Source organism: Pleomorphomonas sp. PLEO (assembly GCF_041320595.1).
Classification (GTDB): Bacteria; Pseudomonadota; Alphaproteobacteria; order Rhizobiales; family Pleomorphomonadaceae; genus Pleomorphomonas.
This window is the reverse complement of record NZ_CP166625.1, coordinates 948954-1006116: the sequence shown is the minus strand read 5'-3', so window position 1 is coordinate 1006116 and position 57163 is coordinate 948954. Positions and strand designations below refer to the sequence as shown.

The following is a 57163-nucleotide window of genomic DNA, read 5'->3' as shown; positions in this document are numbered from 1 at the left end:
TCTTCGCCGGTCTCAGGTGCGCTGCCGACCGTGACGGCAACGGCGAAGGCGATGGCCGAGGAAGTCTCGGTATGCGTCGTAGCTCCAGCCCTGAGATTCATAACCAGCGTCGGGCAGAGAAACAGCGCCAGGCGGATCACCTGCCGCCAGTCGTCCGGCAGCAGGCCATTAGCCTTGAGCCTTGAGAGCAGCGGCTTCCAGACCAGCTCCGCCTTGGTGGCCAGCAACGCCCGTCGCACCGGCGTCAGTGCCCAGTCCGTCTCTATGGCTAGGATGCCATCGCCAGCCCGCGCGGACGCCGAGAACCGCCGAGTCGCCTCGGCCGGGTCGTAGAGCCAGAGCGGGTGAGCGAACACGTTGTGAAAGGTGGCTTTCACCTCGGCCAGTAAGGACGGCACATGCTCGCCGGCGAAGGCCGGATCGTAGAAGCTGAGCATCGGCCCGTCCGGGCCCTTGCCGTACCAGACATTGGCGTTGTGAGCGTCGCCATGGGCCACCACGCCACCGGCATCGGCGAGCAACTCTGGCCGAAGCCGGGCGCCGGCTTCCGCGAACAGTTCACCGATTGTCCGTCGGTAGGCGCGGCCGTTGATCACCAAGCGTCGGCTGGCAAAATCATCCCAATCGAGTTCGACGCCCGGCAGATGCACCCTCTTGCCGAGGTAGAAACTTGCGAATCGGCCGCCGGGAAAACGCCGGCCCGGCATGTCGACAAGGCGGTCGTGAAACAGGCGGTGAATCGGCTCGGCCGCCGCCTCGTTCACTGTGACTGGATGCAGGCTGTCGAGATAGACGCGGGCAATCGAGGCGTCGAGGCCACGCTCGGCGGCGACGGCAGCCGCTTCGCCAGCGGTCGCGCGGGCGCCATCGAGCGCGGCGATATCGAGTGCTCTGAGAACATCCGAAAAGCGGGGATCCGAGCGACGGCGATAAACCAGCACCTGCTCGCCCGGCAGGTTGGAGACATACACCGGCATGTCCACCGGCAAACCGGCGCGGGCGAGAATGTCGGCGCGATAATACTCGCCGGTCATCGCCTCCTCGCCATCCTCTTGGTGGAACTTGAAGAAATAGTCGGCGCCTCCGGCCGAGAAGAAGCCGTTCAGCGAGTTGAGGCTGTACTGGTCGCGGTTGATGGCTACTCCCTCGGCCGAGAGGCCGAACAGATCGGCGAACAGCACAGCGAGCGCCGAGGTTGCCGCGCCTTCGTCCGCAACGGCGAGGCGCCGGATCTCGGCGGTGCGGCTCGGCGCTGTCATGCCGACCTCGGCTTGATAATCGTCTTGAGGCCCATCGAGCGGCCAGCCAGAAGACGCTCATAGGCAGCCGGAACGCCATCGAGATCGATGGTCTCGTCGACCAGCGCCAGCAGGCGATCCTCGAACGCCGGCATCAGCGCCACCGCCTCCGGCAGTTCGTCCGTGAAGGCATGGCAACCGACGAGTGCGATTTCCCGCTCGACGAGCCGCACCGGATCGATGGCAAGACTGCCATGACCGATGCCGACCAGCGCCAGGGTTCCGCCCGGCGAAAGCAGATCGAGAAGCGTACCGATCACGCCCGGATGGCCAGTTGCATCGAGCGCGGCGAGAAGCGGAGCGCCGGCCAGCGCCCCAACCACGGCCTCAGCCGACAGATCGACGATCCGAGCGCCCGTCACCTCGGCGACGCGGCCAGCTCTGTCAGCATTGCGGTCGGCAACCAGCACAGGTCCGTCATGTCGCTCGGCGAGGATTAGCGCCGCGAGGCCGCCGATCGGGCCGCAACCGGCTATCAGCACTGAAGATCCCGCCGGAGCCGAAAGGCGTTTTATCGCATGCAGCGCCACCGCCAGTGGCTCGGCCATGGCGAGCGCCAAGGGATCGACACCATCAGGCGCCTTGATGAGCAGCGAGGCCGGCAGCACGACCTCCTCGGCAAAACCGCCTTCCCAGACCTCGCCCACAAAGCCGAGCTTTTCGCACACATTCGGCCTTCCGCCACGACAGGCGGCGCAGACGCCACAGGTGACGCGCGAATCCGCCACCACAGCATCGCCAACCGCCAGCCCAGTCACACCCTCACCAACTGCCGCCACCCTGCCAGCAAATTCGTGCCCGGCCACCGACGGCGATCGGCTGATCCAGGCACCGGTGCGGAAGTTGTGCAGGTCGGAGCCGCAAATACCGGCCGCCGAAACCGTGACCCGCGCCTCGCCGGCACGAGGAACCGACGGTGGCGCTATATCCTCGACCCGAAGATCGCCAGCGGCGTAGAGGCGGACGGCCTTCATCGCTCAGCCCTTGAGATAGGTGTCGCGCACCGCCGACACCGCCTGCTCATGCGACGAGAAGCCCTCGTAGCGGGCGAGCACGCGGGCGGTGTGCGCCAGTTCCGGATAGGCGGAGGCCGTGACATAGCCGACCGACGACCGCTTGACGAAGTCGTAGACCGACAGCGGCCCCCAGGTGCGCGCCCAGCGGCTGGTCGGCAGCACGGCATTGGGGCCGAGGCCGAAGTTGGCGATGGAAACCGGCGTATACGGCCCCATCAGGATTTCCGCCGCCTCGGTGATCTTGCCGAGATGGGCATAAGGATCGGTAGAGAGGATCTCCAGATGCTCCGGCGCGTAGTCGTTGACGAAGGCATAGCTCTCCTCGACCGACGAGGTCAGGATGATGCCGCCAAAGGCGCCACCCAGCACCTTCTTGGAAAACTCGACCCGCTGCGCCGTCATGCGCGCCCAGTGGTCCGGCAGCGCCGCCAGCGCCTGCTCGGCGACGCGCCGTGAATGGGTGACGATATAGGCCGAGCTATCCGGACCGTGTTCGGCCTCGATCAGCACGTCGAGGGCGGCGAGGCCGCCGTGCACGGTATCGTCGGCGAAGATGATGGCTTCCGACGGACCTGCCGGCAGGCCGGCATCGATGACGCCGGACAACAGGCGCTTGGCCGCCACCACCCACGGGCTGCCGGGGCCGACGATCTTCAATGCCGGCTTCACCGTCTCGGTGCCGAAGGTGACGGCGGCGACGGCCTGCGCGCCACCCACCTTGTAGACTGTCTCGACACCGGCGAGGCGGGCGGCGACCAGCGTCGCCGCGTCGACCGACCCATCGGGTGTCGGCGGCGTCACGATGGCAAGTTCCGGTACGCCGGCAACGACGGCCGGCACCGCCGTCATCATGGTCACCGACGGGAAGGCGCCCTTGCCGCGCGGAATATAAAGGGCCACCGACTTGATGGGCGTCACCCGATCCCCTGCGAAGGCACCCGGGCGGATCTCCTTCAGCCACATGGCCTCCGGCTTCTGCTCCTCATGGAAGCGGCGAATGTTCTCGATGCCATAGCGGATCGCGTCCACCACCTCAGGCTCGACGGACTTGAAAGCGGCGTCGAACTCGGCCTCGGAGGCCTTGAGCGCGCCGGGCTTGACCTCCGCCTTGTCGAGGTCGCGGGCAAAGCGATGGAGCGCCGCGTCGCCTTCGCTCTTCACCGCCTCGATAATCGGGCCAACCTTGTCGAGGAAGAAGGTGAGGTCGGTTTCCGAGCGCTTGAGCAGAGCGGCGCGGGCCGCCGCGTCGAGCTTGGCGTAATCGTGGAAGGAAACGTCGGTCATGGTAGCAGTCCTTGAGCGGCAGGGCGTTTTTCACGCCTTCATTTCGACTTGAGAAAAATGTCCAGCCCAACCAGCCAGTCGAGCAGCGCGATGGCGATGGCGGCGACGGCGATGAACACCACGGAGATGGCGGCCAGATCGGGCGTGATGATCGAGCGGATGGAATTGTAGATCTGCACCGGCAGCGTGACGATGCGCGCATCGACCAAGAGCAGCGATACCAGGAATTCGTTGAGCGCCAGGATGAACATCAACAGAGCGCCGGTGATGATGCCGGGCGTCACGGCCGGAATGGTCACGGCAAGGAAAGTGGAAAGCGGCGGCGCACCGCAGTTGGCAGCGGCCAGTTCAAGATCGGGATCAAGGCTAGCGGCGCTCGCCGTCACTGCCCAGATCATGAATGGCAGGTTGATCACCGCGCAGGCGACGCCCACCGGCCAGAGCTGGCCAAGTAGCCCCCATTTGCCGAAGATCAGCATCAGGCCGATGCCAGAGCCGATCAACGGAATGGTGAAGGGCAGCAGCAGGTAGACCTGGACGCCGGCGACAAAGCGCACGCGATATTTGGCGAGCGCGATGCCGGCCAGCGTACCCGTCGGAATGGAGATCGCCGTACAGATGGCGGCGACAATCACCGAGCGCAGAAAGGCGTCGCGAAGATCGGTGGCACCGGCAATCGCCGCGTACCACTTGAGCGACAGCCCCTCCGGCGGGAAGGTGATCATGTTGCCAGCCGTGAACGAAGCGCCCAGCACCACCAGCGTCGGCGCCGACAGCATGACCAGCGCGATCGTGACGAAGGTCCAGAGCGTCACGGTCTTGGAACGGTCGCCCTTCATTTCGACCTCCCCATGGCCAGCGTGCCGGCCCCGAACAGCGCGAATACCACCCCGACCATGATAGAGCCGACGGCCACCAGGAGCAGCGCCAGCGTCGCCCCCATGCCCTGGTCCGACGTTCGGAAGAACTGGTCGTAGATGGCGTTGGCGATGAAGTCCTGCGAGCCGCCACCGAGGATGGCCGGAATGGCGAAGTCGGTGAGCGACAGCGTCAGCACCACCAGACCGGCACCGATGAAACCGGGCTTGGCCAGCGGCAGCACCACGTGGATGAAGGTTTTCACCCAGTTGGCGCCAAGCGAGCCGGCCGCCGCTTCCATCTCCTCGGGGATGGCGGTGAGCGCCGGCGCGAGCATCAGCACGGCAAACGGCAGCATGTACTGGACGAGGCCGAACAGGACCGCCGGGTAATTGTAAAGGAGACGGATCGGCGCCACACCGACGAGACCGAGCGCCTCGTTGACCATGCCCTGCGACCCCAGGATGATCAGCCAGCCATAGGCACGCACCACCTGGCCGATGAAGAACGGCAGGAACAGGGCGATCAGCAGGAACTTGCGCAAGGCCGCCGAGCGCGTCCGCACCATGACATAGGAATAGGGAAAGGCGAGAAAGAGCGTGATCGCCGTGACGATCAGCGAGCCGATCAGGCTGCGGCTCGCCACCGTGAAGAACAGCTTCTCGGTGAAGGCGCGGTGATAATTCGTCAGCGAATAGTCATCCGACGACAGGAAAGTGGTGGTGTCCAGCGTTCGGAGCGAACCATCGGCCATATCCCACAGGCCGAGGACCAGCAGCCCGACCAGAACAATGGCCGGCAGCAGCATCAGCCAGGGGACGGCTGCCGAGAAACTGCGCGGCCAGACGGCGGCGGCAATCGCTTCAAGGGCATCCATCAGGCGCCAGGACAGGGGATAGGAGGTGCGGCTCGGGCGCATTGTTGGGTCGGATCAATTTCTGAAAGGCAGTCCGCCGCCTTGTGGCGACGGACATTGGGGGAAGAGAACTGACGATCAGCCCTGCATGATTTCCTTGAACTTGCCGAACCACTCGCTCTCGTGCTCGACCTGAACCTTGGAGGAGACGCGCAGCAGCTTCTTGTAGTCCTCCGCCTTGGTCGGATAGGACGCGTCACCCACGAGATCGGCCGGCGGCTTGAGGCCCGGCACCACGCCCGGCAGGCCGAGGCCGTCGAGCCACACCTGCTGCGCGTCGAGCGTCAGCGCGAAGTTGACATACTGCTTGGCCCAGTAGAGCTCGTTTTCCGGCAGATACTTCGGCACCCAAAGACCGTCGGTCTCGTAGGTCGCGCCCTCGTCCGGCACCGTCCAGGCGATGGAGATACCGTTCTTCTTGGCTTCGCGGGCGTTGGAAGAAATGGTGCAGGCAACGTCGATTTCGCCCTTCTGGAACCAGGTGGTGAAATCGGGGTCCTCGCCCATCAGCGGCTCGTTGGCCTTGAGCTTGGTGAAGAAGTCCCAGGCCGGCTGCATGTTGGCCGGAATGTCCTCGAGCTTGCCGCCGCCGGTGATCTCCGCCGGGAAATGCAGGCCGATGCCATCGTTGTAGACGGCGACGCGGCCCTTGAACTTCGGGTCGAGCAGCACGTTCCACGACTTCGGCGCGCCGTCCGGGAAGGCTTCCGGGCGATAGGCCAGCACGTAGACGTAGCCATAGGTGTTGACGATCGGATAGCCGTCGACGCCGACCGGCTTGGCCGCGTCGCTCACGGTCTTGAGGTTGGCAAGATCCGACAGATCCTCGGTCACGCCGCGCAGCGCCGACTTGGTGGCGTTGGTGGTGGTGTCCCAATTGACGTGGATCGGCGGCACGCGCTTCTGCGCCGCGGCGGCCCACAGCTTCGGCTGGATCTCGTTATCCTCGGTGAGGTCGTGGCGGACGGCGATGCCGGTCAGCTTGGTGAAGGGATCGGAGACGCCAGCCTTCAGGCTGTCGACCCAGGAACCGCCCCAGGCGCGGACGATGATTTCCTTGGGCTTTTCGGGTTCGGCGGCGAATGCGCGGCCGAACGGCATGCCCACGAGGCCGGCGGCACCGGCAAGGCCTACGCCCTGCAGGAAACGGCGACGGCCGAGAAGGAAGGGAGGTTTGGTCGATCCAGTCATTGTCGTTCTCCTCTGGCTCTGTTTCTTTTTTTTGCCGCATCGGATTGCCCGAAAACCGGCTTCCACTTTTCGGTCCGACGCTTGCGCACTGATCCGTTCAATCCCCGAAGACCAGCACATCCTTCACGTTCCATCCCAACGCGACCGTCGATCCGATGTCGTGCTGGTTATGGGTTACGGGGTCATGATCGAACACGCGCAGCGTTGTCCCACCGAGATCTGTCACCGCCACCTCGTAGACGACGCGCTCGCCTTCGAAGATGGCGTCGGTGACCGTGCCGTCGAACATGGTGTCGACGTCGCCGAGCGCCTCGCGACCGCTGCCGATCCGGATCTGCTCGGCCCGGAGCGCGCCGCGCGCCGCCGCGCCCGTCTCCGGACGGAAGCCGTTGCCGGTCCGGCCGGCAAAGCCAGGACGATCGAAGACAATCCGCTCGCCGTCGATGCTCGCCACGGCGCCCTCGATGAAGTTGGTGACGCCGATGAAATTGGCGACGAAAGCGTTCTTCGGCTGGCGATAGGTAGCCTCTGGCCGCGCCTTTTGCTGGATGCGACCGTGGTCCATGACGATGATTTCGTCGGACACCACCAAGGCCTCGCGCTGGTCGTGGGTGACGTTGATGGTGGTGACGTCGAGTTCGCGCTGGATGCGACGGAATTCCAGCTGCATTTCCTCCCGCAGCTTGCGATCGAGGGCGGCAAGCGGCTCGTCGAGCAGCAACAGGTCCGGCTCAAAAACCAGCGCACGGGCGATGGCAACCCGCTGCTGCTGGCCGCCGGAGAGCTCGTGGATGCGGCGATCGCCCAGCTTCCCAAGCTTGACGAGGTCGAGGTAGCGCTGGACGCGATCGGGAATGGTGCGCGCGTCGAACCGACGCATGCGCAAGGGGAAGGCGACGTTTTCGGCCGCCGTCATATGCGGGAACAGAGCGAGTTTCTGGAAGACCATGCCGATCGACCGCCTGTGCGGCGGCACACTGCCGACGGCGAGGCCATTGATGACTACCTCGCCAGAAGTCGGCCGGCCAAAACCGGCGATCATCCGGAGCAGCGTCGTCTTGCCCGAGCCCGATGGGCCGAGAATGGTGAGAAAACGTCCCTTTTCCAGGTCGAATGTAGCGTCGCGCACGGCGTGCACGCCGTCGAACACCATGTTGACGTCGCGTACCGACACCGCGGAGGGCGCATCGGCTGCCATCGTTTCCGTCATCCCCTTACTCTCTGACACTCATGTTCTGGCGCTTCCTCTCCCCAACAGGAAACGCCGCGGTACCATATACATCTCTAGACAGGTCGTCACCCGCTTTTAGCGGAATTTTTATGCACGCCTCAAATTGAGGCAAGATAGCCGCCATCCACCGGAATACATTGGCCTGTAATGTAGGCAGACGCATCGGAAGCCAGGAAAATAACCGCCCCAATCAAATCGCCGAGCGCCCCGAAGCGGCCGAGCGGAATCTTGCCGAGCATGGACGCCTGCCAAGCGTCGTCCTGATAAAAAACATCGGTCATCGCCGTGCGGAAATAGCCGGGGGCCACGGCATTGACGCGAATGCCGAGACCGGCCCATTCGGTCGCCAGCGCAGTGGTCATACCGAGAATGCCGGCCTTTGACGAACCATAGGGCACGGCGGTCGGCACGCCGACATAGCTGGTCAAGGAAGCGAGATTGATGATGGCGCCGCCGCGCCCGGCAGTCCGCATCTGCCGTGCCGCCGCCTGCGCCACGAAGAAGGCACCCTTGAGATTGGTGTCGACCACCCGGTCCCACACATCTTCCTCAATATCGAGCGACGGCGTGACTTCCTCATAGCCGGCGTTGTTGACCAGAATGTCGAGTCCACCCAGCTTTTCGGCAGCTCGTTCCACCACCACGCGGCTGGCCGCAACATCGCGCACATCGTGGGCGAGCGGCACGGCGTGCCGGCCAAGCGCCTCGATAGCGGCGACGGTATCGGTGAGTGAGGCCGCCTGTCGAGCGGTCACGGCGACATCGGCCCCCGCCCCGGCCAACGCCTCGGCAAGCGCACGGCCAATGCCCCGGCTCGCCCCCGTCACCAGCGCCTTGCGACCTTCGAGATTGAAGAGAGCGAGCGGCGACATGAGGAAACTCCGGGCAAAAGCGGAAAGTACCGGCGCCCCTCCAGAGCAGCCGGACAATGCGGCCGGCAATGCAGCATTTCCGGACTATGATGTCCATAGACGTAATGCCGATTTTCGATGGCCTATTCGGATTCCGCACGGCTGTCTTGCGCAAGCCGTCCGCCATTCCCATGCTGTCTTTGCCAATGGCTTGCATCACGGCCAAGGTTGTCTATACATATGAGACCAACATCCACCGCAGGTATCGACATGGCCACCCGCCTGTTTCGCAACGCCCGCCTCGTCACGATGGCCGATCCCGCCTGCATTGAGCCGGTGGAGCGGGCGGTGATCCTCGCCGTGGACGGCCGCATCGCCTACGCCGGCCCAGAGGCCCAGATGCCGGACGGCCTGCCGGCGAGCGCCGGTGTCGAAACGATCGATCTAGATGGGCGGCTGGTGACGCCGGGCCTCATCGACTGCCACACGCATCTCGTCCACGGCGGTGATCGCGCCCATGAGTTCGAGCTGCGGCTTGCCGGCGCCAGCTATGAGGAAATCGCCCGCGCCGGCGGCGGCATCGTTTCCACCGTCACCGCCACCCGAGCCGCCGGCGAGACCGGCCTCGTGGCGAGCGCCCTCCCCCGCCTCGATCGCCTGATCGCCGAGGGCGTCACCACCGTTGAGATAAAGTCCGGCTACGGCCTCGACCTCGAAAGCGAGCGCGCTCAGTTGCGGGCCGCCCGGCATCTCGCCGCCGAGCGAAAGGTGACGGTCAGCACCAGCTTCCTCGGCGCCCATGCGCTGCCAGTCGAATTCCGCGACGACCGCGCCGGCTATCTGGCGCTCGTCCGCGACAAGATGCTGCCGGCGATTGCCGCTGAAGGTCTCGCCGACTGCGTCGACGCCTTCTGTGAGGCGATCGCCTTTTCTCCGGCCGAGGTGGACGACCTATTCTCCGCCGCCCGGCGCCTTGGCCTCAAGGTACGCCTTCACGCCGACCAACTGTCCAATCTCGGTGGCGCGGCGCTCGCCGCCCGCCACGGTGCGCTATCGGCCGACCATCTGGAGCACACCGACGAGGATGGCGCCGCCGCCATGGCGGCAGCCGGCACCGTTGCCGTTTTGCTGCCCGGCGCCTTCTATTTCATCCGCGAAACCAAGTTGCCGCCGGTCGAGCTTTTCCGAAAGCATGGCACCCGTATCGCCATCGCCACCGATTGCAACCCCGGCACCTCGCCACTCACCTCGCCGCTTCTCACCATGAATATGGCGGCGACCCTGTTCCGCTTGACGGTGGCCGAGTGCCTGGCCGGCATGACCATCCACGCCGCCGCCGCCCTCGGCTTTGCGCGGGACGCTGGGTCGATCGAAGTTGGCAAATGGTGTGATCTCGCCGTCTGGGATGTCGAACGCCCAGCCGAACTCGTCTACCGCATGGGCTTCAACCCGCTCGCCGCCCGCTATTGGAGAGGTGAATGAAAGACACCCCGATCGTCCATCGCCTCATACCCGGCCAAGTGCCGCTGTCGGTTTGGCGCTCTATCTATTTCGGCGACGGGGTTGCCATCGACCCCGCCGCGCGCGGGCCTGTCGATAAGGCCGCCGCCACGATCGAAGCGATTCTCGGTAAGGGTGAGCCGGTCTACGGCGTCAACACCGGCTTCGGCAAACTCGCTTCGGTGCGCATCGACGCCGCCGATCTCGAAACGCTCCAGCGCAACATCGTGCTGTCGCACGCCGCCGGCGTCGGCGAGCCGCTGCCCATAGCCGTTGTCCGGCTGATCATGGCCTCGAAGCTCGCGAGCCTCGCCCAGGGTGCTTCCGGCGTGCGCTGGGAAACGCTGGCCCATCTCGCCGCTTGCCTCGATCGCGGCCTGATCCCGGTCATTCCTGGCCAAGGTTCGGTCGGCGCCTCCGGCGACCTGGCGCCCCTCGCTCACATGACGGCGGCGCTGATGGGCGTCGGGCAGATATTCGTCGACGGGCGGCCGGTCGACGCCGCCGCGGCACTGGAGGCGAACGGCCTCACGCCGCTGGTGCTTGGTCCCAAGGAGGGACTGGCCCTTCTCAACGGCACGCAAGTCTCGACCGCGCTGGCGCTGGCCGGCCTGTTCGAGACCGAGCGCGTGTTCCAGGCGGCCTTGGTCACCGGCGCGCTGTCGGTCGATGCGGCCATGGGTTCGGATGGTCCGTTCGATCCGCGCATTCATCTTCTGCGCCGTCACAAAGGCCAGATCGACGTCGCCGCCAGCCTGCGCGGCCTGCTGTCCGGCTCGGCCATCCGCGCCTCGCACCTCGACGACCACGGCCGCGTTCAGGATCCCTATTGCCTGCGCTGCCAGCCGCAGGTGATGGGCGCCTGCCTCGACCTGCTTAGACAGGCGGCGGCGACGCTTAACGAGGAGGCCAACGGCGTCTCTGATAATCCTCTGGTGTTCCCCGACACAGGCGAGGTGATCTCGGGCGGCAACTTCCACGCCGAACCAGTGGCCTTCGCCGCCGACATCATTGCCCTCGCCATCTGCGAGATCGGCTCGCTCGCCGAACGCCGCGTTGCCATGCTGGTCGATCCGGCACTGTCCGGTTTGCCAGCCTTCCTGACGCCGAAACCCGGCCTCAACTCCGGCTTCATGATCCCACAGGTGACAGCGGCGGCCCTTGTGTCGGAAAACAAGCAGATGGCCCATCCGGCCTCCGTCGATTCCATCCCGACGTCGGCCAACCAGGAAGATCACGTCTCCATGGCCGCCCATGGCGCCCGCCGCCTCTCGGGCATGGCGCGGAACGCCGCCCACGTCATCGGCATCGAGTATCTCGCCGCCGCGCAGGGCATCGACTTTCACGCGCCGCTTGGCACCTCCGCGCCTCTGGCCGCCGCGGTTCAGCTGTTGCGGGCCGACGTGCCGCAGCTTGCCGACGACCGGCATTTTGCCCCGGACATCGAGGCGGCGACCCGTCTCATCACCTCCGGCCGGCTCGCCGCTACCCTCGGAAGCGACCTCCTGCCGATCCTGGTGGAACAATGAGCGACGCGGCGGATCCGGTCATCCGGCGCGGCCGGGCACCACTCGTCCTGTCCCTGCCGCACGTCGGCACGGCGATCCCCGACGACATCGAGGCGCGGCTCGTTTCGCCCTGGCTGGCCCGCAAGGACGCCGACTGGTGGATCGACGAACTCTACGCCTTCGCCGCCGAACTCGACGCCACCATCGTCCGTGCGCATTGGTCGCGTACGGTAATCGACCTCAATCGCGACCCGACCGGTGTCTCGCTCTATCCGGGGCAAGCCACCACCGGCCTTTGCCCGCTGGAGACCTTCGACGGCGAGCCGCTCTATCGCCCAGGCGCCGAGCCGAACGCCGAGGAGATCGATGCGCGCAACGCCACCTACTATCAGCCTTACCATAGGGCCCTGACGGAAGAAATTAGCCGGCTACGTAACGCCAATGAACGCGTGGTGATCTACGACTGCCACTCCATCCGTTCCGCCATTCCCAGATTATTTGCCGACAAACTACCTGTCTTCAATCTCGGCACCAACAATGGCGTATCGGCCGATCCGGCCTTGATAAAGCAGGTCGCCGATATCATCGCCACCTCGGGACGCAGCCACGTGGTCGACGGCCGGTTCAAGGGTGGCTACATCACCCGCCATTACGGCCAGCCAGAAAACGGCATCCACGCCTTGCAGATGGAGCTCGCCTGTCGCGGCTACATTCGCGAAGCTCTGGGACCGGTCAGCGAAGCCAATTGGCCAGTAGCATTCGACGCGGGCTTCGCCGCGCCGACGCGGCTAACCCTTCAGGCCGTCCTCACCGCCTGCGTTGTGTTCGCCGGAAACTGAGGATCACTCCACCAGCCTGAGCGGCCGCTTGCCGGACGGGCCGGACAAGGGAATGACGTCCACGGCCACCGTCAGGCTATGGGCACCTGAGGTAACGATGACGCCGTCGAGCGGCGACACGTCGGAATAGTCGCGGCCGATGGCAAGAACCAGATGGTCCTCCCCGGCCATGATGCCGTTGGTCGGGTCGAGCCCCACCCAGCCGGCCTCGCCACCACACCACACTTCCACCCAGGCATGCGTGGCATCCGCGCCTTCGAGCCGGGCTTTGCCCGGCGGCGGCTCGGTGCGCAGATAGCCCGAGACGTAACGGGCCGGTAGCGCCAGCCCCCGAAGGCCGGCGATCATCACTTGGGCGAAGTCTTGGCAGACGCCCTCGCGCGCGGCAAAAGCATCGGACGGGCTGGTATCGGCATCGGTGGCACCCGGCACATAGGCAAAATCGGCCTTGATCCGCTTCATCAGGTCGATCGCCCCTTCCAGCATCGGTCGGCGTGCCGGAAAGGACGGCGCGGCGTAGCGGGTAATGGACGCATCAAGCGGCACCGACGGCGTGGCGAACAAGCCATGCACCGGCGAATCGGCCCCGGGATCGCTGCTCGCCGCTGCAAGCGCCCGAACTTCTCCGGCGGGCGGGGTCAGCGCGGCGAGATAGGGCTCGGCCGGCGCCACCTCAACCTCGGCAACGAGGCGAACCGTCAGTTCGTCATGCGGCCGATCGAGGGCAAAATGGCAGATGCGGTTACCGAAGAAATCGGTGGTCTCCTGCCGCTCGGCCGGAGTTGGCGCGATCAATAGCTTCGCCTGTCGCACCGTCTGCCCCTGGCGATCCACCGGCAGCAGGCGGGCAACGTGGCTCGAATAGGGAATGGCCGCCGCGTAAGTGTAGCGGGTTTCCTGGCGCAACTCGTAAATCATTCGAGCTCCTCCGGCCGCGCCTCGCTGGGGCGCTGAGTGAAGAAGCGGTCGGTGACCAGACCGGACAGCCTCAGCAGCCGGCTGATGATCTTGTCGATATCGCGCACCGCGATCTTCTCGGCGGCCGTGTTGGCGATGCGGGCGTCGAGCTTGCGGGCGAGACGCAACAGCTCCACCGGTCGGCCATCGAGACGGGTGGCGGGCAGCGCTTCGAGATGCTCGACGATGCGCGCCACCTGAAAGGCGATCGAACGTGGATTGGCGTCATCAAGAACCAAAAGGTCGATCACCGGCAGCGGCGCCGGACGCATGACGTAGCGCCAGCGATAGGTGATCTGGCTGTCGCCCGCCTCAAGCGCCAGGTCGAGTGTCTCGGTCGACGGCGCTTCGAGAGCAAAGCGCCGAATGACGGCCGCCGTGGACAGCGCCCGCTCAATGCGGCGGCCGAGATCGAGGAAGCGCCAGCCCATGGCGCGGTTCATATTCTCGGCGGCGAGACCGGCGAAGGCGGCAATGCGGCGGAGACCGTGGTTGACCTCCTCGAGCATCTGAGCCGGCGTCAGGCGCTGGCGGCCGACGGCCTCGAACAGGGTGGCAATTTCCGTCACTGCCCGGAAGGCATCCGGCGCCAGGCGATCGCGAATGGCCGAGCTGGCCGCTCGCGCCGCGCCGGTCAGGGCCGGCAGGCCCGAAGGCGAAGCCGGATCGCTGAGAACGGCGGCAACAAGGTCGATCGGTGCGCCTTCGAGTTCGAGGTCGACAGCGCCGATGAAGCGCAAATGCTCGATGAGCGCCCGGATGATGGGCTGATCGGCATCGCCGCCGGCCTCTACCAGCCGGTTGATCAGCGCCCTCAGAAGACGCAGCGTGCCTTCCGCCCGTTCGAGATAGCGGGCCAGCCAGTAGAGATTATCCGCCGAGCGCGATGGCAGCGTTCCGGTGGACCGGCGGATGGCGACGCGATCGGGCTGCGGCAAAAGCGAGGTTTGCTTGACCGGCGCATCGGATAGCACCCAGACGTCGGCGGTCTCGGCACCCTGCTGCATGGAAACCAGGCGAGCATCGCTCGACCCGGAAATGCGGCAGAAGCCGCCGGGCATCACCGTCCAGTCATCATCGCCGACCGCCGCCACGAACAGACGCAGCACGAACGGCTTGGGCACCAGACGACTGCCGTCCCACACCGGCATGGTGGAAAGACCGACATTTTCCTGCCCCACCACGTCGAGGCCACGTGCCTCGATCAGGGCTCGCGCTGTCTTCCGCTCGGCCTTGCTCATCGCCGCGCCGAGCTTGCTCCAGAAGGGCAGACCCGGCAGGGCACTGGAAAAAGCCGACGCGATGGCCATCCGGTCGAAGCGATCGAGCACCGTCCGCCGCTCCTTATCCTGGCCGCACCACCAGGTGGCCAGGTTGGCCAGCACCAACGGCTCGCCCAGCAGGTGTCGGCAGAGCGCCGGCATGAAACCCATCAGCGCTCGCGATTCGGCAATGCCGGACCCAAGCGCATTGGTGACGTCGACACCACCGGCCCGCACCGCCTGGACCAGCCCCGGCACGCCGAGCGCCGAGGCCGTCCTGAGTTCCAGCGGATCGGCGAAATCCGCATCGAGGCGCCGCCACAGCGCATCGATGCGCTTGAGGCCCGACACCGTACGCACGTAGACGGCGTCGTCGCGCACCGTCAGATCGCCGCCCTCCACCAGCAGGAAGCCGAGGTAGCGGGCGAGATAGGCGTGCTCGAAATAGGTCTCGTTGAGTCGGCCGGGCGTGAGCAGGCCAACCCGCGCTTCGGCACCGGCGTTGAGAGCGGCGAGGTCGTCGCGGAAGGCCTGGAAGAACGGGGCGAGACGCTCGACATTGAGGCCACGCGCCACCTCCGGCAGCGCCCGCGTCACCGCGAGGCGATTTTCCAGCGCATAGCCGGCGCCCGATGGCGCCTGCGCGCGGTCGGACAACACCCACCACTGGCCATCCGGCCCACGTCCCAAGTCGACGGCAAAGAAGCGCAGGAAACGGCCACCCTTTGGCTTGACGCCAACAAGCGGCCTCAGGAAATCCGGGCTGCCGGCGATGGCGGCGGCCGGCAGCACACCGTCGCGAGCGAGCCGGCCCGGACCGTAGACGTCGGCAAGCAGCGCCTCGGCCAGACGGGCGCGCTGAATGGCGCCCGCCGACAGTTCCGCCCATTCGGACGACGAAATGAGAAGCGGTACGGGCGTCAGCGGCCAGGGGCGCTCGGCGCCGGCCGGATCGTCATAGACGCGGAAGAACACACCGGAATTTTTGAGCTGTTGCTCGGCACCGGTAAAGGCTTCCCGCACGCCGTCCTCGCCAAGTTCGGCAAGGCGCTGAAGAAAGGCGGGCCAGGGGCCGCGCAGTGTGCCGTCCGGCGCCATCATCTCGTCATAGGCGCCGGCAAGCGGCTTATAGTCCCGCGTCAGCAGGCCAGCCCCGGCATTGCGTCCGGCGGTCGTCGGGTCAGGCTGAAGCTTGCTCATCAGGTTTCCGGCATGGGCGGAGGGCAGGACTTGCCCCACCGCGAGTTAATCAGACCGACGCAGCATCGCCAAGACGCCGCCAGTCGTAGGTACCTTTCAGACGCCCGCCGGCCGGCGCAAGTCGAGCGTCGTTGGGAATTCACCGGACGCTTCCTCGGCCGGAAGGTTCACCGTCCCCAGCGAATGCCCGAAATCCTGGAAGCGAGCGAGCCGTCGTGCCTCGGCCTCATAAGCGTTGACGGGGAAGGTATCGTAGCTGCGGCCACCGGGATGGGCAACAAAGTAGGTGGCGCCACCGAGCGAACGCTTCGACCAGCGATCGACGATCTCGAAGGTCAGCGGCGCGTTGACCGGCAGCACCGGGTGGATGCCGCTCGCCGGCTGCCAAGCCTTGAAGCGAACGCCTCCAACATAGCTGCCGTTGCGATCCGTCGCCGCCAGCGGCACGCGTCGGCCATTGCAGGCAAGCACGTGGCGGGCTGGATCGAAGCCGGAAAGGCGCGCCTGCAGCCGCTCCACCGAGCTGTCCACGAAGCGGACCGTGCCACCGGACGCCCCCTGTTCGCCGGTGACTTGCCAGGGCTCGAGCGCGCCCCTCAGTTCGAGCGAGACGCCCTGCTGGGTGACGGTGCCGAAATAGGGGAAGCGGAATTCGCGCTGCGCATCGTACCAGACCGATTCCATCGGATAGCCGGCCCGGTTGAGATCGGCGATCACCTCCAGGAAGTCCTGCCAGACGAAATGCTCCAGCATGAAGCGGTCGAATAGAGCCGTGCCGTGGCGCGTGAAGCTGCCTTGCTGCGGCTCCTTCCAGAACCAGGCGATCAGCGCCCTCAAGAGAAGCTGCTGGGCGAGCGACATGCGCGCGTCCGGCGGCATCTCGAAGGAGCGGAACTCGATAAGACCCAGCCGGCCGGTCGGTCCATCCGGCGAGAACAGCTTGTCGATGCAGATCTCGGAACGATGGGTGTTGCCGGTGACGTCGGTCAGAAGGTTGCGGAACAGCCGGTCGACCAGCCAAGGCAGCGGCGCCGGTCCTTCGCCCGGCGCCGGCACCTGGGCCAGAGCGATCTCGAGTTCGTAAAGACTGTCGTGCCGCGCCTCGTCGACACGCGGCGCCTGGCTGGTCGGCCCGATGAACAGGCCTGAGAACAGATAGCTGAGCGAAGGATGCCGTTGCCAATAGAGAACCAGACTCTTGAGCAGATCGGGCCGGCGCAGGAACGGACTATTAGCCGGCGTTTCACCACCGACCACCACGTGGTTGCCGCCGCCGGTCCCGGTATGGCGGCCGTCGATCATGAACTTGTCGGTACCGAGGCGGGAAAGTCGCGCCTCCTCGTAGACGGTCGAGGTAATGTCGACGCAGTCCCGCCAGCCGGCGGCCGGATGAATGTTGACCTCGATGACGCCGGGGTCCGGCGCCACGCGAACGACGTTGAGGCGCGGGTCGGCCGGCGGCGGATAGCCCTCGATGTGAACCGGCAAGCCGAGATCCTCGGCTGTCGCTTCGACGGCGGCGAGAAGTTCCAGATAGTCGTCGGCGCCGGCCACCGGTGGCATGAACACGCAGAGGCGGCCATCCCTGGGCTCGACGCTCATCGCCGTGCGCACCGCGCCAACACCGGTCATCCACTGGGTGACGCGCGGATCATCGGGCGCCGCCTCGCGCGAATGCTCGTAGGCGGTGGCAAGCTCGTCGGGATCCGGCAGCTCGGGCAGTTCGCCCATGAGATCACGGTCGACGTGGAACGGATAGGCGGCCGGTGGCACCCATGGCAGGGCAGCGAGCGGCAGACGGAAGCCGGCTGGCGAGTCGCCGGGAACCAGGTAGAGCTTGCCGCGCCGGAAACTCCAAACCTCCGACACCCAGTTCCGGCCGGCGCTGGCCTGCCAGCGCTGCACGGGCAACACATAGGCGCTGGGCGTGCCAAGACCACGCTCGAACACGTGGGCAATGCGGGCGCGCGCCTCAGGATCGTCGAGCTTGTTGTCTTCCGTGGTGACGTTGTCCGGCAGGCCACCTTCCTTCAGGATCCAGTAGGCCGGATCCTCGTAGGCGGGCACGGCGCAGCGGCCGGGCACGCCAAGCCGACGGGCAACGCCGCGGGCGAGCGAGCAGGCCGCGTCGGCATCGGCCGTCGTCGGCTGGCTTTCGGGCGCGACAAGGTCGAGATTGCGCCAGATCGGCTTGCCGTCCTTGCGCCAGTAGAGCGAGAACGTCCAGCGCGGCAGGCTCTCGCCGGGATACCACTTGCCCTGGCCGTAATGCAGAAAACCGCCCGGTGCGAAACGAGCAGCAAGGCGGCGGATCAAGTCATCGGCAAGGCCACGCTTGGTGGGACCGACGGCAGCGGTGTTCCACTCCTCCGACTGGTAGTCGTCGATCGAGACGAAAGTCGGCTCGCCGCCCATGGTCAGGCGCACGTCGCCGTCCCTAAGATCGGCATCCACCGCTTCGCCCAGCTCGTTGAGCCGCGCCCAGGCTTCGTCCGAGAACGGCCAGGTGACGCGCGGCCGCTCGTCAATGCGGGCGATCTTCATGTCGAAGAAGAATTCGGTCTTGGTGTCGGGCGCCCCGCTGTAGGAGCCAACGATCGGCGCCGCCGAGCGATAGTGCGGCGTCGCAGCCAGCGGAATGTGGCTCTCACCGGTCAACAGACCCGAGGTGGGATCGAGACCGATCCAGCCGGCGCCGGGAATGTAGACCTCTGCCCAGGCGTGCAAGTCGGTGAAGTCGACCTCGGTACCGGACGGGCCATCGAGCGCCTTGACGTCCGGCCGGAGCTGAATGAGGTAGCCGGAGACGAAGCGGGCCGCGAGGCCGAGCCGGCGCAACAGCTGCACCAGCAGCCAGCCGCTGTCACGGCAAGAGCCGGCGCCGCGCGACAGCGTCTCCTCCGGGTCCTGCACGCCCGGCTCGAGACGGATTTCATAGGCGATGTGCTGCTGCAGCGCCTGGTTCACCGCAACGACGAAATTGGTGGTCTGGGCCTGCTCGCGCGGGATCGTCGCCAGATAGGCTTCGAACAGCTCGCCCTCTCCCTCGCATTCGAGGAAAGGCGCAAGATCCTTGGCAAGCTCCGGCGCGTAGGCAAAAGGCCAGTACTCGGCATACTCCTCGATGAAGAAGTCGAACGGATTATAGACCGCCATCTCGGCGAGCAGGTCAACGCTGACCGAGAACTCGGTCGCCGGCTCAGGGAAAATGAAGCGGGCCAGCCAGTTACCGTGCGGGTCCTGCTGCCAGTTGACGAAATGGTTCTCCGGCGTGACCTTCAGCGTGTAGGCCGGCACGGCGATGCGGCTGTGCGGCGCCGGCCTCAGCCGCACCACTTGGGGGGAGAGAACCACGGGCTTGTCATAGACGTAGCGGGTGACGTGCGTCAGCTTTGTCAGGACGGCCATTATCTCTCCCTGCGGGCGCGTTGGGCGCGACCGCATTTAAGGGCGAAACGCCCATCCGGGAAAGCCCTGAGCTTGAGCGTCACCTGCACGCTTTATAGGCAGACCGTCAGGGCTTGCGCGACAACGGGTCGATGATGATGTCGTAAAGCCTGGAGGTCGACAGCGTGGCGATCTCTTCGTAAAGTGCATTGTCGGTGGGAAGGCCTGTGGCGGCGGCGTCGACCGGAGGCGGCACCACCCAGCGCAGACGGTCCCAGCCACGGCTCTGTCCCTCGATCTTCAACACCTCGACGAACTTGCGGCCGATACCACGGTTGCGGAAGGCTGGCAGGACATAGATATCCTCTAGATGGCCGACCCGGTGACCGGACATGGTATCGGGCAGGTCGAAAAACACGGCGAAGCCGATCAGCTCTTCATCGACGAAGGCGCCCAGTACTTCCGTCGCCGGATCGACAGCAAGGAGTTCGGAATAATATTCGTCCGGACGGCGCGGCGCCCCACGCTTCATTGCCTGAGCATAGGCGGCGATGATCGGCGCCAGCTTGTGGGCGTCCGCCTGGGTGACGGCGGCAATCGTCAGCGACATGGTCAATAGTCCCCCGGAAAAGCGACACTTAGGCGTGACACTCGCATTACTTGCCCCATGCGGCCGGCTTGGGCAAGGCTGAGACGAAAGGGATATGCGTTTTTTGAACTTCAACGAGGCGAGGCGCTTTCCCAACGTGATGCCGGCTAGGCTGGTCATTGAGCGCGGCCATCGTTATCGTCGCAGCCGAAATCGGCAGAACGACTGGGGGACACGCCGCGATGAGCGACATCTTCGACCATTTCCGCCGTCAGGCCGAGGCCTGCCGCAACATGGGCTCGCCGTTCACTGCCCGCCTTGCCGATCTTGCTCCGCGCTTTGTCGACGCGACAACGTTGACCGGCCGCCGCGTCATTGCCTGGAAAGGCCACGCCGGTGAGGACGCCGTGCCGCTGCGTCTGTTCGGCGGCCTGCACCGCCTGGTGCTAACCGGCCGCGACGCCGGGCTCGCCGCCGTCTATCCGCCGGCTGAGGCGTCCGACGAGGCGCTTGCCGCCGCCGTGCGCACCGCCATCGCCCGGCATGACCACGACCTCCACGACATTCTGATGAGCCCGCCGCAGACCAACGAGGTCGGCCGCTCGGCCATGCTGCTGCCCGGCTTCCTGTGGCTCGCCCGCAGATTCGGGCCGAAGCTCGACATCTTGGAGATCGGCGCCAGCGCCGGCCTCAACCTTCACTGGGACAGCTACGCCTATCGCTACGGCACGGCCCGCTGGGGAAAGCCGAAAGCCCCGCTCGAACTCGGCCCCGAATGCGAGACGCCACCGCCGCTCGACGGCGAGATCGAGGTGGTGCGTCGCCGGGCCTGCGACCTTGCCCCGCTCGACCCGGCGGATGCCGAGCACCGCACCCGCCTTCTCTCCTACGTCTGGGCTGACCAGAGCGAACGCAAGGCGCGCCTGATCGCAGCGCTCAAACACGCGGCCGCTCGGCCCGAGCGGGTGGAGGCGATCGACGCGGCCGAGTTCCTGAATCGCGAGCTGACCGCGCCACCGATCGAGGGAGCGCTGCGCGTCGTGGTGCATTCGATCTTCTGGCAATATCTCGCCGATCCGGCCCGCCTTGGCATCCAGACGGCCATGCTGCGGGCGGCCCAGACGGCACCAATCGCCTGGTTGCGGCTCGAGGCGGATGGCCACGCGCCCGGCGCCGGCCTCCTCGTCACGCTGTTTCCCTCCGGCGAACACCACGTCCTGGCGCGGGGCGATTTCCATGGCCGCTGGCTGCGCTGGCTGGGCGACACCTAAAGAAAAGGCCGGGGCCAATGAACTGACCCCGGCCTTGGAGATTTTTCCTACGCCGGAGCGTCGGATCACTTGAATTCGCGGATATCCACGAAGTGGCCGGCAATCGCCGCCGCCGTCGCCATGGCCGGCGATACGAGGTGTGTGCGGCCCAGGTAGCCTTGCCGTCCCTCGAAATTGCGGTTCGAGGTGGAGGCGCAACGCTCGCCGGGTGACAGCTTGTCGGGGTTCATGGCCAGACACATAGAACAGCCCGGCTCGCGCCACTCGAAGCCCGCCTCGATGAAGATCTTGTCGAGGCCTTCCGCTTCCGCCTGTTCCTTGACGAGGCCGGAGCCCGGCACGATCATGGCAAGCTTGATCGAAGACGCCACCTTGCGCCCCTTGGCCACGGCCGCGGCTGCTCTCAGATCCTCGATACGGCCATTGGTGCAGGAGCCGACGAACACCTTGTCGAGGGTGATATCGGTCATCTTCTGGCCGGGCTTGAGACCCATGTAGTCGAGCGCGCGCCACTTGGACGTACGCTTCGTCTCATCAGCGATAGCGTCGGGATCGGGCACCACGCCGGTGATCGACACGACGTCCTCGGGGCTGGTGCCCCAGGTGACGATCGGCGGCAGACTGGCGGCATCGAGCGTCACCACTTTGTCGAAGTGAGCGCCTTCGTCGGTGTAGAGCGTCTGCCAGTAAGCCTTGGCGCGCTCCAGCGCCTCGCCGGTCGGCGCCTTCGGCCGGCCGGTGATATAGGCATAGGTCGACTCATCCGGCGCGATCAGACCGGCGCGGGCACCGCCCTCGATCGACATGTTGCAGACGGTCATGCGGCCTTCCATCGACAGGGCGCGGATCGCCTCGCCGGCATATTCGATGACGTGGCCGGTGCCGCCGGCCGTGCCGATCTCACCGATGATCGCCAGCACGATATCCTTGGCGGTAACGCCGGCCGGCGCCTTGCCGTCGACGCGCACCAGCATGTTCTTCGCCTTCCGCTGGATCAACGTCTGCGTGGCGAGCACATGCTCGACCTCGGAGGTGCCGATACCATGCGCGAGGGCGCCAAAGGCACCGTGCGTCGAGGTGTGGCTGTCGCCACAGACGATGGTCATGCCCGGCAGCGTGAAACCCTGCTCGGGACCAACCACGTGGACGACGCCCTGACGCCGGTCGAGTTCGTTATAATATTCGACGCCGAATTCGGCGGCGTTGATGGCGAGCTGCCCGACCTGCTCGCGGCTCTCGGCATCTTCGATGCCCTTGCTACGATCGGTGGTCGGCACGTTGTGGTCGACGACGGCCAGCGTCTTCTGGGGCTGATGCACCTTGCGGCCGGCGGTCCTCAGGCCCTCGAAGGCCTGCGGGCTGGTCACCTCATGTATGAGATGGCGGTCGATGTAGAGCAGCGAGGTGCCGTCGGCCTGCGTCTCGACCACGTGGTCGTCAAAGATCTTGTCGTAGAGGGTGCGGAGCTTGGCGGTCATGATGATCGAACTTTCGATTCCGTGAGGCGGGCGAACCACGCCCCTGACATGCATAGAAAATCATGGAGTGGCCGATACGTCGGCCGTCATCTCAGGGCCGGAGTCGGCTGTCGCCGGTCTGCCGCGCCAGAAACCGCCATGGCAGGCGCGCGTGATCGTGGGCCGGAAAGTAATCGGCCGACGTCGGCAGGCGCGTGATCTGCGGCTTCGCGTACATAAGCGCTCTATACTGAAAAACCGACCCGCCGACAATCGCCGATATGTCGGTGCGGCGACCGGGGCGCATGGCCTGAACATGAAAGCGCCCAGCCTCGGGGGAAGGCTGGGCGCGGCGCTAGGGATCAGCGCGGGGCCGGGAGGGGAACCCGGCCGACGGTCACCGCCACTGGCGAGACGGGGGGCAGTGCCTATTGGGCGGTGCCGTCATGATTATGATTTGGTGCGGTCCCCCTCGAAAACAAGAGAGGGGGAGTTAACAACGCCGTGAGTACGGCCGTGATCGCCGAAAGTCGAATATCCGGTCAGCCAACCAGTGCCTTGAACTCGGCGAGGATGGCGGCGCCCATGGCGCGCGTGTCGATGGTCGCCTCGCCCTTCTGGGCGATATCCTTGGTCCGGAGCCCTTTGCCGAGCACGCGGGCGATAGCCTCGTCGAGCTTGCCGGCGAGATCGATCAGGCCGAAGGAATAGCGCAGCGCCATGCCGAAGGAGGCGATCATGGCGATCGGATTGGCAGCGCCCGTTCCGGCGATATCCGGTGCCGAACCATGGACCGGCTCATAGAGCGCCTTGCGCTTGCCGGTGGCCGCGTCAGGCGCACCGAGCGAGGCCGACGGCAGCATGCCCAGCGAACCGGTCAGCATGGCGCCGATATCCGAGAGCACATCGCCGAACAGGTTGTCGGTCAGGATGACGTCGAACTGCTTGGGGTAGCGGACGAGCTGCATGGCACAGTTGTCGGCCAGGATGTGGTCGAGCTTGACGTCGGCATACTCTTCCTTGCCGACCTTGGTCACCACCTGGTTCCACAGCACGCCAGACTTCATGACGTTGCGCTTCTCGGCCGAGGAGACACGGCCATTGCGCGCCTTGGCGAGGTCGAAGGCGACCCGGGCGATGCGCTCGATCTCGTGCGTGGTGTAGACCTGCGTATCGACGGCGCGCTTCTCGCCGTTCTCCAGCGTGACGATTTCCTTCGGCTCGCCGAAATAGACGCCACCTGTCAGCTCGCGGACGATCAGGATGTCGAGGCCTTCCACCACTTCGCGCTTCAGCGAGGAGGCGTCGGCCAGCGCCGGATAGCAGATGGCCGGACGAAGATTGGCGAACAGGCCGAGGTCTTTACGGAGGCGCAGGAGGCCAGCTTCCGGGCGGCAATTATAAGGAACGCTATCCCACTTGGGTCCACCGACGGCGCCGAACAGCACCGCGTCGGCGGCCAGCGCCTTGGCCATGTCGGCTTCCGAAATGGCCGCGCCGTGGGCGTCGTAGGCCGAACCGCCGACGAGACCGCGATCGAGCGAAAAATCGGTGAGACCCTTGCCATTCAGGAAGGCAATGATCGTTTCGACCTCGGTCATGATTTCCGGGCCGATGCCGTCGCCGGGCAGCAGGAACAGCGAATTCTTTGCCATCATCGCATCCTTAGAACTTGAAAACGGGGCGCACGACCTCCTCCGGCCGGCTTTCGGCCGCTAGCCGTAATCGCCTTGTCGCCAAGGTTCAAGGGGCAAGCGTACCGGAGAGGACGGTGAAATCACCGCTGTCGCGGTCGAGCACGTGCAGCTCGCCCTCGGCAACATCAAACCACGCGCCGTGCAACGCCAATGAACCGGACTCGACCCGGTTCTTGACGAAGGGATAGGCGAGAAGATTGTTCAGCGACGCCTTGATCGCCTCATGCTCAAGCGCGGTGTAGCGCAAGCCAGGGCCGATGGAATGGTCACAGCGCACCCGCTCGGTCGTCTCATCCAGCACCGACACCCACTTGCCGATGAAATCGGTCGGCGTCAGCGGGGCGCGGTGGTCGAGCGCCGCCACGATGCCGCCGCAACGACCGTGGCCCATCACCACGATATGGCGAACGGCGAGCGCTATCACCGCGAATTCGAGGGCAGCCGAGGTGCCATGCGTCTCACCATCCGGCGTATAGGGTGGCACGAGGTTGGCGACGTTGCGGACGACAAAGATCTCGCCCGGACCGGCATCGAAGATCACTTCTGGCGACACACGGCTGTCCGAACAGCCGATGATCATGATGTGAGGCTTTTGTCCCTCGGAGGCCAGTCGCTTGTAGCGCTCGTTCTCGCTGGGGTAACGGCCTTCCCGAAAAGCCTCGTAACCGGTCGTCAGACGCCCCGGAAAGGAGGCAGGCAGCTTCGGGCGAAGGGGAGCTTTCGGTTCAGTCATCATGGAAGTCCGGCTGGAGGGCAAGGCGACGGACAAGATTCCCGCCCGGCGGGTTATACGGAAGTCTACTTATAGGCGTCAATCATCGCGCGTTTCACAAGGTCTCGATCGTCGAGGGCCGCGCGACGCCCCTTCGAGAGGTCCCTAGCCGACGAATATCGACCATGGCCATCGGGTGGACCAGGGCGTCCTGCTCGTCGACCAACTCCAGTTCGCGCGCTCCAGCCTTCACCGACCGGGCGATCACTTCGAAGGTGGAGGCCGAGGCGGCGGCGAGGGCCGCCTCGTCGGACGCGCCGCCGATCAACCTCGACAAGAACAGCGCCGCGAACAGATCGCCGGTGCCGTTGGGAGCGCCTTCAATCAGCTGGTTCTCGGCAATGATGGTCTCATTGGCGGTGACCAGCGCAGCGGCGATCTTGCCGGCCATCAGCGCCGGCGCCGAGGTGACGACGACGCGCTTCGGCCCGAGCGCCCGCGCCGCCACTGCGATCTCGCTCAACGTGTCGATCGGCAGGCCCGTCAGCCAGCCCAGTTCGAAGCGATTGGGCGTAGCGATGTCGGCGATGGCGACCAAACGGTCGCGCTGGGCGATGGCAACCGGCTCGGGCACGTAAAGGCTGCCTGTACCAGCGCTGCCCATGTCGCCGATCACCGGATCGGCCAGATGCAGCGCTTTGGGATTGGCCGCTCTGACGGCGGCCACCAGCGCGGCGGCGGCATCCGCCTGCCCGGCCGAGCCCAGATAACCGGTGATGATTCCGCCCACCTCGGACAGCCAGGGCGAGCGGGCAAGATCGGCGCAGAGCGCCGCGAAATCCGTCTCCGGCAGGGCCATCCGGTGAGCGCGGCCATGGCCAGGATGCCAGGGCAGGATGACCGTCGGCAACGTCCAGACGCGATGGCCGAGCCGTTCCAGCGCGAAGGCGGCGCGAGCGCCCACCGATCCGCGGACAACAAAGGAGGAGAGAACGATGATGGCAGGACGGCTCATGGTCTGCGGCTTTTCCAAATGGATGGCGGCTTGGCGAGGCGACGGCCCTCCGTTTAGCCTATGATCAATCGCCGTACACCCCGAATCAGCCGATGCCGACCGAAAAACCAGCCTCCTCGCTTCATGACCTGTTCGGAGCCACCGCTCCCCGCCCAGCGGCCGGCGGGGATGTGGTGCAGGTGCTTACCCCGGTCGGGCTCGATCTCTCCTATTCCTATCGCGTACCGCACGGAATGGCGGTTGGGCCGGGCTCGATCGTTCAAGTTCCGCTCGGCCCGCGCAAGGTGGTGGGCATCGTAACCGGCGAACCGGCCGAACTTTCGGCCTCGTCGAACCGGCTCCGCCCGATCGAGATCGCCTTCGACGCGCCGCCGCTCACGCCGGAGATGCTCACCTTCGTCGATTGGGTCGCCCGCTACACGCTGACGCCGCGCGGCATGGTGATGCGCATGGTCCTGCGCGCCCCGGATGCGTTGGAGCCGGAACCGCCACTGCGTGGCCTGATTGCGACGAGCGCACCGCCCGAACGCCTCACCGACGCGCGCCGCCGGGTGCTGGCTTTGCTCGTTGAGAACGAAGGCCAGGCATGGACGCGCGCCGGTCTCGCGGCGGCGGCCGGCGTGTCGCCCTCCGTCGTCGAAGGCTTGGTAACCGCCGGCGCACTCGCCGAGATCGACCTGCCACCCGGCCGACCGTTCCGAACGCCCGATCCTGATTTCAATCCCATCGAGCTCACCCCCGATCAAAGCGCCGCCGTGGCCAAGCTGCGTGAAGCGCAACTCGACGGCGTAACGCTGATCGACGGCGTCACCGGCTCGGGCAAGACCGAGGTCTACCTTGAAGCGGTGGCGGATGCGCTACGCGCCGGCCGGCAGGCCCTGATCCTGGTGCCGGAGATCGCGCTCACCCGCGCCTTCCTCGAGCGCTTCTCGGAGCGCTTCGGAGCGCTGCCGGCCGAATGGCATTCCGACGTCGGCCCGAAGATACGGGCCCGCACATGGCGTGCCGTGGCGCTCGGCGAAGCCCGCGTCGTGGTCGGCGCCCGTTCGGCGCTGTTTCTGCCCTTCTCCAACCTGGGCCTGATCGTCATCGATGAGGAACACGACAGCGCCTACAAGCAGGAAGAATGGGCGAGCTATCATGCGCGCGACATGGCGGTGGTGCGCGGCCGGCTCGAAAAGATCCCCGTCATTCTCGCGTCGGCGACGCCGTCGCTCGAAAGCCGCGTCAATGCGGAACGCGGCCGCTACCGGCACATCATCCTGCCGGCCCGCGCCACCGGTCGCGATCTGCCCAGCCTCTACGCCATCGACATGCGCAAGGCCGGTCCGCCGCGCGGCCGCTTTCTGGCGCCCGGCCTCGTCGCCGCCATCCGTCAGGTGACCGAGCGCGGCGAACAGGCCATGCTATTTCTCAACCGGCGCGGTTACGCACCGTTGACCCTCTGCCGGTCCTGCGGCCACCGGTTCCAGTGCCCTGAATGCTCGGCCTGGCTGGTGGAACACCGATTTCGCGGACGGCTCGTCTGCCATCATTGCGGCCATACGGTGCCCCGGCCCGAGGCCTGCCCCTCCTGCGGTACGCTCGATAGCCTGGTCGCCTGTGGCCCCGGCGTCGAGCGCATCGCCGAGGAGATGCAGACGCTGCTGCCCGACAAACGCACCGTGGTGCTGTCTTCCGACATGGGGGGCGGCATCCAGCGCCTCCGGGCAGAGTTCGAGGCGGTGGCCAAGGGCGAGTGCGATATCGTCGTCGGCACCCAGATGGTTGCCAAGGGCCACACCTTCCCCAAGCTGACGCTGGTCGGCGTGGTCGACGCCGATCTCGGCCTTTCCCAAGGCGACCCCCGCGCCGCCGAGCGGACCTTTCAGCTGCTTGCCCAGGTGACCGGCCGCGCCGGCCGCGTCATGGGCAAGGGGATCGGCCTGCTCCAGACCTACGCGCCGGAAAGCCCGGTGATCGAGGCGTTGGTCTCCGGCGATGGCGAACGTTTCTATCGCACCGAGCTTGCCGAGCGCGAGCGATCGGCCATGCCGCCTTTCGGTCGCCTCGCGGCGATTCTGGTCTCCGGACCAAGCCGCGAGCTTGCCGAGGACCACGCCCGCCACCTTGCCCGTATGGCGCCACGCGATCCGGCGGTTGAAGTGCTTGGCCCGGCAGAGGCGGCGCTGGCCGTCGTGCGCGGACGCCACCGCTTTCGCCTGATCGCCCATTCGGGACGCGATACCGATCTGTCGGCCTATATGCGAGCCTGGATCGCCGCCGCCGACCGGCCAACGCGCGGTGTCGAGGCTTATGTCGATGTCGATCCGCAAAGTTTCCTGTGAGGATCGGAATCAGCTCGCAATGCGACGGCTTCGTGGGCTAGGGTCAACGCCATCTAAAACGATAAAGCATTCGACTTTAGGATAAGCATTTTTTAAGGGGATGTCCCAAGCGGCCATTTACCTAAGGATATCCGCGCAAAAAACCGAATTCCTGAATCCAGTGAACGCGTTGCGTGAGGGAAACTCCTGTGGTAGACGGTGCCAAGTTCGCTGCGGGGCCGTGTGCCGTGCCGCCGTCGTATTCTATTATGCGAATATCTTCAAAGCGTTCAGCCGGGTGAACCTTTGATGGTTCGCACCGATGAGGGGTTCTTACGTGAGCGATGCGGAAACGATGGTCTTCGGGGTCGCCGAACGTTATGCCACGGCCCTGTTTGAGTTGGCGAGCGAGACCGGCGAGCTTGAAATCGTTGAGGCGGACATCGCCCGTTTCGAGACTATGCGCCACGAAAGCGCCGACCTCCGCCGCCTGATGAAGTCGCAGGTGTTCAGCACCGAGGAGCAGCTCCGCGCCATCAGCGCCATTGTCGAGGCCGCCGGTATCGGCGTGACCTTGAGCAACTTCATCAAGCTCGTCGCCACCAACAACCGGCTGTCGGTCATGTCCCACATGTTCCGCGGTTTCCGTCAGATGCTCGCCGATCGGCGTGGCGAAGTGACGGCCGGTATCGTGTCGGCGATCCCCCTTTCCGATGGCCAGCTTGCCGATATCAAGGGCGCGCTGGCCGACATATCCGGCAAGTCGGTTCATGTTGAACTCGACGTCGACCCGTCGCTGATCGGCGGACTCGTCGTCAAGCTCGGCTCGCGCATGATCGACACGTCGCTCAAAACGAAACTCGACGCACTCAAGATTGCATTGAAAGAGGTCGGCTGATGGATATCCGAGCCGCGGAAATTTCCGCAATCCTCAAGGAGCAGATCAAGAACTTCGGCCGCAACGCCGAAGTATCCGAGGTCGGCCAGGTTCTCTCCGTTGGTGACGGCATCGCCCGTGTCTACGGTCTCGACAACGTCCAGGCGGGCGAGCTGGTCGAGTTCCCCGGCGGCATCCGCGGCATGGCGCTCAACCTCGAAAGCGACAACGTTGGCGTCGTCATCTTCGGTACCGACCGCGACATCAAGGAAGGCGACACGGTCAAGCGCACCGGCTCCATCGTCGACGTGCCGATCGGTCGCGGCCTGCTCGGCCGCGTCGTCGACGCGCTCGGCAATCCGATCGACGGCAAGGGCCCCATCGAATACGAGACTCGGGCCCGCGTCGACGTCAAGGCGCCCGGCATCATCCCGCGCAAGTCGGTGCACGAGCCGATGTCGACCGGCCTCAAGGCCATCGACGCGATGATCCCGATCGGCCGTGGCCAGCGCGAGCTGGTGATCGGCGACCGCCAGACCGGCAAGACCGCCATCATTCTTGATACGTTCCTCAATCAGAAGTCTCTGCATGAGGGCGGCGACGAGAAGCAGAAGCTCTACTGCGTCTATGTCGCCATCGGTCAGAAGCGGTCCACCGTCGCGCAGTTCGTCAAGAAGCTCGAGGACGCCGGCGCGCTCAAGTATTCGATCGTCGTTGCCGCCACCGCCTCCGATCCGGCGCCGATGCAGTACATCGCGCCCTTCGCCGGTTGCGCCATGGGCGAGTATTTCCGCGACAACGGCATGCACGCCCTGATCGCCTACGACGACCTAACTAAGCAGGCCGTCGCCTATCGCCAGATGTCGCTGCTGCTGCGCCGTCCGCCGGGACGCGAAGCCTTCCCTGGCGACGTGTTCTACCTGCACTCCCGTCTGCTCGAGCGTGCCGCCAAGCTCAACGAAGACAATGGCTCCGGCTCGCTCACCGCGTTGCCGGTCATCGAGACGCAGGCCAACGACGTGTCGGCCTACATTCCGACCAACGTCATTTCGATCACCGACGGTCAGATCTTCCTGGAGACCTCGCTGTTCTACCAGGGCATCCGCCCTGCCGTGAACGTCGGCCTTTCGGTGTCGCGCGTCGGCTCTTCGGCCCAGATCAAGGCCATGAAGCAGGTTGCCGGTACCATCAAGGGCGAGCTGGCCCAGTATCGCGAAATGGCCGCCTTCGCTCAGTTCGGTTCCGATCTCGACGCCTCGACCCAGCGTCTGCTCAACCGCGGCGCCCGCCTCACCGAACTCCTGAAGCAGCCGCAGTTCTCGCCGCTGAAGACCCAGGAAGAAGTGGCCGTGATCTTCGCCGGCGTTTCCGGCTTCCTCGATCCGCTGGCGCTGTCCAAGGTGCGCCCCTTCGAGGAAGGCCTCCTGCGTTTCCTGCGCGAGAAGCACACCGACATCCTCGATCGCATCTGGGCGGAGAAGCAGCTCTCGGACGAGCTTCGCGGCAAGCTCCACGAAGCGATTTCGACCTTCGCCAAGACTTTTGTCTGACGACATCGCTGGATGAACCGAGAAGGGCGGCAGACGCCCTTCTCTCCCGCGCCCCGATGCCCGACGGGCAGGAGCCGATATGGCTAGCTTGAAAGAACTCAAGAACCGCATCGCTTCGGTGAAGGCGACGCAGAAGATCACCAAGGCGATGCAGATGGTCGCCGCGGCGAAGCTGCGCCGCGCGCAGGAGGCGGCGGTCGCCGCCCGTCCCTACGCCCGCCGGCTTGGTGCGGTGGTCGCCAATCTTGCCGGCGCCATGGCCGGCCGCGATGATGCGCCGCGCCTTTTTGCCGGCACCGGCCGCGATGAGGTGCATCTCCTTGTCGTCTGCACCGCCGATCGCGGCCTTTGCGGTGGATTCAACTCGTCGATCGTTCGACTGGCGCGCGAGCGCGCCGCCGCCCTGCTCGCTGCTGGCAAGACGGTGAAGATCATCACCGTTGGCAAGAAGGGTGCTGATGCCCTGAAGCGCGACCACGGCAACCGTATCATCGATCGTGTCGAGCTTCGCGAGGTGAAGACCATCACCTTCGGCATCGCCACTGGCCTTCAGAAGCGCATCGTCGACCTCTACGAAGCCGGCGAGTTCGACGTCTGCACGCTGTTTTATTCCGAATTCAAATCGGTGATCAATCAGATCCCCACCGCCAAGCAGCTCCTGCCGGTCAAGATCGACGCTTCGGCTGCCGCCTCGGAGGCCGTCTACGAATTCGAGCCGGACGAGGCGGAAATCCTAAAAACCATGCTGCCGCGCTACATCGCCGTGGAGCTTTTCACAGCTCTGCTCGAGAATGCCGCCGGCGAGATGGGCGCCAAGATGACCGCCATGGACAATGCCACGCGCAACGCCGGCGATATGATCGATCGTCTGTCGATCACCTACAACCGTACGCGCCAGGCCAAGATCACCACCGAGCTCGTTGAAATCATTTCGGGCGCCGAGGCGCTCTGACCGCAACTTCGATCAAGGACCACAGCGATGGCTGACACACATATCGGACGCATCACCCAGGTCATTGGCGCCGTCATCGACGTCAAGTTCGACGGACACCTGCCGGCCATTCTGAACGCGCTCGAGACCAAGAACGGCGACCACAGGCTGGTTCTCGAGGTTGCACAGCACCTTGGCGAGAACACCGTCCGCACCATCGCCATGGACACCACGGAAGGCCTGGTACGCGGCCACGAGGTTCTCGATACCGGCAAGCCGATCTCGGTGCCGGTCGGCGATGCCTGCCTCGGCCGCATCATGAACGTCATCGGCGAGTCCGTTGACGAAGTCGGCCCGATCATCGGCGAGGAACGCCGCTCCATCCATCAGGAAGCCCCCGACTACACCGACCAGTCGACGGAATCCGAGATCCTGGTCACCGGCATCAAGGTGGTCGACCTGCTCGCTCCCTACGCCCGTGGCGGCAAGATCGGCCTGTTCGGCGGCGCTGGCGTCGGCAAGACGGTGCTGATCCAGGAGCTGATCAACAACGTCGCCAAGGCGCACGGTGGTTATTCGGTGTTCGCCGGCGTCGGCGAACGCACCCGTGAGGGCAACGACCTCTATCACGAGATGATCGAGTCCGGCGTCAACAAGGACCCGCATAAAAACGGTGGTTCGACCGAGGGCTCCAAGTGCGCCCTGGTCTACGGCCAGATGAACGAGCCGCCGGGAGCCCGCGCCCGCGTCGCACTGGCCGGTCTTACCGTCGCCGAGCATTTCCGCGACAAGGGCCAGGACGTTCTGTTCTTCATCGACAATATCTTCCGCTTCACTCAGGCCGGCTCGGAAGTGTCGGCGCTCCTCGGCCGCATTCCCTCGGCGGTGGGCTATCAGCCGACGCTCGCAACCGACATGGGCGCCATGCAGGAGCGCATCACCACCACCAATAAGGGCTCGATCACCTCGGTGCAGGCCATCTATGTGCCGGCCGACGACCTGACCGACCCGGCGCCGGCCACGTCCTTCGCCCATCTCGATGCGACCACGGTTCTCAACCGCGCCATCTCCGAGAAGGGCATCTATCCGGCCGTCGACCCGCTCGATAGCTCGTCGCGTATGCTCGACCCGCTGATCATCGGCGAGGAGCACTACAACGTCGCCCGCCAGGTGCAGCAGATCCTGCAGAAGTACAAGGGACTGCAGGACATCATCGCCATCCTCGGCATGGACGAACTCTCCGAAGAGGACAAGCTGACGGTGGCGCGCGCCCGCAAGATCGAGCGCTTCCTGAGCCAGCCCTTCCACGTCGCCGAAGTGTTCACCGGCTCACCCGGCAAACTCGTCGCCCTCGAAGACACCATCAAGGGCTTCAAGGGTCTCTGCGACGGGCTCTACGACCATCTTCCGGAAGCTGCCTTCTACATGGTCGGCACCATCGACGATGCCGTCGAGAAGGCCCAGCGCCTCGCCGCCCAGGCGGCCTGATCGCCGATCGGGTCGGGCGGCCAATGCCGCCCGCCCTTTGCCGGCGCCCGTTGCGCCGGATCTGAGACATTGACCGGCCTTGACGGCCGCCTGAGCAATTCCAGAGCGCGAGACGCATCGTTCGCCGGGAATTGCGCGTAAACACCGTGGGGAGCGCCGGATGGCAACCTTCAAGTTCGAGCTCGTCAGCCCCGAGCGCCTGATTCTGTCGGTCGACGCCGATCAGGTGGACCTGCCCGGCAGCGAGGGCGACTTCGGCGTGCTCGCTGGCCACGCGCCTTTCCTGACCACGCTGAAGACCGGCATCATCACGGTAAAAGCCGGCGGCGTATCGAGCCGGATCTACGTGCGCGGCGGCTTTGCCGACGTCAACGCTTCCGGCCTCAGCGTTCTCGCCGAGAAGGCCGTGACGGAAAGCGAATTCGATCCAGCCGTTGCCACAGCTGAACTCGCCACCGCCGAGGCCATTCTCGCCGAGGCGAAAAGCGAGGAAGCCAAGGACAGCGCCATCGCAGCCCTTGGCGAAGTGAAGACCGCGGTCGCGGCACTCGCCTGACACACAATGTTTGGGTCAAACCTCATCGGCCAGGCCACCGTTACTCGGTGATGATCTGGTCGAATTGGTCGATCGCCGCGAAGAACGCCGGCTTGATTTTCTCGAGTTTACTCGAATCGATCACCGCGTAGCTCGATCCGGCGCGGGCCAGAACCGCCTGCTTGATTGGCACTTCATGGAAGTTGGAACAGGTGACACCGTGCTGGGAATGCACGCCTCCAGCCGACAAGAAGGCCTTGCTGATCCCCAGCCGCTCCACTGTCCTCAGCCCCTCATCGCCTGAAAACGTCTGGGAGGAGGCGTGGAACAGCCCCCCCAGCAAGATCAGGCTGGTGTTCGGCCGCTTGATAACGCGCTCGGCGACGTTCATGGCATAGGTGATGACGGTCAGCGGACCGGACACCGGCAGATACTCCGTGATCCGCGGCGTTGTGGTTCCACAATCGATAAAAATGGTGTCATCCGGCTCGACAAGTCGCGCCGCCTTGCGGCAGGCGAGGTCTTTCGCGTCGGCATGGATGTCGGCTTCCGCGTCAAGGCGATAGGTCGTGGCGCGCTCGCCATCGACCGGCAAAATGTAGCCGCCGAGATAGCTGAAAAAGTGCGGTGCCGAGGCAAGGTCCCGCCGCACGGTCATGCCGGACACGCCGAGAAGCATGGCCGCATCGCTGAGATGCAGGACCCCCACGTCCTCCAATCTGCTCTTGAGTCGCTCTATGCGATCGACCTTCTTCAACTGGCACCTCACCCGGCTCGCCCCTTGACTCGCGGGAGGCGGCATGAAACGTTCCGAACAAATTTTGTGATAATCATAACACAAAAGCTGGATGGAGTCGTTGAAATGGCGGGAACGAAACGCGATCCGCAGGTGCTGGCTGGCATGATCGACCACACGATCCTTAAGCCGGAGGCAACCAGGGCTGAAGTCGCCCGGCTCTGCGACGAGGCGATCACCCACGGCTTTGCCTCCGTCTGCGTCAATGCCGTACATGCCGGCTTCGTGGCCGAACGTCTCAAGGGTAGCAAGGTCAAGACTTGTGTGGTCGTCGGCTTCCCGCTCGGCGCCATGGGCGCCGCCGCCAAGGCCGACGAGGCCTCGCGCGCCATCGCCGCCGGCGCCGACGAGATCGACATGGTGATCGACATCGGTGCCTTGCATGAGGGCGATCTCGATCGTTTCCGCGCCGACATCGCCGCTGTGCGACAAGCAACGGCTGGCAAGGTGCTGAAGGTGATCATCGAGAGCTGCTTGCTCGACGACGCCCAGAAGGAAACAGCCTGTCGAACAGCCAAGGACCTTGGCGCCGATTTTGTCAAAACCTCCACGGGCTTCTCAAGCGGTGGCGCGACGGTTGAAGACATCACGCTGATGCGCCGGGTGGTCGGTCCTGAGATGGGCGTGAAGGCTTCCGGTGGGGTTCGTACGGCCGAGACCGCGTGGGCCATGGTGGAAGCCGGTGCCACGCGGATAGGGGCCAGTGCCGGTATCGCCATCGTCGGCGGCGCGGGCAAAGGAAGCCCCGCCGGATACTGACCGGCCCTTGCCCCTCGTGCTGGCGTCGCCGACATTCGCGAACGACGGCGTCAGCATAAATCGAACCGCGCCACGATTAAGACTGGCGACATCGTTTCAGATCGTCGCCATCACCTCGCATGTTTCAACCATGTTCGGCGGGAACTGCTCGCTCAGTATTTCGTTATTCCCTCGTCGGCCCGGCCGAAGGTTGCGGAGCGAAAGCTCCCACGCGACCGGAAGGCGGCGGGACCATTCGTTGAAACGGATCGCTCGAGGTGAGAAGATGAACGACGCAAGCATCGGCTGGATCGCAGCCATCATTATCGGCGGCCTCGCGGGCTGGATCGCCTCGGGCCTGATGAAAACCGATACCGGCCTGTTCCTGAACATCGTTCTCGGCATCATCGGCGCCGCGATCGCCAGCTTCTTGTTCGGGGTCTTCGGCATCGCGTTTGGCGGTTGGATCGGCTACCTCATCGCCGGTGTGCTCGGCGCCTGCATCCTGATCGGCGGCGTCAGGGCAGTACAGAGGTAGCACAGCAGTTGAAAAGTGGCGTCCCGGAAGGGATTCGAACCCCTGACCTACGGTTTAGGAAACCGTTGCTCTATCCTGCTGAGCTACCGGGACGCGGTGCGGCCGGACCACGGTCCGGCCGCTTCGGCTCATCTAGCAAATCGACGACGGCTTTGACAGCCCTTTTCGAAAGGTTGCATGTCCTAATGGGAAGGCAGCCTTGTCAGCTAGTGGATAGGCGGCAAGCTTAGCATCGGCTAGAATTCGGCGGATCAGAGACCCGTCGATGCTTTCCGCCCACTTTGCTCCCGTGCTGTCTTTTGTCATCGCCCTCTTGGTCGCTCAGCCAAGTTGGTCAGAAGAGACGTGTGCCGACAGCGCCGTGGTGCCGACTCACCGCCTTCAAACAGCCCTGTCGCTGCCGGCCGGAACTGTCCGACCAGTGGTCACGCTGACGAGGCTCCAGCTCTCTCCCGACCCCACGCCCACCGTCGTTCTCGATGGCGTCATTCTGCCGGCGAAAGCGGGCGAGGCGATCCGCGCCGCCTATTTCGATGTGATGGCTCGCCTTGTCGGCATTCCGGTTGCGGTCGTCGTCTCGGCTGACGATCCCGACCGTCGCGGTCGCTTGCATGGCATCATCCAGCTTGAAGGGGGCGAGAGCCTGGGCGAGCGGATCCTCGCTGCCGGCGCCGGCCTTGCCGATGTGTCGTTTACGCCCTGCGCGGCGCGCTTTCTCGCCGCCGAGACCCGGGCGCGCGCCGAAAAGCGTGGCATTTGGCAGCAAAGCCGGATATGGACGGATCTCAACGCGGCGGCTACCGGCCTGCCCGATTTTGTGCTCGGTCGTGGTAAGGTCGCCTCGATTGGCCGATCGGGTCGCACAACTTATATCAATTTTGGCGGCAACTTCCGGACGGATGCCACGGTGCGCCTTCGTGAAACCATGACGTCAGCGCTCATTGCCGCCGGGCGGCCACCGGAGAGTTTCTCTGGCCGGATGGTCGAGGTGCGCGGCTGGGCGGATCGGCGAAATGGCCTTGATATGGACCTCGATTCGCCGCTGGCCTTGCAGATGCCGGACGCGGCGTCGGACTTGAGAACGGACTAGGAAGTAGCATGGCCGGACGGATGGGTTGGACAGGCAAATTCTGCTGGCTGGCATCGCGGGCCGCCGCGATGGCGCTTGCCCTGTCGCTTGCCGGCTGCCTGGGACTTTCAGGCGAGGACGGTGGCTTGTCCGCCGATCAACTCGCCGCCGCCAACGCCGTTCCGCAAGGCAAGGTCGATCCCAATGAAGTGGCGATCGCCGAACGTGAACACCCCAAGATCGTCGCCGCTTTCGGTGGCACCTACGAAGATCGCGAAGCGGAGCTGGCAATTGCCAGCGTCGTCGGTCGGCTGGTGGCCGCCAGCCCGGAGCCTTGGCGCAGCTATCGCGTCACCATCCTGAATTCGCCGGCCGTCAACGCATTCGCCCTGCCCGGCGGCTATGTTTATGTGACGCGCGGCCTTCTGGCTCTCGCCAGCGATACCGCCGAAGTCGCCGCCGTCATCTCCCACGAGATGGCCCACGTCACCGCGCGCCATGCCTTCCTGCGGGCCCAGAAGGCCGAGGCCGCCGCTGTCGCCAGTCAGGCGGTCCAGGACGTGGTGCAGGATCCGGCGGTGCAACGGGTCGCGCTGGCTTCAACGCAGGTGTCGCTGGCCCGATTCTCGCAGATTCAGGAACTCGAAGCAGACCGGATCGGTATTGCAACGCTGGCCAAGGCCGGCTTCGATCCGTTCGCCTCGCCACGGTTCCTCACGTCGATGTCGCGCCTCGCCGCCTGGAAGAATGGCCTTCCCGAAGATGACACCGGCTCGATCGACTTCCTGTCCTCGCACCCCTCGACGCCTGAGCGCCTCGCCCAGGCGCAGGAGGTGGCTAAGGCCACCGGTGTCACCGACGGCGAGGTCGACCACGATGGCTATCTGTCACGCATCGACGGCATCATGTATGGCGACGACCCGAACGAGGGTTACGTACGCGGCCGCCAGTTCTTGCATGCCAAGCTGGGCTTTGCTTTCGAAGTGCCGGAAGGCTTCCTGATCGACAATACGTCAAAGGCCGTGCTGGCGACCAACGCGGATGGCGTTGCCATGCGCTTTGACGGCGCCAACATCGCGGCGGGCAGCGATCTAGTTGCCTATCTGACCTCCGGCTGGGTCAACGGCCTCGACCAACAATCGGTGCGCACCGTATCGATCGCCGGGCTACCGGCCGCCGTGGCTTCAGCATCGGCGCGCGGCTTCACCTATCGCATCGCCGTCATCCGTTTCGCCGACCAAGCCTTCCGCTTCCTGTTCGCGACACGTGGCGACGCCGCCGCGCTCGACCAGACCTTCAGCTCGACGGTCGCTTCGTTCCGCTCGCTGTCCGAGGCCGAGAAGGCATCACTGGCCCCTCTGCGCATCCGTGTCGTCACGGTTGGCGCAAGCGACACCACCGACACCCTGACCCGGCGCATGGTGCCGATGGATCGCGGCGTCGTCTTGTTCCGGGCCCTCAACGGTCTTGCCGCCAACGAGGAGCCACGCGCCGGTACGCGCGTCAAGATCATCGTCGATCGGTGATGCAAGGGCCGATTGTTCATCTTTCGAGAACAGTGCGGCGGCAACATGCCATCCTGACAAACGGCGCGGCGGGCCCCATCTTCGGGTCACCAAGCGGGCGATGAAGCATCGCCCCGTTCAGGGAGACCCGCCATGATCACCATTCGCAAGGCCGACGCGCGCGGCCATACCGACGCCGGCTGGCTCGATAGCCACCACAGCTTTTCGTTCGGCCACTATTTCGACCCCGAGGCCATGGGCTTCGGTCCGCTCCGCGTCATCAATGACGACCGCGTCGCTGGCGGCGGCGGCTTTCCGCCCCATCCGCATGCCGACATGGAAATCGTTTCCTATGTGCTGGACGGCGCCTTGCAGCATCGCGATAGCCTCGGCACCGGCTCGGTCATCCGCCCGGGCGACGTGCAGCGCATGAGCGCCGGAACGGGCATTCGCCATAGCGAGTTCAATGCCTCCGCCACCGATCCCGTGCACTTCCTTCAGATCTGGATCCTGCCGGAAGCGGACGGCTTCGCCCCGTCCTATGAGCAGACCAGCTTTGGTGACGAGCTGGCGGATCGGTTGCGGCTGGTTGCCTCACGCGACGGTCGTGACGGCGCGTTGACGCTGCATCGAGACGTCGACCTCTATGCCGGCCGCCTCAAGGCCGGGACCGAAGTTGAGCACGCCTTCGCAGCAGGTCGGCTCGGCTGGCTGCACGTGGCGCGTGGCAACGTCACGGTCAACGGTCAGGACCTCCAGGAGGGTGACGGCGCGGCGATCGAGCGGCAGCCGAACCTGTCGATCACCGCCACAGGTGACGCGGAGATCCTGCTGTTCGACATGGGCCGCTAAGGTATCGTGTGAAAACTGAGCGCCGCCGCCAGGTTTGGCGGCGGCGCTCATTCCGTGAAGGTGGAATTGAAGTCGTCCAGGGCTCCTGAATCGCCATCGTAACGCGTGCCGTCATAGATCAGCCGCAGCCGGAAGGACTTCTTCTTGACCAGCTTCCGCTTTTCACCGTTGATGCAAGTCGCTGTGTAATCGACGGCAATGCCGAAGTCCGCCAAGCCATGATGGCCTTGCTTTCGAATTTCGAGGGAGGGCACCGCTTCCCGATGGTCGAGGGTCTCGCAATGCTCGGTCTCCTCTGCCAGCGAATAGAGGTAGGGACCGTCGTAGAGATCGACGAGTCGGCCGCCAACCACTCCGACAAGATGCAACGAGTCGAAGCCTTCCTGAGAGTTGAAATGGCTGCTGTCTGTTACCACGACAGGACTATCGGGCGCGGCGAGCAATAGCCGGTAGCCGATAGTCGGCCCACCCGGATCGGTCGCCACCTGAAGCCGCCCTAACGGCCTATAGTCTGGCCTTATCTGAGCCACGGCGACAACACCGCTACTCACGACGGCGGCATAGGCTGCTTTTCCCCCTTCGATAACAGCGATCTCTGACCGATCGCCATAGTCTTCTATATTAACGGCTCGGTCGGCCGGATCGCCCGCATCGGGGTCACTTGCGGACTCGACAGCTTCGGCGCCAGCAAACTGCTTGCCGGTGCCATCAGCGCCCAACCCAGGATAAACATCGCGCAGAACGTCGAGCGCTGTGGTGGCCGATCCCGAGACAAGCGGCGCCCCCAGGCAGATGGCATCGCGCCAAGTCGCCGTGCATTCTCTGACCGCGACCGAGCGAAATATCGCCCCGCTGTCCCCGGCATGTGCCGTGACCGTCAAAAACGGTGCCATCAGGGCGGTCGTGGTCAGCCACGCCCAAGATGGACCTGTCATTGTCTTCCCCATGATGATTGACCGACGCCTCCCCGCGCCGCCCCCCTATGAAAAAGACCCGGCAGGTCTCCCCGCCGGGTCTCGAAAAAATAACACGGACCGAAGCGCCGGCGACGCTTATCAGGCGGCTTCCGCCTCGTCCTCGCTTTCGTCGACGACTTCCTCAGCGGTGTCGCCGCGCGCAGCGATACGCTTCGGGCTCTTGTTGAGGCTGTCCTCGATGCGGCGAATGGCCTCGGTTTCGGTGATGCGGGACACCGCCGAAATCTCGCGGGCCATGCGATCGAGCGCCGCCTCATAGAGCTGACGCTCCGAATAGGACTGCTCGGGCTGGCTCGACGCGCGGTGCAGGTCGCGCACCACCTCGGAAATGGCAACCAGATCGCCGGAATTGATCTTGGCTTCGTATTCCTGAGCGCGGCGGCTCCACATGGTGCGCTTGACGCGAGCGCGCCCCTTGATGATTTCGAGCGCCTTGTCGACGGTTTCGTCCTCGGCAAGCTTGCGCATGCCAACCTGTTCGGCCTTGGCCATAGGAACGCGCAGGGTCATCTTGTCCTTCTCGAACACGATGACATACAGCTCCAGCTTCATGCCGGCGATTTCCTGCTCCTCGACGGCGACGATTTGGCCGACCCCATGGGCCGGATAGACGATGTGCTCGTTGGTCTTGAACCCATTACGGACAGCGGGTTTCTTCGCAGTGGCCATTCAGTCCATCCACTCCTCGGTGCCGGCGGCAACAAATCACCCTCTTCTGCTCGGAAGCAGAAAGAATAAGACGGGTCGATTATGAACTGCGAACCTGTACGTCCGCTCCGCCGACACGCTTTCGCGTTGTTTTCAGTCGAACTGGGGTTTCACTTCCGCTCGCAGCGTACTTACCATGCACATGGCAAGACCCACACCAAGGCTTAAGCCTTCATGCAGGCCATAAAAAAGACCCTGTGCAGGGCCCCGCGAGCGACCGGAAGAATTCGTCGACTGTCAACGTTAGCTGTAGCACAAAAAGCACAAAAAACAAAGCAATATGACACGATACGCCGCAAAAATGCGCCGTCACATGGCTGCATTGCCTATTGCGCGGGTTCGGCGGTACGTTTCCTCAGCCCCCTTTGCCCGGCTTGGGCGAGAACAGGGCGGCAAGCTTGCCTTCCACGCCATCGTTATCCTTGGCGTTTGGCAGAGGGTCGCGACGAGCGGCGAGATTGGGCCACACCACGGAATACTCGGCGTTGAGTTTCAACCAGTTGTCGAGGCCTGGCTCCGTATCCGGTTTGATCGCTTCAGCCGGACATTCAGGTTCGCAGACGCCGCAGTCGATGCACTCGTCGGGATTGATGACGAGCATGTTCTCGCCCTCGTAGAAGCAGTCGACAGGACAGACTTCCACGCAATCGGTGTATTTGCAGGCAATGCAGTTGTCGGTGACGACATAGGTCATGAGCGAATACCCTGATATCCACAGGCGGAACGGCGGATGGCGTACCGGAGTTCCTTCGGCCGTTCAAGCGCGATCATCGGTAATTTCAGTCTGGCTCGGTCAATCTGTCGAAGCGGCGGCGATCGCGTTTTGTCGGTCGCCCCTCACCCGCATCGATGGTCGGACCGGTAGCTTTCTCAGCCGGCGGCGTCAGATCCTCATAGAGTTCCGAGGCAACTGAATAAGAACCACGACGCTCGGCGAAATCGAGGACCTTCAACACCCTGACACCGCCATGAAGGCCGATGGTCAAGACATCACCAGCCTTGACGGGCTGGGCCGGGTCATCGATTTTGCGGCCGTTGAGACGGACGTGACCAGAGGTCGCGAGCGCTTGACCGAGCGTCCGCGTCTTGACCACCCTTGCGTAGACCAACCACTTGTCGATCCGTTGCCGGTCGGAACCTCGTTCCTCGGACACGCCCGCCCGATCTCCTACTTCTTCTTCTGCTGCTCAAGCGACGCCTTGAGGGCCGCCAGCGCGGCAAACGGTGAATTGGGATCGGCGACCTTTTCCTTGCGCGGCGCGCGCTCGGGGGGGCGCTCACCGTTCCGCTCGACAGGACGGCCGTCGCGACGATCTCCGAAGCGGCGCTCTTCGCGCCCTTCGCGCCGCTCACCCTGTGGTCGACGGTCCTGGCGGCGGTCATCCTGCGCGCGGGGACTACGTCCATCGGCGGGAGCTGCCTCAGCGGGTTCACCCGGACGGGTCGCCGCCGCACCGCGATGCGGACCGCCACGACGCTCGTTGCGCTGATCGCCTCTGTGATCACCATGCCGTGGACGGTCGCCGCGACCTGGCCGCCAGACGTCGACTTCCCGATCCTCGAAGGCCACGGTCTCAGCCGCTTCGGCGGGCACTTCGACAGCCCCTTCAGCGGTGGGCGCACTTTCCGCGGCAGCGACGTCAGCCGACGCTTCGGTGGCGTCGGCGGCCGGCATCTGGGCCTCAGCAGCCGGTGCATCGACCAAAGAAGTCTCCACGACGGGCGTCTCGGTCGAGGCTTCGGTCGAAACCTCCGCCACATCAGCAACTGCCGGCACCGTCTCGGACGTCACGCCGTCAGCCGATGCTTCGGCCTTCTGAGGCTTGACAGGCACCTTGATTGTCCGCTTCTCGGAACGATAGCCCAGACCGCGCAGGATGGAGGCAAAGTCTTCGCCCGAACAGCCGAGCAGCGAGGTCATCGCCACCGTCACCGTGAAGCTGCCGCCCTGCGGCAGCGCGCCTTCGGGAGGCGTGGCGCCGTCCACCGACTTGAAGGCGATCAACGGCCGGATGATATCGGCAAGACGCTCCAGGATGTCGAGACGGACGGCCCGCTCGCCGGCGACGCGGAAGCCGACGAGACGATAAAGCGTCTTGTCGAAGGCCGGATCGACCTTGATCGAGGTGCGGCCGGAGGCAGAGAGCTGCGGCAGCTCGGCAAGGCCCGCCATGTCCAGCGAGCCGTGCTTCAACGCCCAGAGCTGGGCCACCAGGGCGGCCGGCGCCGGCTTCAGGAGCGCCGGCACATAAATGTGGTAGGCACCGAAGCGGACGCCATACTTGCGCATGACGGCGCGCTGCGTCTGATCGAGCGCCTTGACGTCGTCGGCTATGTCATGCCGCTCGACGGTGCCGAGCGCTTCGACCATGCGGAAGGAAACGCCACGCGCGATACCTTCGAGATCGGCGGCGGTGCGCAGATCGAACAGCGGCTTCAGGAGCGTCTGAATGTGGGCGCCGACCCAGAGGTCGAGCCTATCCTGGGCTTTCTCACGGGCGGCACCGGCAAGCTGCTCGTCGGCGAGCAGCATCACGCGCGGCGTCAGCGTATCGTCACCGGCCACCAATCGCCCCACAGGCTCGCCGAGCCAGCGCAGGCTGCCATCGGTGGACAGCACGATTTCCTCGTTCGGCGCTTTGGAGATTTTCTCCGCGCGCTTGTCGAACTCTCCGGACAGCGCCTGTTGGGCGGCCGCTTTCAGCGCTTTGGCTTCGGAGCCATCGCCGCCAACACCCGGATCGGGCACGAAGCGGAAGCCGTGCAGCTCACCGACCGCCTGCCCTTCGACGAGCACGCCGCCGGTACCGGTGATTTCAGCTTCGAGCATGGTGTTCTCTCTCAATCTCTTCAACAATACCGATGTCCGGCGATCCACGAAACGCTGGGTCAACCGTTCATGCAACGCATCCGACAGCCGATCCTCGATGGCGCGCGTCTTCTCCCGCCAATGGCCGGGCGCAAACAGCCAGTCCGGCCGATTGGCGACAAAGGTCCAGGTCCTGATGTCCGCCAGACGCCGCGACAACGTATCGATATCGCCATCCGTCCTGTCAGACAACCCGACCTGCCGTGCAAACCAATCGTCTGGAATCACGCCTTTTGCAATGAGGAATCGATAGAGTGCGACGATGAGATCACCGTGCTGCGCCGGTGATATCTTGCGGAAGTCGGGAAGTTGGCACACGTCCCAAAGAAGCGCCACCCGTTCGCGACCATACGCCGCCGCCGCCACATCCTCTGCCCGAAGAGCGAAGTCGAGCGCTCGCTGATCATCGGATGGCAGCGCCCGGGTCAATCCCTCTACCCCAGGCAGCTTCTCGAGTGAGGCCCGGAGCGCGTCGACCGACGAAAAATCGAGGTCGCCGTTACGCCACTGAAAGATGCCCACCGGTTCGAAGTCATGCCCCTCGATGGCCGTGACGGTGTCGTCGTCGAACGGCATGACCCGGCCTGTGACGCCAAAGGTACCATCGTTGAGATAGCGACCGGCCCGACCGGCGATCTGACCGAGTTCGGCGGACGTCAGGCCGCGATACTGATAGCCGTCGAACTTGCGCGCCTGAGCGAAGGCGACATGATCGACATCGAGGTTGAGCCCCATGCCGACGGCGTCGGTCGCCACCAGAAAGTCGACCTCGCCATTCTGAAAGAGAGCCACCTGCGCGTTGCGGGTACGGGGGGAAAGCGCGCCCATCACCACGGCCGCGCCGCCGCGCTGGCGACGGATTAGCTCGGCGACGGCATAAACCTCGTCGGCGGAAAAGGCGACGATGGCCGAACGTGGCGGCAAGCGGGTGATCTTCTTGGCCCCGGTGTAGGCGAGATGGCTGAGACGCGGTCGCGAGGTAACGGCAACGCCCGGCAACAGGCGCTCGATCAGCGGCCGCGCCGTCGCGGAGCCGAGCAGCATGGTTTCCTGCCGCCCACGCACGTTCAGCAGCCGGTCGGTGAACACGTGCCCCCGCTCTATGTCACCGGCGAGTTGCACCTCATCGATAGCGACGAAAGCCACGTCCAGGTCGCGAGGCATTGCCTCCACCGTCGCCACCCAGTAGCGGGCGTCGCGCGGCACGATCTTCTCCTCGCCGGTCACCAATGCCACCGCGCTCGCGCCGACGCGGGCGACGATCCGGCCATAGACCTCGCGCGCCAGCAGGCGCAGCGGCAGGCCAATGGCGCCGGAGCCGTGGCTCAGCATCTTTTCAATGGCGAGATGAGTCTTGCCGGTGTTGGTCGGCCCCAGAACCGCCGTTACCGCCCGGGCACGGGCGATCGAAGACAGAGGGGCCGCTCGGACAATGTTCATGAGGTCCCGTTCGGTTGAGCGATGACGCCGTGACCTTCCTATACGAAAAAGCCCGCCTGAGAGGCCAGAGAAAACCGGCAGAAGCATGGCGACAGCCGCCAAAAGGAATCAAACGAGAACAGATGCGGGGCGAATCGCAATTTCAAAGAGATTCTGCATTCGTTCCCTACAAGATATGGATGCAGACAGAGTCTTCGCCTCGCTATCTTGAATCCGAAGACTCCACAGAGAGAGTCGTTCGATTCGCCACTAGAATCGATGTCAAGAGCAGATCGACAGCAAGACTCTAAACCAGAATCATGGTTAACCAATTATACTGAGACGCAAAAGTAGAGGACTGGCGGCGTTAACACTTTCAACAGAGCGGGAACGAACACGGGCCGAATCGCCGACACGGCAATGTTCTTGTTTCGCCCCACCCATATCTGCCATCACCCGCGCCTCAGCGCACAAGATGTCGCCCGAGCGGCGTACTTATCGCCTGCGTCGGTCACTGAAGAATTAACAACTATGTCCCGAATTGGCACAAAACGACCAGGAAACTCGGATGTGGTGGTAATAAAAAAGGCGCCCTGAAGAGCGCCTCTTTCGATCGATATCGTGATGGCCACACTCAGTTGGAGGCCTGCTCCACCTTGCCCAGCTTGGCGTTCTCGCCGAACTGGGTTGCGACCACTAGGAGCAGTCCGCGCATTGTCTGGACCGAGATCTTGCTCGGCACCATGACCCGTCCCTCGGCCATCGGCACGAACCAAACATCAAGGTTCTGGTTGTCACGCATATATTCGGTGGACTTGGTGCCCTCGCGGTGGCCGGCCACCGGCACCCAGCGCGCCGAGCAGTGCACCGCGTCCCCCTTGTATCCGGGAATATCGACGGGATCGGTACTGGTGTAGCTGAGCTGGATATCATAGCGCGTCCAGCCATCGAACACCGGCAGCGTACGATCGCAGACGTCTTTGCCATCGGCCTTGTCATCACGCATCATCGGCAGGATTGCCGCCGACAGCGGGTCGACCACGCGGCGCTTGGCCGCCGCCGTCACCGGCACACGGTCATCGTATTCGACGAGTTCGGGTATGGCCTTGAGACTACGGACATTGCCTCCGCCCAGCGCCATCGATACCTGCGTCACCGTGTCGCCACGGCTCATCAGGTCATAAGTGGATGGCACCAGCGAACGGCCCACGTAGCCCTTGGCGTCGACAAAGCTCTCTTCGGAACTGACGATGCGGGCGAGACCGGCGGTCGAAATGTGCAGCTTGGCCGCGTAGGCACCTCGGTCCACCTTGATCGACAGCGATCCCTTGGCAATGCCGATCCCCATGAAGGATGCGGCGTAGAGAGCTTGTACCTCGCCCTCACGCGCCACCGCCGCCCCGGATGGCGGCACGGCGGACAGCGTGGCGACAAAGACCGCCGCGGCCATGGCGCCTTTCGCACGACGCGGCAAAGTTTCGACACGAGCCACCACGGAACCTCCGTTTGCAGACGGCGAACCGTCTCACCCTCGGCCGCCATCTGCGACCGAAACAACGCCTTGAAGATCATCCGACGGGCGACGCCACCGCCAGCGAGAGACTGCCGACCGGTCGGCCGACCACCGTCTTTCGGATGATCGGCTGTCATGGTAACTGGATGGTTAACGCGGCGAAAGCCTCGATGTTCCTGTGGCGAGAAATCTATAGGCGGCGCTGACGACGCTTCCATCCGGCCAAACGGCATTTTTGCCGGCTTCCGCTCGCTTCCGGGGTTGACGGGGCCGATGCCGACCGACTATAGGAACGCGACTTGAACGGCGCCGTCGGCATGACGCAAGCGGCGCCTTGGCTTATTTCATCGCGAGGAGCGGCCGCAAGGCCTCGATCCCGCGCTAACAGAAAAAGAGGGTATCCCGATGGCCCGGCGCTGCGAACTTACCGGCAAGGCCGTTCTGACGGGTAATAACGTCAGCCACGCCAACAACAGGACCAAGCGGCGCTTTCTGCCGAATCTCCTGGCTGTGACGCTCCTGTCCGACACGCTCGGTCAGTCGGTGCGCCTGCGCATCTCCGCCAACGCCCTGCGTTCGGTCGAGCATCGCGGCGGCCTTGATGCCTTTCTTGCCAAGGCGAGCGACGACGAACTGTCGACGCGCGCTCGGCTGATCAAGAAGCAGATCGCCAAGAAGGCCGCCGAGGTCGTTGCCGCCTGATTTTTCGGGCACAACCGCCTTCCAGAATTGAGCCGCGATGCCGGAAACGGTGTCGCGGCTTTATTTATGTGAACCTTCAGTGGTACACATCGCATGAAATTCCAGTCCGCTGGCTGGGTTTCATTTCATAGCTCCAAAAGCCTGGTCTGTACTGCCGGAGAACTTCTGGAAATGTTTGATAGACGCCTCACCCCTTCGGTGTTGGCGATGGTTGCTACCGTCGTCGCATCCAATATCCTCGTACAATACCCCTTCACGCCCTTCGGACTGGGTGATCTCCTCACCTGGGGCGCCTTTAGCTACCCCTTCGCCTTCCTGGTAACCGACCTCACCAACCGCTGGTTCGGACCGGCGAAGACCCGCCACGTCGTCTACGCCGGCTTTGCCATCGCCGTGGTGTTGTCGATCTGGTTGTCCGAGCCCCGCATCGCGTTGGCCTCCGGCACCGCCTTCCTCTGCGCTCAGCTCCTCGACGTGACCGTCTTCAACCGGCTGCGCGCCGGTTCCTGGTGGCGGGCGCCCCTCGTCTCCTCGTCGATCGGCTCGGCGCTCGACACGGTCATCTTCTTCTCGATCGCCTTCGCAGGCTCGGGCCTGCCCTGGACCACCTGGGCGCTCGGCGATTTCTCGGTGAAGATGTTGGTGGCCGTCTCTTCGCTGCTGCCCTATGCCAAGCTGATGAACTGGGTAAAACCCTATCAGCCGGCCCGGAGCTGATCTCGCCTATCTCAAGAAACCGTCGGACAGGAAATCACCCCAGTCGAGCTTGCCAGCCACCTTGAAAGCGGCCCGGTTGCGACTGGCAACCCGCGCTTCGCCAAGCGTTCCGTCGGCGCGACAGAGGCTGAAGGCGATTTCATGCTTGGCAGGACGCGGCGGTCGCAGGATGCGGCCGCCGTTTTCATGTTCCACGACAGCCAAGGCTTTCGATTCCAGCACCAGATAGGCGTAGCGTTCGTCTTCGAACGGCACCGTCCCGCCCTTAAGGCGCATGTGGGCGCGGCTCCGCTCGACGCGCACCGACGTATGGCACCAGTCGCCGGGCGGCAAGGGACAGGGACCAGCATGCGGGCAAGGCGCGAGAATGCGGGCGCCAGCTTCGAGCGCTGCTCGCCGCACCATCATCAACCGGCCATGATCGCGAGGCGTCCCAGGCTCCACGATCACCACGCGCCCAGCCCGACCGACCAGGTCGGCGACAAGCCGCTCAGCGGCGGGAAGATCAAGTTCCGTGAGTGCATAAGCGACGACCGCCAGATCAAACGGACCATTCGGCAAGCTGGAGGGCTGGGTGATGTCGCCTCTGCGAATATCAGCTTGCCCAAGCGCCGGAGGTCCGGCATGCGCCAGGTCGGCGGCGAGGGTGCGGAAATCGGCGCTGGCTTCCACCATGGCGATGGAAACGACCGAGGGCCACAGCATCGCGGTCGCCCAGCTCGCCGTGCCCGGTCCTGAGCCAAGGTCGAGCACGGTTTCCGGTGCAAAATCAGGCTGGCTCGCCGCGAGGCGATCAAGAGCCGCCGTGACGGCCGCGTAGGTGGCGGGCATGCGGCTTGCCGCATAGGCGGTGACGCCGGCAGCGTCGGGAACAGCTTGGCGAGACGTCAGATTGGCGCGATAGCCGGCCGATAAGCGGGCCGCCGCCGCACCGAGCATCTCAGGCCGGGCACGCTCGGACACGGCAGCGGCGAGGGCTGCGGGAAGGCGCCGGTCGCTCATGGCGTCCTGAGACGGAACTCGAGATAGAGCGTCCGCTCGATAAAGGCGTGATTGTCATCGGAAATCAGCGAGATCCGTGTTTCGCCGCTCGCCATCTTCCAGACCGACAGCCCCTCCATGTTATCGATCTCTTCCGACATGCTCGCCTCGAACAGTACGTCACCGTCGATCAACGCCCCAGGGCGGATATCGGACAGGCGGAAGGCGCGGATGCGGCAGCGAACACCGGCCAAGAAGGAAAAAGTCCTCTCCAGAACGTAAAGACGTCCATCGGGACCAACCTTGGCGTCGGTCAGGTCGTAGCCCGCTGAGCGACGAACGCGGAAAGCGACAGGCGCCTTGCCGCCGATCACCCAGCCTGGCTGATTCTCCGTCGTTGCGCCCCGCTCGGCCTCCTCGGCGAGAATGATGAAACGGCCGCCAAGGCTGTTGCCAGCCGGCAGCGCCGCCACCGATTCGAGGCCCCGGTTCGGCTGAAGACGGCGAACGTCCTTCGGCAAGTCGATCGCCACCAGCGAGCCGACGAAGCCATCGGCGCCGAGCGGGCCGACCATTACCGTCGGCCGCTGCTCGAAGGAGACAACACCAAACGGCCGGCCGTTTTCATCGGCATAAACATCGATTGATTCGGTGTCGGAGAGAACCTTGTCGCGCGGCAGCGACCCTTTTTGGGTCTGCAACCGACGGATCGAGGCCGACGACAGGCCGGTCGGCTTGCCGCGAGCGTCGCGCTCAATCTTCGCCTGAACCATGAATCCGTCGTCGCTGAGCGACAGGAAGCTCCGGCCAGCGCCGGAGATCACCAGACCGGAAAGACCGCCGACTTCGCGCCGGTCGGCCTTCACCTCGAAGCCACCGACATAATCCAGTTGGCCAAAACGAACCCTCGCCGGCTCGGCGATCGAGAAGGCGGGAAGCGGCCGCGCGGTGACGCGAGTAGCAATATCGGCGGACGAAGCGGCCGTCGTAATCGTCATCAAGGCGGCAAGGGCCGTAAGAAGCGCCCGTCCACCCGTCATATGAGGCCCAGCGTCGAGACGCGCCGAGGCCTTGGCTTGGCACCGGCCCGAATCGCCTTCTGGTTAGGCTGCTCTTCAAACAGCCCCGCCAGCTGATCGGTCATGGCGCCGGCCAACTCCTCGACGTCGACGATGGTGACAGCGTGCTTATAGAAGCGCGTTACGTCATGACCGATGCCGATGGCGATCAGTTCCACCGGCGACCGCTCCTCGATTTCCTCGATGACATAGCGCAGGTGACGCTCAAGATAGTTGCCCGGATTGACCGACAGCGTGGAATCGTCGACCGGCGCACCGTCGGAAATCATCATCAGGATGCGACGGTTCTCCGACCGGGCAAGCAGGCGCTGATGCGCCCAATCGAGCGCCTCGCCGTCGATGTTCTCCTTGAGGAGCCCCTCGCGCATCATCAGGCCGAGGTTGCGCCGCGCCCGCCGCCAGGGGGCGTCGGCCGGCTTGTAGACGATGTGGCGCAGGTCGTTAAGGCGGCCAGGGCCGGCGGGCTTGCCGGCGGCGAGCCACGCTTCACGCGCCTGCCCGCCCTTCCAGGCCTTGGTCGTGAAACCAAGGATCTCCACCTTGACGCCGCAGCGCTCCAGAGTACGGGCAAGAATATCGGCACAGGCAGCAGCCACCGTGATCGGCCGACCGCGCATCGAGCCGGAATTGTCGATCAACAGCGTCACCACCGTGTCGCGGAAATCGGTGTCGCGCTCCATCTTGAAGGCGAGCGGCGCCAGCGGATCTGTGACGACACGGGTGATGCGCGCCGTATCGAGAATGCCCTCTTCGATATCGAAATCCCACGAACGGTTCTGCTGGGCCATCAGGCGGCGCTGCAGGCGGTTGGCGAGTCGCGATACCACGCCAGCCAGGTTGGCGAGCTGCTTGTCGAGAAGCGCGCGCAACCGGTCGAGCTCGGCGCCGTCGCAGACATCTTCCGGCCGGGTCAACTCGTCGAACTTGGTGGTGAACACCTTGTAGTCGCTGACCGGCGGCTGGTTGGTGAACGGCAGTTCCGGCCGCTTGGCCTCGCCGGGATCGCGCGAATCGTCTTCCTCGTCGAAGTCGCCGGGATCATCCGACATCTCCGATTCGGCGTCGCCCTCCGAAGACTCCTCATCCTCGCCGGCGACCTCGCGCTCGCGTGCCGCCGTCTGGTCGGCCTCGGCGTCGTCGGCCGGCTCGGCCGAGGCTTCGCTATCTTCCGCCTCCTGCTGCTCGCCGTCCTGGTTCTCGTCCTGATCGGGGTCGCTGCCGAGCTCGTCACCCATTTCCAGATTGACGAGAAGGTTACGCGTCGCGCGGGCGAAGGCCTGCTGGCTGGAAATGGCGCCGGTAAGACCTTCAAGGTCGGTGCCAGCCCTTTCCACGATGAAGTCGCGCCAGGCATCCATCAAGCCTTGCGCGCTTTTCGGTGGCGGCGCCCCGGTCAGCTTCTCGCGCACCATCAGCGCCACCGCCTCGGAAAGCGGCGCATCCTCACGGTTCTCGATGTGCTGGAAATTAGCGCGGAGATAGCGCTCCTCGAGCATGGCCGCGAGGTTGCCAGCGACGCCCGGCATGGCACGGGCACCGAGCGCCTCGCAGCGGGCCTGTTCCATCGCCTCGAATACCGCCTTGGCACGCGGCCCCTCGGGCACGAACGTGCGATGCACCGCCTCGTTATGGCAGGCAAGGCGCAACGCCAACGCGTCGCCGGTACCGCGGGTCACGGCAACGTCGAAGGCGGTCGGCCGGCGCGGCGGGTCTGGCACACGCGCCTTGTGGCCAGTAAGCGACGGCCGGTCGGCGGCGAATACCACCTCCAGCTCGCCATCGCCGGAGATGGCTCGCATCGCCGTGGTCACCGCCTTCTTGAGCGGCTCGACGGCCGGCTGGCCGCCCTTCTGCGTCTCGGGATGCGCCATCTCGCAGTGGTTCCCGTCGGGTCAGCTCAAGAGGATGTTGGCCGCGCTCTCCGGCAATTCCTTGCCGAAGCAGCGCTGATAGAACTCGGCCACTTGCACCCGCTCGGTCTCATCGCACTTGTTGAGGAAGGTGAGACGGAAGGCAAAGCCCACGTCGCCGAAAATCGCAGCGTTCTCAGCCCAGGTCAGCACCGTTCGCGGGCTCATCACCGTCGAGATATCGCCGTTGACGAAGGCCGAGCGCGTCATGTCGGCAACGCGGACCATCTTCGAGACGGCGTCGCGGCCTTCCGGTCCGGTGAACGATTTTGCCTTGGCGGCGATGATGTTCACCTCGTGGTCATGCGGCAGGTAGTTGAGCGTGGTGACAATCGACCAGCGGTCCATCTGGCCCTGGTTGATCTGCTGCGTGCCGTGATAGAGGCCGGAGGTGTCGCCAAGACCGACGGTATTGGCTGTCGCGAAAAGGCGGAATGCCGGATGCGGGCGGATAACGCGGTTCTGGTCGAGCAACGTCAGCTTGCCGGCAACTTCGAGCACGCGCTGAATGACGAACATCACGTCCGGCCGGCCGGCGTCATACTCGTCGAACACCAGCGCCACGTTGTTTTGCAGCGCCCAGGGCAGAATACCGTCGCGGAATTCGGTGACCTGCTTGCCGTCCCGGAGGACGATGGCATCCTTGCCGATGAGATCGATGCGGCTGATGTGGCTATCGAGGTTGACGCGCACCAGCGGCCAGTTGAGGCGGGCGGCCACCTGCTCGATATGCGTCGATTTGCCGGTGCCATGATAGCCCGACACCATGACGCGGCGATTGTGCGAAAAGCCGGCCAGAATCGCCAGCGTCGTCGCGCGGTCGAACAGATAGTCCGGATCGAGATCGGGCACGTGCTCATCAGCCTTGGAATAGGCGGGCACATCAATTTCGGTGTCGATACCGAACACCTCGCGAACCGAGACCCGGATATCGGGCAGCGGCGCGTCATACGTCTGCTGAGCCATAAAACCTCCTGGAGCGACCAAGCGGAGGGAGGAAGTCGCTCCGTCGAATCGGGAAAAATGCAGCCGATCAACAGAAACCGGCGGTCTTTAAGTAATTATAGGCTTGGATGATCTCTCGCAACCGTTCCTCTGAAGAACGGTCGCCACCGTTGGCGTCCGGGTGATGGCGTTTGACCATGACCTTATATTGCGCCTTGATCTCTTCCTTGGAGACGCCGATTTCGAGATGCAACGTTTCGAAGGCGCGCTGCGTCATCGGCGACACGCGCCGGCGCGGCTCTTCCGGTTCGGTTCGCGTGCCGCTGGCCCGCGAACCGTGGAAAACGCCAAACGGGTCGTTATAGGTCGGCTCGGGCGGGTGGCGATGATGACCGGCGTTGGGGTCGGTCTGCCCCCAGCGGTTGACCGATACCGTCCACGTGGGACGATGACCGGTCAGCGCATCCTTCTGGAAGGCCATGACAGCGTCGTCACCCATTCCCGAAAAATAATTGTAGGACTTGTTGTAGAGCTGCACGTGCTCCAGGCAGAAGTGGTGATACTGCCCTTCGCGACCGCGACCTTTCGGCGCGCGATACGGCCCCGCGCTCTCGCAGCCGTTCCACTCGCAAGGTGGAAACTGGTCGCGGGCAACGCTTTCCTTGTCCGGCTTGATCCGGAGTTTGTCGAAGAGCTTGGAATAGGAATCCATGATCCGCCGATTATGGGCACTGGAACGCTCGCCGGCAAGGCGTTGACAATCGGCATTCCTGGTTGCCTGATACCAGATTGCTTCGCTTGCGCCAACCGACGAGGATGCCAGATGGCTTCGATGACCCCGCCCGCTTCCGCCCGTAAGAGCCGCATCGAGGCGGCGCTCCTCGCCGAACTGTCCCCAATCCACTTGAACGTGGTCGATGACAGCGAGCGCCACCGCGGACATGGCGGTTGGCACGAGGGCGGCGAGACCCATTTCAGCGTAGAAGTGGTATCCGAGGCCTTCGAGGGCAAGAGCCGCGTTGCCCGTCAGCGCCTCGTCATGGACGCCCTGAAAGCGGAATTCGACACCGGCCTGCATGCCCTCTCGGTCACCACACGCGCGCCGGGAGAATGATTCCGGGCAGTTGCTCGGTTTCCGCCCCGCAGGCCATGCACCTTGGTCCGGTCAGAGCTGTGCGATAACACCATTCAATTGGATCGGAAGGCATCGTCGACCGGCCCCACCTTCAACGCCGTGATGCGGTTTCTCTGCCGCCTCAGCACGCGAAAGCGGAACCCGTGGAATGTGAAGGACTGACCGGGGTCGGGGATCATGCGCGCTTCATGAATGACAAGGCCGGCGATGGTGGTTGCCTCGTCGTCGGGCAGGCGCCAATCCATCATGCGGTTGAGATCGCGGATCGGCACCGCCCCATCCACCGAGGCTGAGCCATCGGGATAGGGACGAACGCCCTGTATCACCACGTCCTGCTCGTCGGAGATATCGCCAACGATTTCCTCAAGGATGTCCTCGAGGGTGACGAGGCCCTGAACCTCGCCGTATTCGTCGACCACCAGCGCCAGATGGACTTTGCGCTTCAGGAAGGCCTTGAGCTGGTCGGCCGCCAGCGTCGTATCCGGCACGAACCAGGGCGGCGTCATCAGCGTTTCGACACAGACCTTGCCAGGATCGCCGCCAGCCCGGTCGATGGCACGCATCAGCTCCTTGGAATGCAGCACGCCGACGATGTTGTCCGGCTCGTCGCGCCAGAGCGGATGGCGTGTGAACGGACTGGCGATCAGCGCCTTCAGGAGATCGCCGACCGGCATGTCGACGTCGAACGTACGCATCTTGGTGCGATGCACCGTAATATCGGAAAGTGGCAGCTCGCTGAGATCGAGCACGCCACCGACCATGTCGCGATCGTCCTTGACCACGCCGCCTTCACGATGGAGCAGGTCGACCGCCTCGCGAATTTCCTCATGCGCCGTCCAGGCCACCTCGCGCGGCGATTTGCTGACAAGCCTCAGCGGCGCAATCACCCCTTTTTCGATGCTGGCGATCAGCGGCCCAAGCAGGGCGGTCGACGCCTCGATGGCCGGAAGCAGCATGAGGGCAGAGCGTTCCGGCCTGAGCGACACCATGACGCGCGGCACGGCGTCGAGCAGAATGGCAATGATAATGCCGCCGATCGCCCAGACGGCGAGGCGCATGGGGTGGGTTTCATAGGAAAGCACCGCCCGCGTCGCGAAAATGGTGAGCGCCACCGTCGCGACCTGCCGCGCCAGACGGATAGCCGACACCGCCCGGGCTCGCTCGGCGGTCAGCTCGACGAGACGCGTGATGCGACGGTCGCCGAGCCGCTCCATGTGATGCAGCTTGGTGCGATTGGAAGCGAGCAGCGCCGAACCGGCCGCCGACAGGATGACGGTGATCACGACGAACAGGGCGACCGGCACGCCGGCAAGCACGAGATCGGCGATCTCTCCGCCCTCACCGCCCATCAGGCCTGCCCCTCGCTGAGCTTGTCGGTGAGGAAGGCGCGCACCGCCTCGGCCGGCACGTCCTTGGCGATGAAGGCCTCGCCGATGCCGCGACTCAGGATGAAGGTCAGCGCACCATTCTGCACCTTCTTGTCCTGGCCGATCAGTTCCATGAAGGTGGCGATGGATGGCGGCCCACCTGGAATCTCGGAGAGCCGCGTCGGCAGGCCAACCTCTGCCAGATGGGCGCTGACGCGGACCACGTCGTCCGGCGACATCTGGTTGAGACGAGCCGAGAACTCGTGGGCGAGCACCATGCCGAGCGCCACCGCTTCACCATGCACGACCGTGCCGTTATAGCCGGCGGCCGTCTCAATGGCGTGACCGAAGGTGTGGCCGAGATTGAGCAGCGCCCGATCGCCGGTCTCGTACTCATCACGGGCGACGATAGCCGCCTTGGAGCGGCAGGAAACGGCGATCGCCTCGGCGCGCGCCGGCCCGCCGGCGAACACGTCTCGCCAATTTCGCTCCAGCGAGGTGAAGAAATCAGCATTGTCGATCAGGCCGTATTTCACCACTTCGGCATAGCCGGCGCGGAACTCGCGCTCGGGCAGCGTGTCGAGCACCTTGGTGTCGGCCAGGACGAGATCGGGTTGGTGGAACACGCCGACCAGATTCTTACCATGGCGGCTGTTGAGCCCGGTCTTGCCGCCGACCGAGGAGTCCACCTGAGAGAGAAGCGTCGTCGGCACCTGTACGAAGCGCATGCCGCGCCGCACCACGCCCGCCACGAAGCCGGCGAGGTCGCCGACCACGCCGCCGCCCAGCGCCACCACGGCATCGCCGCGCTCATAGCGGCCGCCGACCACCTGGTCGACCACCTGCTCGAACACGTCGAAACACTTGGACGCCTCACCCGCCGGAATCACCACGGCGCTGGCCGTGACACCGGCGCGCCTCAATGACTTCTCGAAGGCAACGAGATGCCGGCTGGACACATTGGAATCGGTGATGATGCAGGCCCGCGCCTTCGGCAGCACGGCGCGGAACCACCGGCCGGCATCGGTGACGAGCCCCTCGCCGATCAGGATCTCATAGGACCGCTCGCCAAGAGACACCGGTACCCGGACGATACCGTCCGCTTCCACTTCAACCGCCATTTCAACCCCCGCCCGTTCCCCGGCTTATGCGCCATCAAGGCGCGCTCTTCTCACGCCCTGCTTCTTCGACGAGCCAAGCATCCAGCGCCGAGACGACGGCGTCGACCATCGCCTCATGCGGTACGTCTATCGACTGAACGGTGAGATCCGCCTCGGCATAGACCGGATAGCGCGCCTCGACGAGTGCCCTGAGCGTACCCTCAGGATCGGCAGTCTGCAGGAGCGGCCGCGTCGGCCGCCGCCGCACCCGTTCAAAGAGCAGTTCCCAATCGGCCTTGAGCCAGATCGACAGGCCGGCACTTCGAATCGCCGTCCGTGTTTCAGAGTTCATGAAGGCACCGCCGCCGGTGGCAATAATCTGGCGCGGCTCGCGCAGCAATCGGGCGATCACCCGCCGCTCGCCTTGGCGGAAATACTCTTCGCCATGCTCGGCGAAGATCTCGGTCACGCTCTTCTTGGCAGCCTCTTCGATCGCCGTGTCGGCATCGATGAATGT

49 protein-coding genes and 1 tRNA gene (2 of these 50 only partly in view) are annotated in these 57163 nt (G+C 64.7%); 18 read left to right on the top strand and 32 right to left on the bottom strand.

The window, feature by feature from the left end:
• The 8 genes from AB6N07_RS04435 to AB6N07_RS04400 form a co-directional block, all read right to left on the bottom strand.
• Window positions 1-1259, bottom strand: partial view of a hypothetical protein gene (locus tag AB6N07_RS04435; RefSeq protein WP_370676603.1) — the 5' portion only. Its footprint begins 43 nt before the window's first position; the window shows 1259 of its 1302 coding nt (coding positions 1-1259); the start codon lies at window positions 1257-1259; its stop codon lies off the left edge, out of view.
• The gene (locus tag AB6N07_RS04430; protein WP_370676602.1) at window positions 1256-2272 is read right to left on the bottom strand and encodes a zinc-binding dehydrogenase; all 1017 of its coding nucleotides are present in this window, start codon (window positions 2270-2272) and stop codon (window positions 1256-1258) included. The genes AB6N07_RS04435 and AB6N07_RS04430 overlap by 4 nt, the downstream gene beginning before the upstream one ends.
• Window positions 2273-2275: 3 nt before the next feature.
• Complete coding sequence (gene hisD, locus AB6N07_RS04425) at window positions 2276-3598, bottom strand: histidinol dehydrogenase (RefSeq protein WP_370676601.1); 1323 nt, start codon at window positions 3596-3598, stop codon at window positions 2276-2278.
• A 38-nt stretch (window positions 3599-3636) separates the two neighbouring features.
• Window positions 3637-4437, bottom strand: a complete 801-nt coding sequence (locus tag AB6N07_RS04420; RefSeq protein ID WP_370676600.1) for an ABC transporter permease — start codon at window positions 4435-4437, stop codon at window positions 3637-3639.
• Window positions 4434-5375 (bottom strand): ABC transporter permease, encoded by a 942-nt coding sequence (locus AB6N07_RS04415; RefSeq protein ID WP_370676599.1) that lies wholly within the window; start codon window positions 5373-5375, stop codon window positions 4434-4436. Before AB6N07_RS04415 ends, AB6N07_RS04420 begins: the two co-directional genes overlap by 4 nt.
• Window positions 5376-5450: 75 nt before the next feature.
• Complete coding sequence (locus tag AB6N07_RS04410; RefSeq protein WP_370676598.1) at window positions 5451-6563, bottom strand: PotD/PotF family extracellular solute-binding protein; 1113 nt, start codon at window positions 6561-6563, stop codon at window positions 5451-5453.
• Window positions 6564-6660: 97 nt separating this feature from the next.
• Window positions 6661-7773, bottom strand: a complete 1113-nt coding sequence (locus tag AB6N07_RS04405; protein WP_370676597.1) for an ABC transporter ATP-binding protein — start codon at window positions 7771-7773, stop codon at window positions 6661-6663.
• A gap of 119 nt (window positions 7774-7892) precedes the next feature.
• The gene (locus AB6N07_RS04400) at window positions 7893-8666 is read right to left on the bottom strand and encodes an SDR family NAD(P)-dependent oxidoreductase (protein ID WP_370676596.1); all 774 of its coding nucleotides are present in this window, start codon (window positions 8664-8666) and stop codon (window positions 7893-7895) included.
• 249 nt (window positions 8667-8915) lie between these two features.
• Here AB6N07_RS04400 and hutI point away from each other — a divergent pair, with 249 nt between their 5' ends.
• Genes hutI through hutG form a run of 3 tightly spaced genes read left to right on the top strand, consistent with a single transcriptional unit; the run spans window position 8916 to window position 12492 of the window.
• Window positions 8916-10127 carry an imidazolonepropionase gene (gene hutI, locus AB6N07_RS04395; protein ID WP_370678190.1) on the top strand — a complete coding sequence of 404 codons (1212 nt, stop codon included), beginning with the start codon at window positions 8916-8918 and terminating at the stop codon, window positions 10125-10127.
• Window positions 10124-11674, top strand: a complete 1551-nt coding sequence (gene hutH / locus AB6N07_RS04390; protein WP_370676595.1) for a histidine ammonia-lyase — start codon at window positions 10124-10126, stop codon at window positions 11672-11674. Before hutI ends, hutH begins: the two co-directional genes overlap by 4 nt.
• Window positions 11671-12492: an N-formylglutamate deformylase gene (hutG, locus tag AB6N07_RS04385; RefSeq protein ID WP_370676594.1), complete on the top strand. Its 822-nt coding sequence runs from the start codon at window positions 11671-11673 to the stop codon at window positions 12490-12492. Before hutH ends, hutG begins: the two co-directional genes overlap by 4 nt.
• Before the next feature lie 3 nt (window positions 12493-12495).
• Here the strand turns inward: hutG and AB6N07_RS04380 are convergent, their stop codons facing one another.
• The 4 genes from AB6N07_RS04380 to AB6N07_RS04365 form a co-directional block, all read right to left on the bottom strand.
• Complete coding sequence (locus AB6N07_RS04380) at window positions 12496-13410, bottom strand: transglutaminase N-terminal domain-containing protein (protein WP_370676593.1); 915 nt, start codon at window positions 13408-13410, stop codon at window positions 12496-12498.
• A complete protein-coding gene (locus AB6N07_RS04375; RefSeq protein WP_370676592.1) occupies window positions 13407-15911 on the bottom strand; it encodes a circularly permuted type 2 ATP-grasp protein in 2505 nt (834 codons plus the stop codon). The genes AB6N07_RS04380 and AB6N07_RS04375 overlap by 4 nt, the downstream gene beginning before the upstream one ends.
• A gap of 96 nt (window positions 15912-16007) precedes the next feature.
• A complete protein-coding gene (locus tag AB6N07_RS04370) occupies window positions 16008-19319 on the bottom strand; it encodes a DUF2126 domain-containing protein (protein WP_370676591.1) in 3312 nt (1103 codons plus the stop codon).
• 106 nt (window positions 19320-19425) lie between these two features.
• On the bottom strand, window positions 19426-19908 hold the full coding sequence (locus AB6N07_RS04365; protein WP_370676590.1) for a GNAT family N-acetyltransferase: 483 nt from the start codon (window positions 19906-19908) through the stop codon (window positions 19426-19428).
• Between the two features lie 221 nt (window positions 19909-20129).
• Between AB6N07_RS04365 and AB6N07_RS04360 the strand changes: the two genes are divergently transcribed.
• A complete protein-coding gene (locus tag AB6N07_RS04360) occupies window positions 20130-21158 on the top strand; it encodes a DUF2332 domain-containing protein (protein ID WP_370676589.1) in 1029 nt (342 codons plus the stop codon).
• A gap of 65 nt (window positions 21159-21223) precedes the next feature.
• Here AB6N07_RS04360 and leuC read toward each other — a convergent pair whose 3' ends face one another.
• The 4 genes from leuC to pdxY form a co-directional block, all read right to left on the bottom strand.
• On the bottom strand, window positions 21224-22636 hold the full coding sequence (gene leuC, locus AB6N07_RS04355) for a 3-isopropylmalate dehydratase large subunit (protein WP_370676588.1): 1413 nt from the start codon (window positions 22634-22636) through the stop codon (window positions 21224-21226).
• A 521-nt stretch (window positions 22637-23157) separates the two neighbouring features.
• Window positions 23158-24270 carry a 3-isopropylmalate dehydrogenase gene (gene leuB / locus AB6N07_RS04350; protein WP_370676587.1) on the bottom strand — a complete coding sequence of 371 codons (1113 nt, stop codon included), beginning with the start codon at window positions 24268-24270 and terminating at the stop codon, window positions 23158-23160.
• 88 nt (window positions 24271-24358) lie between these two features.
• A complete protein-coding gene (locus AB6N07_RS04345) occupies window positions 24359-25045 on the bottom strand; it encodes a carbonic anhydrase (protein WP_370676586.1) in 687 nt (228 codons plus the stop codon).
• Window positions 25046-25139: 94 nt separating this feature from the next.
• Window positions 25140-26039 (bottom strand): pyridoxal kinase, encoded by a 900-nt coding sequence (pdxY, locus tag AB6N07_RS04340; RefSeq protein WP_370676585.1) that lies wholly within the window; start codon window positions 26037-26039, stop codon window positions 25140-25142.
• Window positions 26040-26131: 92 nt separating this feature from the next.
• Between pdxY and AB6N07_RS04335 the strand changes: the two genes are divergently transcribed.
• The 6 genes from AB6N07_RS04335 (at window position 26132) to AB6N07_RS04310 (ending at window position 33747) form a co-directional block, all read left to right on the top strand.
• Window positions 26132-28366 (top strand): primosomal protein N', encoded by a 2235-nt coding sequence (locus AB6N07_RS04335; RefSeq protein ID WP_370676584.1) that lies wholly within the window; start codon window positions 26132-26134, stop codon window positions 28364-28366.
• Window positions 28367-28682: 316 nt separating this feature from the next.
• Window positions 28683-29243 (top strand): F0F1 ATP synthase subunit delta, encoded by a 561-nt coding sequence (locus AB6N07_RS04330; RefSeq protein ID WP_370676583.1) that lies wholly within the window; start codon window positions 28683-28685, stop codon window positions 29241-29243.
• Window positions 29243-30772, top strand: coding sequence for a F0F1 ATP synthase subunit alpha (gene atpA / locus AB6N07_RS04325; protein ID WP_370676582.1), 1530 nt, complete (start codon window positions 29243-29245; stop codon window positions 30770-30772). The genes AB6N07_RS04330 and atpA overlap by 1 nt, the downstream gene beginning before the upstream one ends.
• 79 nt (window positions 30773-30851) lie before the next feature.
• Complete coding sequence (locus AB6N07_RS04320) at window positions 30852-31724, top strand: F0F1 ATP synthase subunit gamma (protein WP_370676581.1); 873 nt, start codon at window positions 30852-30854, stop codon at window positions 31722-31724.
• Window positions 31725-31751: 27 nt separating this feature from the next.
• Window positions 31752-33191 carry a F0F1 ATP synthase subunit beta gene (gene atpD / locus AB6N07_RS04315; RefSeq protein WP_370676580.1) on the top strand — a complete coding sequence of 480 codons (1440 nt, stop codon included), beginning with the start codon at window positions 31752-31754 and terminating at the stop codon, window positions 33189-33191.
• A gap of 160 nt (window positions 33192-33351) precedes the next feature.
• Window positions 33352-33747, top strand: coding sequence for a F0F1 ATP synthase subunit epsilon (locus AB6N07_RS04310; RefSeq protein ID WP_370676579.1), 396 nt, complete (start codon window positions 33352-33354; stop codon window positions 33745-33747).
• Between the two features lie 40 nt (window positions 33748-33787).
• On the opposite strand, the gene AB6N07_RS04305 is transcribed toward AB6N07_RS04310, so the two are convergent.
• Window positions 33788-34639 carry a DeoR/GlpR family DNA-binding transcription regulator gene (locus AB6N07_RS04305; RefSeq protein ID WP_370676578.1) on the bottom strand — a complete coding sequence of 284 codons (852 nt, stop codon included), beginning with the start codon at window positions 34637-34639 and terminating at the stop codon, window positions 33788-33790.
• On the opposite strand from AB6N07_RS04305, the gene deoC reads away from it, so the two are divergent.
• Window positions 34589-35281, top strand: coding sequence for a deoxyribose-phosphate aldolase (gene deoC, locus AB6N07_RS04300; RefSeq protein WP_370676577.1), 693 nt, complete (start codon window positions 34589-34591; stop codon window positions 35279-35281). The genes AB6N07_RS04305 and deoC overlap by 51 nt on opposite strands.
• A gap of 265 nt (window positions 35282-35546) precedes the next feature.
• Window positions 35547-35798: a GlsB/YeaQ/YmgE family stress response membrane protein gene (locus tag AB6N07_RS04295; protein ID WP_370676576.1), complete on the top strand. Its 252-nt coding sequence runs from the start codon at window positions 35547-35549 to the stop codon at window positions 35796-35798.
• A gap of 16 nt (window positions 35799-35814) precedes the next feature.
• Here the strand turns inward: AB6N07_RS04295 and AB6N07_RS04290 are convergent.
• A tRNA-Arg gene (locus tag AB6N07_RS04290) sits at window positions 35815-35891 on the bottom strand.
• A 172-nt stretch (window positions 35892-36063) separates the two neighbouring features.
• Here AB6N07_RS04290 and AB6N07_RS04285 point away from each other — a divergent pair.
• The 3 genes from AB6N07_RS04285 to AB6N07_RS04275 all read left to right on the top strand — a co-directional run bounded on the left by AB6N07_RS04285 (window position 36064) and on the right by AB6N07_RS04275 (window position 39224).
• A complete protein-coding gene (locus AB6N07_RS04285; RefSeq protein ID WP_370676575.1) occupies window positions 36064-36888 on the top strand; it encodes a thermonuclease family protein in 825 nt (274 codons plus the stop codon).
• Window positions 36889-36896: 8 nt separating this feature from the next.
• A complete protein-coding gene (locus AB6N07_RS04280; protein WP_370676574.1) occupies window positions 36897-38393 on the top strand; it encodes a M48 family metalloprotease in 1497 nt (498 codons plus the stop codon).
• 132 nt (window positions 38394-38525) lie between these two features.
• The gene (locus AB6N07_RS04275) at window positions 38526-39224 is read left to right on the top strand and encodes a pirin family protein (RefSeq protein ID WP_370676573.1); all 699 of its coding nucleotides are present in this window, start codon (window positions 38526-38528) and stop codon (window positions 39222-39224) included.
• A 47-nt stretch (window positions 39225-39271) separates the two neighbouring features.
• Here the strand turns inward: AB6N07_RS04275 and AB6N07_RS04270 are convergent, their stop codons facing one another.
• The 6 genes from AB6N07_RS04270 to AB6N07_RS04245 all read right to left on the bottom strand — a co-directional run bounded on the left by AB6N07_RS04270 (window position 39272) and on the right by AB6N07_RS04245 (window position 46689).
• Window positions 39272-40159: a hypothetical protein gene (locus tag AB6N07_RS04270; protein ID WP_370676572.1), complete on the bottom strand. Its 888-nt coding sequence runs from the start codon at window positions 40157-40159 to the stop codon at window positions 39272-39274.
• 120 nt (window positions 40160-40279) lie between these two features.
• Complete coding sequence (locus AB6N07_RS04265) at window positions 40280-40870, bottom strand: CarD family transcriptional regulator (protein WP_370676571.1); 591 nt, start codon at window positions 40868-40870, stop codon at window positions 40280-40282.
• A 394-nt stretch (window positions 40871-41264) separates the two neighbouring features.
• On the bottom strand, window positions 41265-41603 hold the full coding sequence (fdxA, locus tag AB6N07_RS04260) for a ferredoxin FdxA (RefSeq protein WP_370676570.1): 339 nt from the start codon (window positions 41601-41603) through the stop codon (window positions 41265-41267).
• A gap of 85 nt (window positions 41604-41688) precedes the next feature.
• The gene (locus AB6N07_RS04255) at window positions 41689-42063 is read right to left on the bottom strand and encodes an RNA-binding S4 domain-containing protein (protein ID WP_370676569.1); all 375 of its coding nucleotides are present in this window, start codon (window positions 42061-42063) and stop codon (window positions 41689-41691) included.
• Window positions 42064-42077: 14 nt separating this feature from the next.
• Window positions 42078-45218 (bottom strand): helicase-related protein, encoded by a 3141-nt coding sequence (locus AB6N07_RS04250; protein ID WP_370676568.1) that lies wholly within the window; start codon window positions 45216-45218, stop codon window positions 42078-42080.
• Window positions 45219-45831: 613 nt separating this feature from the next.
• On the bottom strand, window positions 45832-46689 hold the full coding sequence (locus AB6N07_RS04245) for a DUF3108 domain-containing protein (protein WP_370676567.1): 858 nt from the start codon (window positions 46687-46689) through the stop codon (window positions 45832-45834).
• A 426-nt stretch (window positions 46690-47115) separates the two neighbouring features.
• Here AB6N07_RS04245 and rpmB point away from each other — a divergent pair, with 426 nt between their 5' ends.
• Together rpmB and AB6N07_RS04235 are read left to right on the top strand one after the other, a co-directional pair.
• On the top strand, window positions 47116-47412 hold the full coding sequence (rpmB, locus tag AB6N07_RS04240; protein WP_370676566.1) for a 50S ribosomal protein L28: 297 nt from the start codon (window positions 47116-47118) through the stop codon (window positions 47410-47412).
• A 171-nt stretch (window positions 47413-47583) separates the two neighbouring features.
• On the top strand, window positions 47584-48129 hold the full coding sequence (locus tag AB6N07_RS04235; RefSeq protein WP_370676565.1) for a queuosine precursor transporter: 546 nt from the start codon (window positions 47584-47586) through the stop codon (window positions 48127-48129).
• Between the two features lie 6 nt (window positions 48130-48135).
• Here AB6N07_RS04235 and AB6N07_RS04230 read toward each other — a convergent pair whose 3' ends face one another.
• The 5 genes from AB6N07_RS04230 to AB6N07_RS04210 all read right to left on the bottom strand — a co-directional run bounded on the left by AB6N07_RS04230 (window position 48136) and on the right by AB6N07_RS04210 (window position 53756).
• Window positions 48136-49131 (bottom strand): small ribosomal subunit Rsm22 family protein, encoded by a 996-nt coding sequence (locus AB6N07_RS04230; protein WP_370676564.1) that lies wholly within the window; start codon window positions 49129-49131, stop codon window positions 48136-48138.
• A complete protein-coding gene (locus AB6N07_RS04225; protein ID WP_370676563.1) occupies window positions 49128-50150 on the bottom strand; it encodes an esterase-like activity of phytase family protein in 1023 nt (340 codons plus the stop codon). The genes AB6N07_RS04230 and AB6N07_RS04225 overlap by 4 nt, the downstream gene beginning before the upstream one ends.
• Window positions 50147-52060, bottom strand: coding sequence for a cobaltochelatase subunit CobT (gene cobT, locus AB6N07_RS04220; RefSeq protein ID WP_370676562.1), 1914 nt, complete (start codon window positions 52058-52060; stop codon window positions 50147-50149). Before cobT ends, AB6N07_RS04225 begins: the two co-directional genes overlap by 4 nt.
• A 21-nt stretch (window positions 52061-52081) precedes the next feature.
• A complete protein-coding gene (gene cobS / locus AB6N07_RS04215; RefSeq protein WP_370676561.1) occupies window positions 52082-53065 on the bottom strand; it encodes a cobaltochelatase subunit CobS in 984 nt (327 codons plus the stop codon).
• Between the two features lie 67 nt (window positions 53066-53132).
• Window positions 53133-53756 carry a J domain-containing protein gene (locus AB6N07_RS04210; protein WP_370676560.1) on the bottom strand — a complete coding sequence of 208 codons (624 nt, stop codon included), beginning with the start codon at window positions 53754-53756 and terminating at the stop codon, window positions 53133-53135.
• 111 nt (window positions 53757-53867) lie between these two features.
• Between AB6N07_RS04210 and AB6N07_RS04205 the strand changes: the two genes are divergently transcribed.
• Window positions 53868-54158, top strand: coding sequence for a BolA family protein (locus AB6N07_RS04205; protein ID WP_370676559.1), 291 nt, complete (start codon window positions 53868-53870; stop codon window positions 54156-54158).
• A gap of 74 nt (window positions 54159-54232) precedes the next feature.
• Here AB6N07_RS04205 and AB6N07_RS04200 read toward each other — a convergent pair whose 3' ends face one another.
• The 3 genes in view from AB6N07_RS04200 to AB6N07_RS04190 are tightly spaced (at most 34 nt apart) and all read right to left on the bottom strand, a layout consistent with a single transcriptional unit that may run on beyond the window.
• Window positions 54233-55528, bottom strand: coding sequence for an HlyC/CorC family transporter (locus AB6N07_RS04200; protein ID WP_370676558.1), 1296 nt, complete (start codon window positions 55526-55528; stop codon window positions 54233-54235).
• The gene (gene aroB / locus AB6N07_RS04195) at window positions 55528-56667 is read right to left on the bottom strand and encodes a 3-dehydroquinate synthase (RefSeq protein ID WP_370676557.1); all 1140 of its coding nucleotides are present in this window, start codon (window positions 56665-56667) and stop codon (window positions 55528-55530) included. Before aroB ends, AB6N07_RS04200 begins: the two co-directional genes overlap by 1 nt.
• A 34-nt stretch (window positions 56668-56701) precedes the next feature.
• On the bottom strand, window positions 56702-57163 hold the 3' portion of the coding sequence (locus AB6N07_RS04190; RefSeq protein ID WP_370676556.1) for a shikimate kinase. Its footprint extends 171 nt past the window's final position; the window shows 462 of its 633 coding nt (coding positions 172-633); its start codon lies beyond the right edge, outside the window; the stop codon is at window positions 56702-56704.

What these genes read in the sequence shown, in the direction of transcription:
- AB6N07_RS04365 (WP_370676590.1), bottom strand. Translation starts at nt 19,908, where the DNA reads ATGTCGCTGACGATTGCCGCCGTCACCCAGGCGGACGCCCACAAGCTG.
- AB6N07_RS04430 (WP_370676602.1), bottom strand. Translation starts at nt 2,272, where the DNA reads ATGAAGGCCGTCCGCCTCTACGCCGCTGGCGATCTTCGGGTCGAGGAT.
- AB6N07_RS04235 (WP_370676565.1), top strand. Translation starts at nt 47,584, where the DNA reads ATGTTTGATAGACGCCTCACCCCTTCGGTGTTGGCGATGGTTGCTACC.
- AB6N07_RS04375 (WP_370676592.1), bottom strand. Translation starts at nt 15,911, where the DNA reads ATGAGCAAGCTTCAGCCTGACCCGACGACCGCCGGACGCAATGCCGGG.
- leuC (WP_370676588.1), bottom strand. Translation starts at nt 22,636, where the DNA reads ATGACCGCCAAGCTCCGCACCCTCTACGACAAGATCTTTGACGACCAC.
- hutH (WP_370676595.1), top strand. Translation starts at nt 10,124, where the DNA reads ATGAAAGACACCCCGATCGTCCATCGCCTCATACCCGGCCAAGTGCCG.
- AB6N07_RS04310 (WP_370676579.1), top strand. Translation starts at nt 33,352, where the DNA reads ATGGCAACCTTCAAGTTCGAGCTCGTCAGCCCCGAGCGCCTGATTCTG.
- AB6N07_RS04265 (WP_370676571.1), bottom strand. Translation starts at nt 40,870, where the DNA reads ATGGCCACTGCGAAGAAACCCGCTGTCCGTAATGGGTTCAAGACCAAC.
- atpD (WP_370676580.1), top strand. Translation starts at nt 31,752, where the DNA reads ATGGCTGACACACATATCGGACGCATCACCCAGGTCATTGGCGCCGTC.
- atpA (WP_370676582.1), top strand. Translation starts at nt 29,243, where the DNA reads ATGGATATCCGAGCCGCGGAAATTTCCGCAATCCTCAAGGAGCAGATC.
- AB6N07_RS04275 (WP_370676573.1), top strand. Translation starts at nt 38,526, where the DNA reads ATGATCACCATTCGCAAGGCCGACGCGCGCGGCCATACCGACGCCGGC.
- AB6N07_RS04225 (WP_370676563.1), bottom strand. Translation starts at nt 50,150, where the DNA reads ATGACGGGTGGACGGGCGCTTCTTACGGCCCTTGCCGCCTTGATGACG.
- AB6N07_RS04210 (WP_370676560.1), bottom strand. Translation starts at nt 53,756, where the DNA reads ATGGATTCCTATTCCAAGCTCTTCGACAAACTCCGGATCAAGCCGGAC.
- cobT (WP_370676562.1), bottom strand. Translation starts at nt 52,060, where the DNA reads ATGGCGCATCCCGAGACGCAGAAGGGCGGCCAGCCGGCCGTCGAGCCG.
- AB6N07_RS04380 (WP_370676593.1), bottom strand. Translation starts at nt 13,410, where the DNA reads ATGATTTACGAGTTGCGCCAGGAAACCCGCTACACTTACGCGGCGGCC.
- AB6N07_RS04405 (WP_370676597.1), bottom strand. Translation starts at nt 7,773, where the DNA reads ATGACGGAAACGATGGCAGCCGATGCGCCCTCCGCGGTGTCGGTACGC.
- AB6N07_RS04335 (WP_370676584.1), top strand. Translation starts at nt 26,132, where the DNA reads ATGCCGACCGAAAAACCAGCCTCCTCGCTTCATGACCTGTTCGGAGCC.
- AB6N07_RS04415 (WP_370676599.1), bottom strand. Translation starts at nt 5,375, where the DNA reads ATGCGCCCGAGCCGCACCTCCTATCCCCTGTCCTGGCGCCTGATGGAT.
- AB6N07_RS04230 (WP_370676564.1), bottom strand. Translation starts at nt 49,131, where the DNA reads ATGAGCGACCGGCGCCTTCCCGCAGCCCTCGCCGCTGCCGTGTCCGAG.
- pdxY (WP_370676585.1), bottom strand. Translation starts at nt 26,039, where the DNA reads ATGAGCCGTCCTGCCATCATCGTTCTCTCCTCCTTTGTTGTCCGCGGA.
- AB6N07_RS04200 (WP_370676558.1), bottom strand. Translation starts at nt 55,528, where the DNA reads ATGGGCGGTGAGGGCGGAGAGATCGCCGATCTCGTGCTTGCCGGCGTG.
- AB6N07_RS04320 (WP_370676581.1), top strand. Translation starts at nt 30,852, where the DNA reads ATGGCTAGCTTGAAAGAACTCAAGAACCGCATCGCTTCGGTGAAGGCG.
- AB6N07_RS04280 (WP_370676574.1), top strand. Translation starts at nt 36,897, where the DNA reads ATGGCCGGACGGATGGGTTGGACAGGCAAATTCTGCTGGCTGGCATCG.
- AB6N07_RS04410 (WP_370676598.1), bottom strand. Translation starts at nt 6,563, where the DNA reads ATGACTGGATCGACCAAACCTCCCTTCCTTCTCGGCCGTCGCCGTTTC.
- AB6N07_RS04370 (WP_370676591.1), bottom strand. Translation starts at nt 19,319, where the DNA reads ATGGCCGTCCTGACAAAGCTGACGCACGTCACCCGCTACGTCTATGAC.
- AB6N07_RS04345 (WP_370676586.1), bottom strand. Translation starts at nt 25,045, where the DNA reads ATGACTGAACCGAAAGCTCCCCTTCGCCCGAAGCTGCCTGCCTCCTTT.
- AB6N07_RS04205 (WP_370676559.1), top strand. Translation starts at nt 53,868, where the DNA reads ATGGCTTCGATGACCCCGCCCGCTTCCGCCCGTAAGAGCCGCATCGAG.
- AB6N07_RS04295 (WP_370676576.1), top strand. Translation starts at nt 35,547, where the DNA reads ATGAACGACGCAAGCATCGGCTGGATCGCAGCCATCATTATCGGCGGC.
- AB6N07_RS04400 (WP_370676596.1), bottom strand. Translation starts at nt 8,666, where the DNA reads ATGTCGCCGCTCGCTCTCTTCAATCTCGAAGGTCGCAAGGCGCTGGTG.
- hisD (WP_370676601.1), bottom strand. Translation starts at nt 3,598, where the DNA reads ATGACCGACGTTTCCTTCCACGATTACGCCAAGCTCGACGCGGCGGCC.
- hutI (WP_370678190.1), top strand. Translation starts at nt 8,916, where the DNA reads ATGGCCACCCGCCTGTTTCGCAACGCCCGCCTCGTCACGATGGCCGAT.
- AB6N07_RS04360 (WP_370676589.1), top strand. Translation starts at nt 20,130, where the DNA reads ATGAGCGACATCTTCGACCATTTCCGCCGTCAGGCCGAGGCCTGCCGC.
- cobS (WP_370676561.1), bottom strand. Translation starts at nt 53,065, where the DNA reads ATGGCTCAGCAGACGTATGACGCGCCGCTGCCCGATATCCGGGTCTCG.
- hutG (WP_370676594.1), top strand. Translation starts at nt 11,671, where the DNA reads ATGAGCGACGCGGCGGATCCGGTCATCCGGCGCGGCCGGGCACCACTC.
- AB6N07_RS04250 (WP_370676568.1), bottom strand. Translation starts at nt 45,218, where the DNA reads ATGAACATTGTCCGAGCGGCCCCTCTGTCTTCGATCGCCCGTGCCCGG.
- deoC (WP_370676577.1), top strand. Translation starts at nt 34,589, where the DNA reads ATGGCGGGAACGAAACGCGATCCGCAGGTGCTGGCTGGCATGATCGAC.
- fdxA (WP_370676570.1), bottom strand. Translation starts at nt 41,603, where the DNA reads ATGACCTATGTCGTCACCGACAACTGCATTGCCTGCAAATACACCGAT.
- leuB (WP_370676587.1), bottom strand. Translation starts at nt 24,270, where the DNA reads ATGGCAAAGAATTCGCTGTTCCTGCTGCCCGGCGACGGCATCGGCCCG.
- aroB (WP_370676557.1), bottom strand. Translation starts at nt 56,667, where the DNA reads ATGGCGGTTGAAGTGGAAGCGGACGGTATCGTCCGGGTACCGGTGTCT.
- AB6N07_RS04285 (WP_370676575.1), top strand. Translation starts at nt 36,064, where the DNA reads ATGCTTTCCGCCCACTTTGCTCCCGTGCTGTCTTTTGTCATCGCCCTC.
- AB6N07_RS04420 (WP_370676600.1), bottom strand. Translation starts at nt 4,437, where the DNA reads ATGAAGGGCGACCGTTCCAAGACCGTGACGCTCTGGACCTTCGTCACG.
- AB6N07_RS04270 (WP_370676572.1), bottom strand. Translation starts at nt 40,159, where the DNA reads ATGACAGGTCCATCTTGGGCGTGGCTGACCACGACCGCCCTGATGGCA.
- rpmB (WP_370676566.1), top strand. Translation starts at nt 47,116, where the DNA reads ATGGCCCGGCGCTGCGAACTTACCGGCAAGGCCGTTCTGACGGGTAAT.